We start from the raw sequence: 57326 nt of genomic DNA, 5'->3' as shown, positions 1-57326 counted from the left end.
GGCCATCGCGATACGCTAATGACTCGTCCCGGCGGCGATGACTTGCCGTGCGTGTTCTCCGGGACCCTGGTGGTGCAAGGGCGAGGCGTGGCCCAGGTGCTTGCGACCGGCGTTGCCACCGAGTTGGGGAAGATCGGCAAGGCGCTGGAAGGCTTGCAGACCGGGAGCACACGGCTTCAACTTGAAACCAGCCGGCTCGTCCGCGTCTTCGCCGTGGTTGGCTTTCTCTTGTGCGTCGCGGTGGCTTTGATCTATGGCTATACCCATTCCAACTGGCTGCGGGGAATCCTGGCTGGTCTCACCCTGGCGATTTCCATGGTGCCGGAAGAATTCCCGGTAGTGCTGACCATTTTCCTGGCCATGGGCGCCTGGCGCATTTCCCGCAAGAACGTTCTGACGCGGCGCATGCCGGCCATTGAAACCCTGGGTTCAGCCACCGTCCTCTGTGTGGACAAAACCGGCACCCTGACATTGAACCGCATGTCCGTGCAGGCGCTCTATGCGGCGGGCCGGACTTTCCAGATCGCACCCAGCACCCACCAGGTGCCGGAACATTTTCATGACGTTGTTGAGTACGCCATTCTCGCCAGCAGTCGAGATCCTTTTGATCCCATGGAAAAGGCCTTTCTGGAGTTGGGCAAGCACGCGTTCCCTGAATACGAACATCGCCATCCGGAATGGACGCTCGTCCGCGAATACCCGCTGTCGCCAGGCTTATTGGTCATGTCTCGAGCCTGGCAGCCTGCGGGCAAAGCTGCTTGCGTCGTGGCTGCCAAAGGAGCGCCGGAAGCAGTACTGGAACTCTGCCGCGTCTCGCCTCCGGAAAAAGAACTGCTGCTGGCTGCAACGTCGGAGATGGCCGCTGCCGGCTTGCGCGTCCTGGGTGTAGCCAAGGCACAACTCACAGCGCCACTGCCGGATGAACAGCGCGTCTTGCCTCTGGAATTCGTGGGCCTGGTGGGACTGGCTGACCCGGTCCGCCCTTCTGTGCCGGCCGCGGTGCAGGAATGTTATCGCGCTGGAATTCGGGTCATCATGATCACCGGCGACTATCCTGTGACCGCGCAAAACATCGCCGCTCAAATCGGGCTGCGCGATTCCACCGCGGTCATTACCGGCCTGGAACTTGATGGCATGACGGACGCTGAACTCCGCCGGCGAGTGCGCGGCGTCAATATGTTTGCCCGCGTTGTTCCTGAGCAAAAGCTCCGTTTGATTAGCGCGCTCAAAGCGGAGGGAGAAGTAGTGGCCATGACTGGAGACGGCGTTAACGATGCGCCCGCGCTGAAGGCCGCCGACATCGGCATTGCCATGGGCGCCCGCGGTACGGACGTGGCCCGCGAAGCAGCTTCGCTTGTCCTCCTGGACGACGACTTCTCTTCCATCGTGAACGCCATACGCCTGGGCCGCAGGATCTATGACAACCTGAAAAAAGCCACCGCGTACATCCTGGCCATCCATGTTCCCATTGCCGGAATCACCCTGGTTCCCGTGTTGCTGAAATGGCCCTTGGTCCTGCTGCCGCTGCACGTGCTGTTTTTGGAATTGATTATTGATCCCACGTGTTCCATTGCCTTTGAAGCTGAGCCGGAAGAGTCGGATGTGATGGCTCGTCCGCCCCGGGACCCCAACGAATTGCTGTTCACCCGCAAACGCACGCTCATGAGTCTGGCGCAGGGGCTCACCGTGCTGGCTTCAGTCCTTGTTGTCTATCTCTTCGCCATCCGCCTGGGGCATGATGAGTTTGATTCCCGTGCTTTGGCTTTTTCCACCCTGCTGGTTGGCAATCTATGCCTGATCTACACCAATCGGTCCTGGAGCCGCACCATCTGGCAGATGATGCGCTCGCCGAACCGGGCGTTGCTCTGGGTGACCGCGGGCGCCCTCTCCGCTCTAGGACTCATTCTCTACGTACCCGCGTTACGCGGCTTGTTCAAGTTTTCCGTATTGCATCCTATAGATTTGGTGGTTGCCATTTCCGCGGGTTTCCTCGGCGTGTTGTGGTTTGAGTTGCTCAAGCTCTTCGGCGCCCGTCTGCGCCCCGGCCCGTCCAGCAGAGAGGCGGTATGAGAAATAACAAGGATGCCGCAACCGCGCTGCTGCTGGTTTTAACGGCGCTGTTCCTCTATCTATGCTGGATGCTGTTCCGGCCCTATGCCGGCCCTATTATCTTTGCCGCCGTGATCGCCATCATCTTCCACCCTGTACACCGTTACTCGCTGCGCATTTTTCGTAACCGGAATGCCGCGGCGCTGGCCAGCACCCTGGCCACCATGTTTGTTGCCGCCGTGCCGATCTACTTTCTGGGAAGAGCGGTCAGCCATGAACTCACTGATCTCTACCGTTCGCTGGCTACCAGGAGCGCCCCGGAAGGCGGCCTTTCCGCCAGCGCCCTGCACGCCGTTGAACGTTTGGTTGCCTGGGTTGGACAGCACTTTGCCTGGCCTGCGCTTGACCTTCACGCAATGGCCGTCCGCCGGCTGGAAGAAGCCAGCGCCTTTCTGGTCCGCCTGGGCGCAAGTCTGGTGACCAACATCTTCACCTGGATCGCCGACGCAGTGATTGCGGCGCTCGTCCTCTTTTTCCTGTTTCGCGACGGCGCGGCCGGCATGGCCCGTCTAGGCTCAGCCCTTCCGCTCGGGGCAGAGCGCTTTGCCGAACTGCAGCAACGGATCAATGCCACGGTGATCGCCAATTTTTATGGCGGCGTGGCTGTGGGCGCAGCGCAGGGCAGTCTGACCGCCCTGGCCTTCTGGGTGCTGGGAATTGATTCGCCGGTCTTGTGGGGCGTGGTCACCGCGTTCTTTTCTCTGGTGCCCGTAGTTGGATCAGCTACGGTCTGGGTGCCTGCAGGGGTAATCCTCCTCTTCAGCGGACACCTCATTAAAGGCATCATCCTGCTGGCCTGGGGAGCTGGCGTGGTGGGGCTGGCGGACAACGTTGTCCGCCCCTGGATCATCAGTGAGAGCGTTCGCCTGCATACGATTTACGTTTTCTTTGCCTTGCTGGGAGGCATGCAGGTTTTCGGCGTGATGGGACTCTTCTTGGGCCCGGTGATTCTCTCTGTAACCGTGGCGCTACTCGGCATGCTCCGTCAGGACCTGCAGGAGCGGACACACGCCGGGCCCTCGAACGCGAATTGATACGTTGCCCGCAGGTCCGTCGAGCCTGCTTGGCCAGACCAAGCCTTCAGAGCTCTTAGTCTTTGGACTTTCTGCCTAACAGTATGCCGGCCAGCAGGCCCAGGGCGAATGCTCCGGCTGCCACCGAGGCAACCGACGTCAGCGGGCGGGCCTTAATCTGGTGGCGAACTTCGTCCACGCCTTCCTCGGCGGCAACTTTTGCGCGGCGCACGCTGCGCTCGATGTCATGATAGGTATCGTCCCAGCGTTCTTTGACTTTCTCCGTGAGGTCACGGGCTTTTTCCGCGATCTCCGCCACGTTGGCTTTCACCTGTTCACCTGCACGCGTCAGGTTTTCGGCTTTCATATGCTTTCCTCCTGCATTGTCTCAAGACTAACTCTGGACCACCGGCCGGACGGGGAATGTGACCTTCATCACATGCGCCGGTGAGCCACAGCACAGCTACCGCTGCCACCTATCCGGCAAACTGGAAGGTGGAGAATAACTATTATGACAGACAAGACCTTTGCCGATCGCACGATCTCTCCCCGTAGCCAGAAAAATTTATTGGATGCCATGAAAGGCGAGGCTTTTGCCTACGCTAAATACAAACTTTTCGCCAAACAGGCCCGCGAACGCGGCCACCTTGAAGTGGCCCAGCTGTTTGACAAAACCGCAGATCAGGAATTCTTTGAGCACTTTAACGAAGAAGCAGAATTGCTGGGTCTGGTGGGTACAGACGAACAGGACCTGAATCACGCCATTGCCGGCGAGTCCTTTGAAGTGGACACCATGTACAAGGACTATGCGCAACAGGCCAAGGAAGATGGCGACGAGGCGGTTGCCCATCGCTTTGACGAAATCCGGCATGATGAAGCCGCACACCTGCTGGCGTTTGAAGAAGCACTGATCAAACTCCAGACCCGTGAGCGCTTCAAGAATGCCGGCCTCGAGTCGAAGGCGCATGACTTTTAGTCCGCCGGCTGCCCGTTTGCAAGTTGAGTTGGCCCATGCACGCAATCAAGCTCTCACGGATCATCGGCCTGCTGGTCGTACTGGCTGCAGTCAGTGCTGGAATCTTCTACTGGATGCGGCCGCGGCCAGTGGCCGTGGTCCTGCGTGCCGTGGACCAGGGCCGAGTCGCCCGCACGCTCGCCAACACGCGCGCGGGAAGTATCAAAGCTTGCCGCCGCTCCAAGCTGGCCTTACCCTCCGGCGGTCAGATCGCGCACATTTACGTGAGCAAAGGCGATCACGTCCGCCAGGGCCAGCCTCTGCTGGAGCTCTGGAACGCTGATCTTAAAGCCAACATACGCGTTCTGGAAGAGGAGATCAACACAGCCCGCGCCCGCCAGCATGAAGCCTGCACCCGTGCTGATCTTTCGGCCCGCGACGCTCGTCGCGCGGAAAGGCTCTTCCAGGACAAGTTGATCGCAGAAGAACTATGGGACAAAGTAGCGTCTGAAGCCCGCGCGCTTGAGGCCACCTGCGCCGCCAGTCGCGTGGAGATTGATCACAGCCAGGCTCGCTTGAATCTGGCGCGCACGCAGCTGGTCCAGACCATCCTGACCGCGCCCTTCGCCGGACGAGTAGGCGATATTACCGGTGAACTGGGCGAATTCACTACGCCTTCGCCGCCCGGCATCCCCACGCCGCCGGCCGTGGACTTGATTGACGACAGTTGCTACTACGTGAGCGCCCCGGTGGATGAGATTGACGCTGGTTCCCTGCGCGTGGGCATGCCCGCGAACGTGTCCATTGACGCATTCCCCGGCACGCGCTTCCCCGGCCATGTGCGGCGCATTGCCGACTACGTCTTGGAAGTTGAGAAGCAGGCCCGCACGGTTGAGATTGAAGTGCAATTCACCACGCCGCCCGACAAGGGCCTGGTGGTGGGATACAGCGCGGATATTGAGATTACTCCGGAAGCTCGGGACAGCGCTGTCCGCGTCCCGACGCAAGCCATCCTGCAGAACAAGAGCGTTTTGGTATACAACCCGCAAACGCGCAAGCTGGAGTCGCGGACTATCCAGACCGGAATCAGCAACTGGGAATTCACTGAAGTTACCGCCGGCCTCGCACCCGGAGAACAAGTTGTCATGTCACTGGACCGTGCCGGCGTGAAAGCGGGGGCCAGCGTGACCGTGGAGAGCGCCGGCGCGGGACCGGCGCGATGATCGAGCTCAAACAGATCAACCGCGTTTTTCAGCTAGGCTCGCAAAGCGTGCATGCGCTGAAAGACGTTGACCTGAAGATCAATCCCGGCGATTACCTTTCCATCATGGGCCCGTCCGGTTCCGGAAAATCCACTTTGTTGAATGTCATCGGGCTGCTGGATCGCCCTACGTCCGGCCAATATTGGTTTGAAGGCCAGGACGTAACCAAGCTCGACGACGCGCAGCAGTCCGTCATCCGCCAGCAGAAAGTCGGGTTCATCTTTCAGTTCTTCCATTTGATCCCGCGTCTGACGGCCGCCGACAATATCACCTTGCCCATGATGCTGGCCGGGATTCCGGCGGCCCAGAGGCAGAAGTCCGCGGAGAAACTGGTGGCCGAATTTGGCCTGGCGGAGCGCGCGCAACATCGTCCAGAGGAACTCTCCGGCGGGGAGCGTCAGCGCGTGGCCATTGCCCGCGCCACCATCATGCATCCGGCAATCTTGCTGGCCGACGAGCCCACCGGCAACCTGGACCGCGCCACGGGACGCGATGTAATCAATTTGCTGGAGACGCTTCACCACAGCGGTGTTGCCCTGGTGATTGTGACGCACGACCCGGAACTCGGCGGACGCGCACATCGCCAGCTCAAGATGCTCGATGGAGAGATCGTCGCCGAGGTGGCGTCTGCCGTGCACGCATGAAAAGCAGTGATTTATTCCGTTTCGCCTGGCGTGCCTTCAGCGCCAGCCGGCTACGTGCCGCGCTGATGCTGCTGGCCATGTCCATTGGTATTGCCGCGGTAATTATTGTGACCTCTCTGGGAGAGGGCGCCCGCCGCTACGTCACCGATGAATTTGCATCGCTGGGCACGAACCTCGTGTTGGTCTTTCCCGGGCGCTCCGAAACAGCCGGAGCTGGCCCTGGGCTGCTGATCAGCCGGACGGCGCGTGACCTTACCGTGGATGACTCTTCGTCGTTGGCGCATCTCCGCTGGGTCACACGCGTGGCGCCGGTCGCGGTAGGCGCAGCGGAGGCCAAGAAGGGCCAGCTCGTCCGCGAAGTTCCCGTGGTCGGCTCCACGGCAGCCTGGGCTGAAATCCGGCATATGCCCATGGCAGAAGGGACTTTTCTTCCCGTCGAAGACCCCAACGCCGCCACGCCGGTTTGCGTCCTGGGCGATGTTGTGCGCCGGGAATTCTTCGGCAGCGCTCCGGCCGTGGGCGAGTGGCTCCGTCTGGGCGACCGCAAGTTTCGCGTGATTGGCGTGGTGGCCGCCCGCGGCCAGGGACTGGGGATGAACACGGATGAAATTGTCATTGTGCCGGTCGGAGCGGCACAGCAGCTCTTCAACAGCACCTCGCTCTTCCGCGTGATGGTGGAGGTCTCCAGCCGCGACGTGATCAACCAGGTGCGCAATGACGCTGAAGAGCTCCTGGCCAAACGCCATCAAGGTGAACGTGACGTCACCGTGCTCACCCAGGATGCGGTGCTGGCCACCTTTGACAACATTCTGGTGGCGCTCACGCTGGCCATCACCGCGATTGCTTCCATCAGCCTGGTGGTGGCCGGTGTCCTGATCACCAATTTGATGCTGATTTCCGTTTCTCAGCGACGCGCCGAAATTGGCCTGCTCAAGGCGCTGGGCGCTTCCCAGCGGCAGATCCGCAGGATCTTTCTGTCTGAGGGAGTGGTGCTTTCCGCCACCAGCGGTCTCCTTGGCATCCTGGTGGGTGAGGGCGGCGTGGCCCTTCTGCGCGTCGTGTATCCCTCATTCCCGGCCTTTGTTCCAAACTGGACGCTTGCCGCGGCGCTGCTCGCCGCCGTGGCTACTGGAACGATTTTCAGCCTATTGCCCTCGCGGCGCGCGGCCATGCTTGACCCGATTCAGGCGCTGGCCCGGAGATGAACATGCTGTACCGTGACCTACTGCGTTTTTCGTTCGGCGTTGTCCGTGCTTATCGTATGCGGGCATTCTTGTCTGCCTTGGGCATCGCCATCGGAATCGCCGCGGTGGTACTGCTCACCTCCATTGGGGAGGGCATTCAACAGTTTGTGCTGGCGCAGTTCACCCAATTCGGCACTAACCTGATCAGCGTGAGTCCCGGGAAAGCGAAGACCGCTGGAATGTCCATGGGCGTCTTCAATTCCGTCCGTCCGCTGACCATTGCTGACGCGCTGGCCATCCGCCGGCTGCCCAACATCGAGACGGCGGACCCCATCGTTTCCGGCAATGCCGAGGTAGCGGCGGGCACGCGCCGCCGGCGCGTCACGGTCTATGGCGTCACCTCCCAGTTTCCCCGCACTCTGAGCATGCAAGTGATGATGGGTAGCTTTCTGCCTCCTGACAAGCCCGAAGCCGCGCGCCCCTTGACGGTGCTGGGCTCCAAAACCAGACAAGAGCTGTTTGGCGACCGCAATCCGCTGGGGCAGCACGTTGAAATCGGGGGATCCATGTACACCGTAATCGGAGTGATGGCGCCCAAAGGCCAGGTCTTCGGCATTGATTTCGACGACACCGTCTGCATTCCCGTGGCCAGCGCCATGCAACTCTTTAACCGTGAGGGGCTGCCGGAAATCCACGTGACCTACAACCCGGATGTGCCCGTGGATTCTGTTGTCAATTCCATTCATAGGCTCCTCATGGACCGCCATGACCGCGAAGATTTCACCATCACCCCGCAAAAAGAGGCCTTGAAAACCTTGGACTCCGTGCTCGGCATGTTCACCTTCGCCGTGGCCGCGCTGGGCGGCGTGTCCATTGTGGTGGGCGCGATTGGCATCCTGACCATCATGATCATCGCCGTCGGCGAGCGCACATCTGAAGTGGGACTGCTGAAGGCCCTGGGCGCGACTTACGGCCAGGTGATGGTGTTGTTCGTCAGCGAAGCTGCACTCATTGCTTTTCTCGGAGGTCTCGGCGGAATTCTTTTAGCGCTGGGCGTGGCCCGCGGCCTGGTCCTGCTGGGAGTGGCCTTGCCGGTAAAGACCTCGTGGTTTTACGTCGTACTGGCGGAATGTGTTGCCGTGCTGGTAGGACTTCTCGCCGGAGTCCTGCCTGCGCGGGCGGCGGCAAAGCTGGAACCCGTGCAGGCACTGCGCGCGGAATAGTGCGGAGCCGCCGCGAGTGACGGCCGCCGCTGATTCGTCGTCCTCAGACGTCTAGTGCTGCTCAGTTGCTATCGGCTGGCAATTGACTTGGGCGCCGCGCCCGCATCTTTGGCGATCGGGCCTCCTGGATCGGGCAACCCCATCTTGCGAAAAATCGCCATGGCCGGGCACCAGTCCGTCAATCCTGACTGCAGCAGGTTCAGCCCCACAAAAGCCGTGAACAAGAACCACCAGGGTGAAACCCAATAGCCAAGCGCCAGGGAAAGCAGCACAAAAATGCCTGCCGTTAATCTCAATGCGCGTTCAACTGTCATAAACAACTCCTTCTTCTGAAAACTTACGCTGCGGGAACGGCCTGCGCCGCGTCCTGCGGTGTGTGAACGTTTGGCGGCGTGGCTTTTTCGTGCCTCCGCTCGCTGAGGTAGTAAAGAACTGGTACGGCCATGCGCGAGAGGAAGGTGGACGCCACCTCGCCCGCCATCAGGGAAATAGCCAGCCCCTGAAAGATCGGATCAAAGAGAATCACGCTGGCGCCCACCACCACCGCGGCGGCGGTCAGCAGCATGGGACGGAAACGCACCGCGCCGGCGTCTACCACCGCTTGCGCCAGGGGCACGCCGTGCGAACGGCGCAGTTCGATGAAGTCCACCAGGATGATGGAATTGCGCACGATAATCCCCGCCCCGGCGATGAAGCCGATCATGGACGTCGCGGTGAAGAACGCTCCCATCAGCGCATGCGCCGGCAAAATCCCGACCAGCGTGAGCGGGATGGGCGCCATGATCACCAGCGGCGTGACAAACGACTTGAACCAGCCCACCACCAGCACGTAGATCAACACCAGCACCACCGCAAAAGCCAGACCGAGGTCCCGGAAGACCTCAATCGTGATGTGCCATTCGCCGTCCCACTTCATGGTGTAGCGGTCCGTGGATTCCGGCTGCACCGCGTTGTAGCGGCGGACGCCGTAGCCCTCTGGCAGGCGCAGCTTGTCAATCGCCTCATTCATCTTCATGATGGCGTACACCGGGCTCTCTTCTTCGCCGGCCACGTCACCCGTCACGTAAACCACGGGCTGCATGTTCTTGCGATAGACACTGGTGTCAATCACCGTCTGCTTCGTATTGGTGAGTTCTCGCAATGACACCTGGCCGCCGGCCACGGTGGGAACTTTGATGCTGCCCAGCTCGTCCATGCCGGAGCGGTCAGCGCGCCCCAGGCGGACCTGGATGGGAACGTCTTCGCGGCTCTGCGGAGAGTGCAGCAGCCCGGCTTCCGCGCCGTGCAGGCTCAACTGGACGGTCCGCGCGACGTCCCCTGCTGAAACACCATGGAGCGCTGCTTTTTCCTGGTCCACGTCCATGTCAAAGCGGGTCTGCGGGTCTTCCACGTACCAGTCTGTGTCCACCACGCCGGGCGTGTGCTGGAAGATATCTTTGATCTTCGCGGCTAGTTCGGTCTGGCCTTTGTAGTCAGGGCCATAGACTTCAGCCACCAGCGTCTGCAGCACCGGCGGGCCCGGCGGGACCTCCGCGACCTTGACGCGGGCGCCAAACGGCTGGCCAATCTTCTGCAGTCCCGGCCGCAAGCGGCGCGCGATTTCATGGCTCTGCGCACTGCGCTCGCTGCGCGGCAGCAGGTTCACCTGGATGTCAGCCTGGTTGGGCTGCGAGCGCAAAAAGTAATGGCGTACCAGGCCGTTGAAGTTGTACGGACCGGACGTCCCGGAATAGATCTGGTAGTTCAGTACTTCCGGCTGTTGGGCGAGGTAACGCGCCAGTTCCTGTGACACGCGTGTAGTCTGCTCCAGCGTGGTGCCGTCCGGCATATCCACAATCACTTGAAATTCGCTCTTGTTGTCAAAGGGCAGCATCTTTACGCGGACCATCTTGAGTGGCACCAGCGTGCACGCGGCCAGCAGAAGCACCACCACGCCGGCCAGGAAGATTAACCGGCGCTTGCTGTTGTTGATTAACGGATTCATCAGCCGGCGGTAGAGGCGCGTCATGGCTCCCTCGGTGCCGTGTTCGTGGCCGGCGTCAGGCTTGGCGTAATGGCTAAGCAGGCGCAGCGCGGCCCAGGGTGAGACCACGAACGCCACGGCCAGCGAAAACAGCATCGCGGCGGACGCGCCCACGGGAATGGGCCGCATGTAGGGGCCCATCAGCCCGCGCACAAAGGCCATGGGCAGGATTGCGGCGATCACCGCAAACGTGGCGAGAATCGTCGGGTTGCCTACTTCATCCACGGCTTCCACCGCCACCTGGGGCAGCGGACGTCCGCGATTTTCCGGCAGGCGGAAATGGCGGACAATGTTTTCCACCACCACGATGGCATCGTCCACCAGAATGCCGATGCTGAAGATCAGAGCAAACAGCGTTACGCGGTTCAGTGTGTAGCCATATAAAAAGAAGATAGCCAGGGTCAGCGCCAGCGTGACGGGCACGGCCAGCAGGACCACGCCGGATTCGCGCCAGCCCAGCGCCAGGGCGATCAACAGCGTTACCGAGAGCGTTGCCAGGAACAGGTGCTTCAGCAATTCGTCCGACTTGGCTTTTGCGGTTTCACCGTAATTGCGCGTGACGGCCACGTTGAGGTCCGCGGGAATCGTATTGCCACGGAGCTCTTGCATCCGCTGCAGCACGCGTTCAGCAATGAAGGTGGCGTTGGTGCCTTTGCGCTTGGCAACGGTGATGGTTACGGCGGGAAATTCTGCGCCGGCGGATGCGTCATGGCTTGCTCCCGCGCCGCTACCGTACAACACGTAGTTGGTGGGCTCCGTAGGGCCATCTTCGATTCGTTCTGCCACGTCGCGCAGGTACACAGGCCGCCCGTTATGGACGCCGGCCACCACGTCGCGCAAGTCTTCGGCCCGGGTAATGAATGCTCCGGCTTCCACCTGGAACTCGCGGTTGTCACGAGAGAAGCTGCCGGCCTGCTCGCGCGTATTCGCAGCTTGAATTCGTTGCACGACTTGTCCCGGCGTCAGTCCGTACCCGGCGAGCCTCTGCGTGTCCAGGGTTACGCGGACCACGCGCGGCTGCCCGCCGATGATGCTGGTTTCAGAAACATCGTCAATCTGCTTGATAGTGTGTTCCAGTTCGCCGGCCACCAGACGCAAACGATAAGGATCGTATTTGGCGCCCGAGAGCGTCAGGCCCATGATCGGTACGTCGTCAATGGAGCGGACTTTGATGAGCGGCTGCGAAACTCCGGGAGGAATCTTGTCAAAGTTCCCGGCAAGCTTGTTGTACGTCTTTACGATGGCATCTTCTTCTTTGGTGCCCACATAGAAACGCACAATCACAATGCTCATGCCGGGATGGGAGATGGAGTAGAGATATTCCACGCCCGGGACTTCGCGCAGCAACTTTTCCATGGGAATGCTCACGCGCTGCTCCACTTCCTGCGGCGTGGCGCCCGGCATCTGCACCATCACGTCCAGCATGGGAACAATGATCTGCGGCTCTTCTTCGCGCGGCGTCTGCCAAATCGCCATGGCGCCCAGAAGCAGCGCGCCGGTGACCGCGAGCGGCGTGAGCTTGGATTGGATGAAGGTGCGGGCGATCGTCCCCGCCAGACGCAGCTTTCCCATCACCGCACCTCAACCCGCTTGCCCGCGAGTTCACGGCCGGCAGGGTTGGCGATGAGCCTGTCTCCGTCACTCAAGCCGGAGAGGACTTCCGTCTGGTCTATGGTTGTGTTTCCCAGAGTAACGTACCGCAACGTGGCGATATTGTTTTCACCCAGGACGTAAGCCGTTTGCAACTGGCCGCGGTCGATTACTGCCGAGCGCGGCACGGAGATTGCCTGTTTCTGTCCGCGGACAAACGCTGCCCGGGCAAACAGTCCGGAACGCAGCCTCGAGTTCTCCGGGAGATCAATCTTGAGGAGAAAGCTGCGGCTGGCCTGGTCTGCCGCCGGGATGATCTGCACCACCTTGCCCTGCAGCGGCTCGCCGGCCAGGGCGTCCACTGAAATTGGAACGGACTCTCCCAGACGAACAAATTTCAAGTCGCTCTCATCCACCGTGGCTTCCAGGCGGTAGCGTCCAACCTGCTCCAGCATGAGCAGCGGTAGTCCGGGAGTGGCCAGCGCGCCCGGATCAACGTGGCGCTCCGTCACCACGCCGTCAAACGGGGCAACCACCCGGGTGTAGCTCTGCAGAATGCGGTTCTGGTCAAGGGCCGCGGCAGCCTGGGAGCGATTGGACTGCGCAAGATCATGGCGAGCGCGCGTGGTTTGCATGCGCGCCTTTGCGTTGTCGTATTCCTGGGCGCTGATGGTGCCCTTGTCAAAGAGATATTGCAGGCGGTCAAAGCTGGTCTTGGCCAGCGTTTGCTCGGATTCCGCCGCGGCGATTTCATTTTCCGCCGCTTGCAGCGCCGCCTGGCCGCGCTCCGTGGACGCGCGTAGTTGCGAGTCATCCATGGTGACCAGGAGTTGGCCGCGCTTGACCGTATCACCTTCACGCACAAGAACTCCGGTGACGTTGGCCATGATCTGCGCCGCGACGGGAGCTGTGCGCCACGACCGGATGGTGCCGGTAGCCTGGAACTGATCGGGGACCGCCTGTTGTCGCACTTGCACCACGGTAAGACCGCGGACCGTTTCCGGGACGCTGGCAGCGACTTCATGCGTCCTGTTGCAGGCTGCCAGGCCGGCTACCGCTACCAGCAGCACTCCCAGCGATGGAAGGAATCCGGCGTTATATTTCATCACGCTACCTCAATTCGTCTGCGTGGTCCCTCTCACGCCACATCTGCGGATACCGGTTCGCAGCGCCTCGATTACCGCGAATTCTTCGCGCGTCTTCGTTCCGTAACGGACGGCGCCGCGTCCAGTTCCGCCAGTTGTGCGCGGGTGTGTTCCGTTGCGCTGCGGCAGACCAGATTGCAAAGCTTGAAAACCATGGGATCAGCGATTGCGTAAAAAATGTTGAGCCCCTCGCGCCGCCGGCTGACCAGCCCGCCCTGGCATAGCGCCTGGAGATGCTTGGACACATTGGGCTGGCTGCTTTCCAGGGATGCGACGATGTCATTCACCGGCTTGGGGCCTTGTTCCAGTAACTGCAGGATGCGCAGCCGCATCGGTTCGCCCAGCAGTCGAAAGCGCTGCGCCACCAGTTCGGTCATTCTCTCGCTCAGGTTCAAGGGCATCTCTGGATGGCCTTCCTTGATTGATCGTAAATCACTATATAACCATATAGATATATTGTCAAGGGCCTCTAACCTTCTCATATCTTCTGGTTGAACCGCCCTCTGCGCCCGTGATTCGCGTCACACGACGCGGCTGCGCTTGCCAGACGAAAACTGATAAAGGACCCAAGCTAACTCATTACCCATGGCTGGCATCGGATGCGAGCGCGGCATTTGTATAATTCCACCCCAGCAGCCGGTTGCGACTGGCTCGGAGAGGTTCATGAGCTCAGCCCACAACCCGGACTGGAACAGTTTTGCCCGCAACCAAGCCAGCCAGAAGTGGCGCAAACAATCCGCCGCCATGGGCAGGGGCATGACGGAGGCCATTATTGCCGCCGCGCAAATCGCGCCCGGAATGCAGGTGCTGGACATCGCCTGCGGGACCGGCGAACCCGCCATCTCCATTGCTGCACAGCTCGAAGGAAACGGCTCGGTGGTAGGCCTAGATATTTCTTCCGCTCCGCTCAAGATTGCGGAAGAGCGCGCTGCACAGTGCGGACTTGAGAACATCCGCTTCCTGCTGGGCGACGCCCGGCAGCTTCCCTTCGCCGACGCCCAATTTGACCGTATCACTTGCCGGCTTGGCGTAATGTTCTTTCCCGACCTGCCCAACTCGCTTCGTCAAATGCATCGCGTGCTGAAGCCCGGCGGCCGCGCGGTCCTGCTGGCCTGGGGCGTGATGGGACAACCTTATTTCTCTTCCACCATCGGCACCGTGCTCAAGGCCCTGTCCGGTGGAAGCATTCCTGAGGCGGCAAGAAAGATGTTCGCCTTCGGACAGCCAGGACTTCTCGCCCGCGGATTACGTGCGGCGGGCTTCGAAACGGTGGAAGAGAACTTCACCACCGTGCCGTGGACCTGGCCGGGCACTCCCGCAGAAGTCTGGGAGTATTTTCAGGAAGTCACTGTGCCGTTTGCTCCGCTGCTGCAATCCATTCCCGCCGAGCGCCGCGCGGAAGTAGACGCGGCGGTGGTGCGGGCCATCGCCGAATATCAAGATGGCGGCGAAATCAAGTTCACGGCCAAAATCAATATCACTTCAGCCGTGAAATAAGCAGCACTGCGGACAGACCAGCTCTGTCCAGCTTCACTGCGGATTTCGCCGGCGGAGCATCAAGTCAGGTCTTCAACTCTCAGTTTGGTCTCTGGGCTCTTCCAGTTCGCCTGGAACTGGTCGTCCACGAACTGCGCGTCGTACGTGCGTTTTTGCGCTTTGAGCGCGGCGCTCAGTCCGAACAACGAACGCGGGTTGCGGGGATTGCGCTCCAGGTCTTCGCGAAAGACTTTCTCCGCGCCGGCGGCGTCGCCGCCCATCAGCATCACCGCGCCGAGTTGTTCGCGCACGGGGAAGAACCAGTCAGGCGGCTCGTCATACTTGAGGGTGTCCTGCAGGGTCACGGCTTTGCCCAGCATGGAGAGCGCCGCCGCGGAATCGTGTTTGGTCAGCGCGATCTTCGCGCCGAGCACGTTGTCGGCGATGGTCAGCACGTCTTTCGCTTTGTTGTTCACCGGCATGGCGAAGACGGCGTCCGGTGGGGTCTGCTCCGCAGCCTGGTGGACGATCTTCAATTCTGCTTCAGCGTCGCTGACGTTGCCCTTTCCGGCAAACGCCATACCTCGGGCAAAGTGCCAGAACACGGTGGCGACTTGCATGGCCTTGTCCGGTTGCGGCATAGCCAGAATCTGGTCCCATTTGTGGAAGCGCACTTCCACCGCCATGGGGATGGTCATGAAGCCTTCCAGCGGCGGCATGTCCTTCACATGCGGACCCACATGCGCCACCAGCATCTCCGCGGCTTTGTGCGACTCAGCATAATTCCCGTTCATACTCGCGCACATGGCGATGAAGTGCAGATTGTGGCTGTAATACATCACGGGATAAATCCCCGGAATCCCGCCCGACTGCATGTACGCGCGGTCCGCGGCGGCAGCCGCCTGATTGGTTTTGATGCCCGCCTCAAAATCCCCGGTCCGGATATACACGTGCGCCGGCATGTGGACCAGATGTCCCGCGGCGGGAGCCAGGGCCGCTAAGCGGTTGGCGGAGGCCAGCGCGCGCTCCGGGTTGGGCGACGCCTCCACCGCATGAATGTAATAGTGGATGGCGCCCATGTGGTTGGGATCGCGCTTCAGCACAGATTCCAGCGTGGCGACGATTTCTTCGGTCCCCAGTTCCGGCGAGCCATCCACATGCCAGAGCCCCCAGGGATGCAGGTTCATGCTGGCTTCCGCCAGCAGCGTGGCGGCATCCAGGTCGTCGGGAAATTGCTTTACCACGTCACGCATGGCGTCACGGGATTCTTCCGCCGCCTGGCGCAGATCAGCCTTGGGATCGGCGGGAAAACGCTTGGCCAGTGCGGCGATGTAGGCCTTCTCGCTGGCGGAAGCGCCGGAGGAAAGGTCCAGGGCTTTCTGGATGGCTTCATGCGCGTGTTTGAACCGGTCAGGATCCGCGGGATCGTTGTAGTTGGGCCCTACGGCTTCCGCGATGCCCCAGTAAGCCATGGCCAGTTTGGGATCAAGATGTGCGGCGCGTTCGAACGAGCGCGCGGCTTCGTCGTGGTTGAAGGCGTAGATCAAGCGCAGACCCTGGTCAAAAAACATCTGGGCTTCAGGGTTGCTGGTGGTCACCGGATGATGCAGGTTTCCGTATCCCGTCATCAGCGTCGCCGGTTGGGGCTGGCTGGGTGATGGATGCTGTTGCGCGGCGGCCAGGCCGACCGCCAAAATGAGGATCACAAATGCGGCAAGGTTCTTCATGGTCATTGTCCGTCTCCAATGAGAAGAAATTGGTTCATGTGGTCCCGCGAACAAGGCATTGTACCTTTTTGTCGAACGAACGAGTTGGAGTCCTGCCCTTGGTCACGGTTCATTGCTTTGGATTTATACTCCCCTATCGTGGTTCTTGCGGGGACCATGTTTTGAGTCGTCATGTTCCGTCGCTTGCTCATTGCCGCTCTGTTCGCCCTGCCGGTGCTCGCGCAGACCAGTGATCTTCTTCCTCAGCAGCCGCTGCGGCCGCAAAGATTGAAGATCGGCCTGGTGCTGGAAGGCGGCGGCGCGTTCGGCCTAGCGCATATCGGCGTCATCGAATGGCTGGAGGACAACCACATTCCCGTGGACTACGTGGCGGGGACCAGCATGGGAGCTCTGGTCGGCGGGATGTACTCCATGGGATACAAGCCGGCGCAGATCCACCGTCTGGTGAAGCGCATCAAGTGGGACTCCGTGCTTTACGACCGCATTGACTATGGCGACCTGGCATTCCGCCGCAAAGAGGACCAGCGCACTTACCCTAACTCGCTGAACTTTGCGTTTCGCAAAGGTCTGCGCCTGCCGGAAGCGTTCAACGCCGGGCATCAGGTCGGCCTGTTGCTGGACAGCGTGACCCGGCCTTACTGGGACCTGCAGCATTTTGACGATTTGCCCATTCCTTTCCGCTGCGTGGCCGTGGACATGGTCACCAAAAAAGAAGACGTCTTCGACAAAGATTATGTCTTCAAGGACGGTTCCCTGCGCATGGCCTTGCGCGCCACCATGTCCATTCCGGGAATCTTCAGCCCGGTGCGAGACGACAAGAAAATGTACGTTGACGGTGGAGTGTTGGACAACCTGCCGGTGCGCGTCGCGCAGGACATGGGCGCGGACCTGATTATCGCCATCCATCTGAAATCTGCGCCAGTCGATCCCAACAAAGACATCTCCGCCGTGGAACTGGCCACCGAGGCCGCGCTGGTGGTTACCGGGGCCAATGAGAAGCGCAGCCTGGCGTTGCTCAAGGAAAGCGATGTTGTGATCAACGTGAACGTGGCGGACCTGAAAGCCAACGAGTACGACAAGTATGACGCCTTTATCGCCCGCGGGAAGCAAGCCGCCGAAGAAATCAAGGACAAGCTGTTGGCCCTGCGCCTGGACGACGAAGCCTGGAAGCAATACACGTCCAACCGCGCCGCGCGCATTCCGGCGGGAATGCAGGCGCCGGAATCGCCGCAGGCCATGACCATTTCCATAGACGACCACGCGTTGAGGGAGCAGGTCCGCTCCGGCCTTTCAAATTACTCGGGAAAACCGCTGGATGAGGCGCAGTCGGAACGTTTGAAGCGCGACCTGGACCGGATCGTGGGCACGGGAAAATTCGCGCGCGTAGGCTACCATTTGGCCCGGCAGGACGGCCAGACCGTCTTGACCATTAACGCCGCGTCTCGCGACTACGCGCGCGCGACGATCAAGCCGGTGATTGAGTTGAATGCCAGCGACTATCGCAGTCCTCTTTTTGTTCTGGGCGCGCGGGTCACCGCTTTCGATATCGGCGGCATCGGCTCGGAGTGGCGCAGCGACGTGCTCTTGGGATCGCAATACGGCCTGGCCACCGAGTACTATCGTCCGCTGTCGCCCTCCAGCCATTGGTTTGTGGCGCCGCAGATCACCGCGGAGTCGTCACCCTTCACCATTTATCGCCGGCAGGATGAACTCGCGCATTATCAGCTCCGCACCATCGCCGGCGCGCTGGATGTGGGCTACATCTTCAGCCGCAACGCTGAACTGCGCGTGGGCTACGAAGGCGGCGGCGCCAAACTGTCAGAGATCGTAGGTGCTCCGCTGCTGCCGTTTACCTCCGACCGCATCGGCACAACGTCTGTCAAGTTCGCTCTCGACCGCCTTGATTTTTCGCTGCGCATGCTGGAAGCGCCCGTGGTCCCGCGCAACGGCGTGGAGTGGGTGTCAACCGTGCAATGGCATGACGCCTGGCTCGGCGCCGACCGCCACTTCGCCACCGCGGAAAGCGATCTGGGGGTGTTCAAGTCGCTGGGGTCCGTCCAATCGGTCTACTTCAAGGCTTCCGGCGGATCAACTCTTGGCTTTACCAACAATGGGCTGCCCAGCTTCAGTCTGGGCGGCACCCAGCGGATGGCCGCGTACGGGACCAACGAGTTCCTCACCAACCAGTACGCTTACGGACGCGCGGGATATCTTCATCGCATTTACGCCATTCCGTCATTGCCCGGCGGCGGGTTTTATCTCACCGCGTATCTTGAAGCCGCCAAGCCTTACGGGATCGGCGGTGCTCCAATTCCCGCAGATGGTGTAGCCGGATTGATTCTGGATTACGCTTTCGGTCCGATCTTTTTCGGCGGAAGTTGGGGCGAGGCCGGCCACAAGAAATTCTTCTTTCACTTGGGAAAGCAGTTCTGACGTCCAGGAGCATTCCATGAAGCGTTCTCATATCCTGTTCGTGATCGCGGCCGGATTCGCTGCATCAGCGGCATTTTCTCAGCAATCCGCGGCACAGACGCCCGTCGCGCCGTTTGATGTGGTCATCACCAACGGCAAGATCTATGACGGCTCCGGCAATCCCTGGTATCTGGCCGACATCGGCATCCGCGGCGACCGCATCGCCGCCATCGGCAAGCTGAGCAACGCTCAGTCCAAGAAATTTATTGACGCCGCCGGTCTCGCGGTAGCGCCGGGGTTCATTGACATGCTGGGCCAGTCGGAAGGCTCGTTGCTGATTGACAACCGCGCCATCAGCAAGCTTTCGCAAGGCATCACCAGCGAGATTACCGGCGAGGGCGGCTCCATCGCTCCACAGAATGAGATCACTCTCAAGGCGCTGGCGCCGTCGCTGGAGCCGTATCACCTCAAAGTTGACTGGACGGACCTCGCCGGCTATTTCCGTCGATTAGAGAAACAAGGTACGCCCATCAACCTGGGAACTTACGTCGGTCTGGCGCAGGTGCGTGAAGCCGTATTGGGCGACGACAATCGCGCTCCTTCCCCGGCAGAGCTGGAAAAGATGAAGGCCCTGGTGGCTCAGGCCATGCAGCAAGGGGCCATGGGTGTTTCCACGGCGCTGATCTATCCTCCCGGCCACTACGCAAGAACCGAAGAACTGATTGAGCTGGCCAGAGTCGCCGCGCAATACGGCGGGATTTACGCCAGCCACATGCGCAGTGAAGGCAAGAGCGAAATCGCGGCCATTGACGAAGCTCTGCGCATCGGCCGCGAGGCCGGCATTCCCGTGGAAATCTTCCATCTGAAAGTGGCGGGGCAGCCGCGCTGGGGGAACATGCCACAAATGGTGGCAAAGATTCAGGCGGCGCGCGACGCCGGCCAGGACGTCCGTGCCGACATGTATCCGTACGTCGCCGGCGGGACCGCGCTCATCTCCGCCCTGCCTCCGTGGATCGCCGATGGTGGTCTGGACAAAGCTCTCTCCCGCCTGCGCGATCCTGCCGTCCGCGCGCGCATCAAGACCGAGTTGGCGGAAGAACACGCTGAATGGGAAAACCTCTATCTTATGAGCGGCGGCGCCAGCGGGGTGATGCTGTCGTCAGTGGTCAGCAAAGACTTGAAGCCGCTCGCTGGCAAGACTATCGCGCAGATCGCCCAGGAGCAGAAGAAAGACCCGCTGGACACGCTCTTCGACCTGGTGCTGGCCGACCAAGGTCAGGCCAGCGCGCTCTACTTCATCGCCAGCGAAGAGGATTTGCAATTCGGCCTCAAGCAGCCCTTCACCAGCATCGGCCTGGACGCCGGTGAGATGCCGCTCGATGGGCCGCTCTTTGAGCCGCACGCCCATCCGCGCACCTTCGGCAGCATGCCGCGCTTTCTCGGACACTACGTCCGCGACCTCAAGCTGCTGCCGCTGGAGCAGGCCATCCGCAAGATCACTTCCATGCCCGCGCAGCGCGAGCACCTGACCGCGCGCGGCTTGCTGCAGGAAGGCTTCTTCGCGGACATCACCATCTTTGATCCCGCCACCATCCTGGACAACGCTACTTACGCCCAGCCCGCGCAGCTTTCCGTGGGAGTGAAATACGTTTTCGTCAACGGCCAGTTGACGTTTGCTGATGGCCGCCTGACAGGCGTCAACGCCGGACGCGCGTTGCGCGGGCCAGGAGCGCGATGATTCGAGCGCGTTAGTCTTCGACCACCGTCACCACCGGTGTCCGCTGCCCGAGCTTGGGGATCCGCGCGTCGGCCAGGTGCAGCCGCCGAGGAGCATAATGACAGGGAATGAGACCTTCCAAGAACCCCCGCCGGAGTGAACGCCAGCTTCGGCCCGAGCTGCGCTCCATCGCAGACCGCGCTTTTTCGCGAGCCGCCGGCGCGCCCTTGATCGAGGGCAATTGCGTGCGCTTGCTGAAAGACGCGCGTGAGAACTATCCCGCATGGCTCGAAGCAATCGGCACGGCCAAACAGCACATTCACTTCGAGAGCTACATCATCCACGAAGACGAAACAGGACGCATGTTCGCCGAAGCATTGATCGCAAAGACGCGGGAAGGCGTGCGAGTAAGACTTATCTACGATTGGATGGGCGGGCTGGGCAAGACTTCGCGCAAGTTCTGGGACTATTTGCGTGCCGGTGGCGTTGAGGTGCGTTGCTATAACCCGCCGCGTTTTGATTCTCCATTTGGGTGGCTCTCGCGGGACCACCGCAAGATGCTTGCCGTGGATGGCGAAGTTGGCTTTATCACCGGTCTGTGTGTTGGCCGGATGTGGGTCGGCGACCCGGCCAAGAACATTCAGCCGTGGCGCGATACGGGTGTGTCGGTGCGCGGGCCCGCGGTCGCTGACGTTGAGCGCGCATTCGCGCAGGTTTGGGCGACGATGGGCGAGCCCATCGCTGAAGATGAACTCGCCAGCAACGGCACGCTCGCAGCAGCAGGAAATGCAAACGTCCGCATTGTTGCGACTGAGCCTGCCACGGCCGGCTTGTTCCGCCTGGACCAAATGGTGGCTGCACTGGCGAGGAAGAAAATGTGGCTCACCGATGCCTATTACGCGGGCACAACCCCCTACGTACAGGCATTGAGGGCCGCAGCACAAGACGGCGTTGATGTCCGCCTGCTGGTGCCGAATGCCACGGACCTTCCTCTCATCAGACCGCTTTCGCGAGCGGGTTATCGGCCACTCCTGGAGGCGGGCGTGCGCCTGTTCGAGTGGAACGGCACCATGGTGCACGCGAAAACAGCAGTGACTGACGGGCGGTGGGCGCGCGTCGGTTCCACCAACCTGAATATCTCGAGCTGGCTGGGTAACTGCGAATTGGACGCAGTCATCGAAGACGAACCCTTCGCCGGCCAGATGGAAGAGATGTACCTTCAGGACCTCACCAACGCAACAGAAATAGTCCTGGATATCAAGCGAAAGGTCCGTGCCCCGGGCGAGCCGCGCCACGCCGTTGCCGCTACAGCCAGGGGCGGAGGAAGCATTGGGCGTGCCGCGGCCGGGGCCATCCGCATCGGCAATGCCGTCGGCGCAGCCTTCACCAGCCGGCGCGTGCTAGAGCCGGTGGAAGCACAAATCCTCCTGGTAACTGGCACGTTGCTCCTCGCCTTCTCTCTTCTTTTTGCCTTTTTTCCCCGTGTGCCGGCGTACGCGCTTGTGGTTGCGTTCGGCTGGGTCTCCCTCGCGCTGCTTTACCGAGGTTACAAGCTCTATCGCAAAGGGAAGGCAGACTGATGACATCGAAGTGGAATGACGGGAGCCTTTCATCGGGCAGGTCACGATGGTGCGAAAGCGCCGCTCTTGGCGGGAAAAGATGTGGCAGGCATGTGGGGGCTCGAACCCCAGACCTTCCCGGCGAGCCGGGACGCTCTAAACCAACTTCTTGTCGATGAGTTCTTGAATCGATCGGTGTGACTTCCACGATTTCAGCTGGCGTTCACGGCGGCGAGCTTCAGCCAACGTTGAGTATTGTTCCTGGTAGACCAACTTCCACGGTCCACGCCCCCTCGTGTATGGGCTATGCCCGCGTGCATGTTCATCAAGCCGTTCCTGCAGCTTGAGCGCCGAACCGATATAAAACCTGCCGCTCGTGGTGCTCCGAAGAACGTACGTGAACGCCATGAAATGAGATAAATGGTAGGCACGTGGGGACTCGAACCCCAGACCTCTACCGTGTCAAGGTAGCGCTCTAACCAACTGAGCTACGCGCCTACATCCAGCAGATTTGACCATTTTACCGCAGAGGGCGTTGAGGCCGTAGAGAAAAACGCGGACGAGCGAAATACGGATAGCGTCTGAGCTTGTTCGCCGGCCTACACCGCATTGCTCCGGCCTCAGCAATTCAAGTATGCTTGGCTTTCCCCCGGCTAACGGAGGTCCCGCCAATGGCCGACATTTTTCACGACTTCCCCATCAAGGCTTCTCCCGACAAAATCTTTGACGCTGTGACCACGCCGCGCGGCCTGGATGCCTGGTGGACCAAGCGCTCTGCCGGCGAGGCTCGCGACGGTGCGGAATTCGAACTGTGGTTCGGCCCGCAGTATGACTGGCGGGCCAAGGTCACCAAGTGCGCTCCCAACTCCGTTTTTGAGCTGCAGATGACACGCGCTGACGCTGACTGGACGGGCACGCGCATCGGCTTTCATCTGCAGCCGCGTGATGGCAGCACCTTTGTCCAGTTCCACCACACAGGCTGGCCGCAACCCAACCAACACTGGCGGATTTCAAACTACTGCTGGGCGATGTACTTGCGCATCCTGCGGCGATATCTCGAACACGGCGAACTGGCGCCGTACGAAAAGCGCCTTGATGTTTAAACAAAAGCCGTTTAAACACAAGCCGCTTGAATGAAAGCCGCGTGGACGAAAGCCGTGTGAACAAAAGCCGTGTGAACAAAAACCGATTGAACGAAGCCGTGTGACTGAAGGCTGAGTTGGGGGTCAGCGATTCACCGGAGATTCGCTGATCCAATGGAAGCCCCGCTCGTAAAGCAGGAAGCCCTTCAACTCGACCTTGCGCAGTCTGGCCTGAATTTTCTTGCCGTCCATCTCGCCGCTGAGCGTGATCAGGTCGGCTGCGGGCTGGTCAAAAGCAAACCTGGATTTCCAACTTGGATCGTTTGTCTTGGTGAATTCCAGGCTTTGCTTGGATTTATCCAGCTTGATCTTATAGCGCTCGACGGGGCCGCCCGCCAAAACGATGCCCACCAGGTTGTAGCGTTCAAAGGTGAATCGCCGCCAGCGCGTCTCGTCGGTAAAGACGGGCGGACGCACCTGCCCGTCCACGATGAACTCATCCACGTTGTAGAAGCCGTAAAGCGCAGGCTTGGGTGCGCCGTCGCCAACCTGTTTGTATTGCTGGTAGCTTTGGTTCAACCAGAAGCCGCCCAGGTAGAGGAGCAAACCGGCTTGCGCGACAGATACGCTTACATTCAGCCACTTCCTCCGGAACAGCGCGGGATGCGGTACCGCGGCCGCCGGCCGGTTCAAGACGAAGACATTCAGCATGCGGCGTCCCTCCGGGGCCATCAGGTACACGGCCATCAGCAGCAGGTTGAAAGAATATAGTTTGACCGGCACGTCATAACTCATGTTCAGGATGAAAACGTTGGTCATGGCTCCGATCGCGAGAAGAGCACCCAGCGTCGCCAGCCGGGGCACGAACAGCAGCGCGCCGCCTACAAACTCCACCAATCCGGTAAACACGTTGTAGGTCTTGGAGTAACCCATGAAGGTCCAGAGCAGGCCCATGGGAGAGCTGGCGCCATACGGCTCCAGAAGACGCCAGAGCCACAAGTCCGGGAACTGGGCCTTGATCACTTTGAACGCGCCATAACTCATTAGAGTAGAGCCCAGGACAATCCGGACATATAGCCACAGCCACTCCTGCATGGAACGATAGCTGGGACGCTTGCGGTCCAGAAAGGTCCAGATGGCGGCCGCCGCGATGGCGATCATGAGCTGCACCAGGTTCTGTACCCAGGCGAACAGCGAGTCGCCGCTGCCGTTGGGGGAATAGACGATCGGCCGACTCAGGTGCAGAATGTGCGCGCCGGTCCAAACTGTCATCTTGACGAACAACGTTTCATACCAGCCGAACAGAATGTCAGTCCCTGGAATCATGTTCAGAGGAAACGGGAAGCTGTAGAGAATCTGATAGGCAAACACCAGACGGAAGGCCACGCGGGTGGCGATGCTCCAACGGGGCGTGTCGGTGTCTGGACCCTGCGGTTCACTTGGGGCTTCGTGTGCTTGGCCGTCATCTGCCTGTTGCATCGTCGTCAGCCTCTGTATGGAGTTGTTGTTGTGCAAAAAACGTACTTTATTTCGTTCGGATCGCGGCGTCGCCAACCGATGGTCATGCCGCGTTCTGGCAAGCGGCAGTCATTGTACTAGAGCCCTCATGCCTCCTCTACCCTTGCATTTTTGCGGCAAATCCGCTGAAATCAATGGATTGGGGCGTGCGGCCAACTCATGGACACCGGACAACTTGTTCTGGTTACGTTACATAATCCGCGGGAAAAGTTCTGGGGCGTTCTGCTGGCGCTTACTCCGGCCGGGGCCAGCGTGCGCGGCGTAGACTTGCAGTCCCTGGACGACTTCATGCAACTGGTCAAGTCGGGCGAAGCCGCCACCGCCAGCATCGTGTTCTTCCCCATGCATCGCGTACAGAAGATTGAAATTGACGCGCGGACAGGCGAACTGCCTTCTCTGGCCGAGCAGTTTGCTGCCCATACCGGCTGGGACATCCACAAGTTTTTACAGGAGCCCTCTCATTGATCCGCCAGCTTGGCTCGGCTCCTAACCTGCTTACGCTGCTGCGGCTGATCTTCATTCCGTTCATCGTGATCGCCGTCCAGCAACACGCTTATACCTGGGCGCTGGTCATCTTTGTTGTGGCCGGGATTACGGACGGGCTTGACGGCCTGCTGGCACGGCTCTTGCAGCAGAAAACCACGCTGGGCCAATACTTGGACCCCATCGCCGACAAGCTGCTGCTCAGCACCATGTTCTTGGTGCTCGCCGTCTTTCATTTGATCCGCTGGCCGGTCACTGTGCTGGTGTTCAGCCGTGACATCCTTATTGTGATTGTCTGCACTCTGCTTTACGCCACGGGGACCATGCGCACTTTCCGCCCCAGTTGGCTGGGGAAAGCCAATACCCTGGCGCAGATTGTCACCGTACCATTCGCCCTGATGAGCGAAGTTTCCGCGGCGCGCTGGATCCACGCCGGCAAACACTTTGGCGTGTATGCCACGGTGGGATTGACCATCTTGTCGGGCGTGCACTACGTGGTGCGGGTAGCCATGGAGCTGCGGCATCACGCATCGTCGAAGGCGCCGGAGGATGGAGGGTAAGAGAGGGTTAATCGAGCTCCCAAGATCATGAATTCCTTCATCAAAGTCGTGGCATGGAGCGCTGCGCTGTTCGCTATGGCATCGCCTGCCTTTGGACGGGTAAAAGATATCCATCCAGAAAAGCTGCCACAGGTTCCGGCGGTCCAGCAGGCTTACCAGGACGTGGACAAGGTGGAGGACATGGTGCGCCAGTGGAGCGACAAATGGCGCTACGATACGCCGAAGAAGAAGGTTGCGTCGCAGTTGAAGAAGGACCTGAGTGAATTGCAGAAAGCCGCTGCAGCCGCGCCAGACAATGCAGAGCTGCTCCTGCTGACCGGTCTGGTTGCGCACTACGCCTACAATCTCGACGTTGAAAATGCCCACGACATTGTCGTGAAGATGCTCAATCAGGCGCTGGCGCTGGCTCCCAACGATCCGAGTGGCCCGTGGTTTCTCGCGATCCATGAGTGCCAAACGTTTCTCATGTTGGATGGGATGAAGAAGTTCCTGGCCGTGGAGCAGGCGCACGAATGGAGAGAGTTGCCCGCCAACTTCTGGGACGATTATCTCGAGTGCTCTGTGCAAGCGAACATGCCTGCGCACGGATTGCGCGCCGCAGATCATATTCTCGCGTTCAAAGGTGGGCCTTCGTCCTTGCGCGACATCTATATTCGGATACTGCGAGAGAGAATCACGCAGCCTGACCCGTCCACCGATTACACTGCGAAGCAGGTCTGGAACGCACGGCAGTCTGACGCCAAGGTCACCTTTACGGACACAATGCATGGGTTCGCTTTTGTGGCCCCGGAGAACTGGAAGACATCCATTCCTGACATCAAGAATGGACTTGCTGTTGTCCAGTTCGAAACTGGGCCCTACGCTGGGAATGGCGACCAGGTAATTCCTAACATTTTGATACTTGCGCGCCCCCCGAAGACCGGAGAAGGCCTGGAAGACTTTCTCAAATCGTTTCTGGCTAATCAGTCACACGAGCCGGTCCAGGCCATCGCATGTCCTGTGCAAGAATGTCTGGCTCTTGAAGCGCTGAAGCCGAAGGCCTACGGGAAGGCCGGGGACGGCCACGGGTTCTTTGTCGCATTCAAACGGGACGCTCCTGAATATCCGGGCCTTATCTTCGAGCAACCTTCAGAGCCACCCAAGGGAGAGCCGGGCAAGGTCCAGTATTACCATCCTAATGAAACTATGCATCGCCTCAGCGGGCCGATCTATTATCTGGTGCTGCTGGACACGGCGGCATCCGTGCGCGACAAAGCCAGTACGGATTTCGAATCATTTCTCAAGAGCATGCAGTTGGAGTAAGCGGCCACGCGGCCAGCCAAGAGCCGGTCATCCAAAAGCCAAATACCAACGGCCAATGGCCAAGAGATGATGGCTGCTTTGCTACAATCTCCTTTCACTGAACCATGCCGCTCAGGCTCTACAACACGCTCTCCAATAAGGTCGAGGAGTTTGCGCCGTCGCAAGACAACACCGTGCGCATGTACGCTTGCGGTCCCACGGTGTACGACTACGGGCACATCGGCAACTTCCGCACCTTTGTCGCGGTGGACCTGCTGCGGCGGTTTCTGCGACAAAGCGGCTTCAAGCTGCAGCACGTCATGAACATCACGGACGTGGACGACAAGATCATCCGCAATGCCGCGCGCGAACAGAAGACCGTCCAGGAATACACCCGCAAGTACGAAGAAGCGTTCCTGGAAGACAGCGCCACGTTGAACCTGGAGCATCCGGAAACGCTGGTCCGCGCCACTGAGCACATAGCCGAGATGGCGGAGTTCATCAAGAAGCTGGAAGCCAAGGGCTTTGCTTATCGCACGGATGATGGATCCTATTATTTCAGCATCGCCAAGTTTCCCGGCTACGGCAAACTGTCGAAAAAGGATTTTGGCGGCATGGAAGCCGGCGCGCGTGTGGATGTGGACGAATACGAGAAAGACAACGCACGCGACTTCGCCCTGTGGAAGGCGCCCAAGCCGGGCGAGGCCTTCTGGGAAAGCGCGATCGGGTCGGGACGTCCCGGCTGGCACATTGAGTGCTCGGTGATGTCCATGAAGTATCTGGGAGACAGTTTTGATCTGCATGCCGGCGGCGAAGACCTGACCTTCCCGCACCACGAAAACGAAATTGCACAGTCCGAAGCGCTCAGCGGGAAAACATTCGCGCGCTTCTGGATGCACGTCCGCTTTCTGCTGGTGGAAGGCAAGAAGATGTCCAAGAGCGAAGGCAACTTTTACACGTTGCGCGATCTGGTCCTGAAAGGCCACAAGCCGTCGGCGATTCGCTTTCTGCTGACTTCCGTTCCTTACACCAAGCAGCTCAACTTTACTTTCGCCGGGCTGGAGCAGGGCGCCAAATCCGTGGAGCGTCTGCGCGAATTCAAATCGCGCATTGAGAGGGCCCAGCTTGCGCCGGGAAAGAACGCTGCAATACAAGATCTGGCGGACAAGACCCAGCGCGAGATGCGCGCCGGCATGGAAGACGATCTGAACACCGCGCGCGCGCTGGCGGCGATGTTTGATATGGTCCGCGAAGCCAACACCGCAGCCGACCAGGGCAGCCTGAAGCAAGATGACAAGGGCCCGCTGCTTGCCGCCCTGCAGCAATTTGATGAAATCTTTGCCGTTCTCAAAGACGATGACGCGGAGAAGATTGCGCGCGTCGCCGCCTGGGCCGAGTCGCACGGCAAGCTGGAAGGCTCCGCGATCTCCGGCGATGCAATCACTGATGCTGACGTTGAACGCCTCATCGCCGAGCGCAACGCCGCCAAGAAGGCCCGCGACTTCGCCAAGTCAGACGCCATCCGCAAACAGCTCACCGAAGCGGGCATTATTGTGGAAGATACCAAGGATGGGATCAGGTGGAAGAGGAAATAGCTACAAATTGGTAATTTAGTAATTTGGTAATCGGGTAATTGAAAAAACAGCCGCTCCTCAACGTTTCTTCAATTGCCAAATTACTAAATTACCCAATTACCAATTTCCCCTCAGTCTCCCGCCACATTCACCGCAGGCAACTCTGCATTCTCGGCTGGCCGGCTCTCCACGCGCTTGAGCTTTGAAGTATTCACCAGCGCCACCGACCCGATGATGATCGCCGTCCCCACGAACATGTAGGCGTCCACCTTTTCGCGCAGGATCAGCCATCCCAGGAACACGGCGATGATGGGGTTCACGTAAGCGTAGGTCGCGACTTTGGGCGTGGGCACGTGCTCCAGCAGCCAGATGTACGCGGTGTATCCCATCCATGATCCACACACCACCAGGTAGGCAATGGCTTCCAGCGCCGGCGCGCTCCAGCGGGTGTGCTGAAACTGGCCGGTGGCGCCGGCCACCAAGGCATTGACCGCCCCACCCAGGGTCATTTGCCACGCAGCCGCGGCAAACACGCCCACGGTAAGCTGAAAGCGATGGGAGAAAACCGAGCCCAGCGCCCAGAGAAATGACGCTGCTGCCAGAATCGCCGCGCCAAACAGCTCCAGACGCGACAGATGGGTGCCGGCGGCAATGCGCGGCCAGAGCAGGACCATCAGGCCTACGATGCCCAGGGCCAGACCCACCAGGCCTTGTGCAGTCATGCGTCCGGCGCGGAAGATCCAGGCTTCAATCATCACCACCCAGATGGGGACCAGCGCCACAATCAGCGCCGCCAGGCCGCTGGAGACATACTCTTCCGCCCATAGCACGCCAATATTTCCCAGCGACAGCAGCAGGACGGAAATCACCAGCAGGCGGAGAAAGTCGCCGCGGGTCAGGCGGATTTGGCGTCCCGCCATGGCGCACGCCGCCAGCATGATGGGCCCGGCAATCAGGTAGCGGACGGCCCCAGCCACGTACGGCGGCATGTCCCGAACAATGATCCGCATCGCCAGGTAAGTAGAGCCCCACAGCACATAGAGCACGGCAAAAGCCGTGATCATACGGACGCGATGTTGGGAACCGTTGGCTGGATTCATGACGGAAACTACTATCATCTGACGCGCACCGCACGTTCTACGATGCGAAAAAATGCGAAAGGCATCAATTTAGTAGCCCACGGCACCATAGTAACCGCCAAAAGCATCGTAATTTAGCAGTATAATGATGGCTGACCATGAAGAATGCGCGCACATCCTGGTTTTCACTCAACTCACCGGAGCGGTCTCTGGCTTGCTGGGTGGATTTCCTGGTCTGCCCGCGCCGCTACCTGGCGGTGCTGCCGTCGCACGCGCGCGCCAACCTCTTCGCCGGCGACTAATCCCGGCATCAAGTCCCCCTCTGTTTTTCCTTCAGCTTTGTTCCGGTTTCCATGAAACTATGCTGAATGCATCCACACGCAACCGTTTTTTTCAAAGAGGATGACTATGCCGACCACAACGATGACACCTGCCGCGCCATCCATTAGCGCTGGACCCAAGATTCGCACCAAGCTGCCGGGCCCCAATGCACAGAAGATTCTGAAGGGCGACGCGCAGTACATTTCGCCTTCGTATACACGTTCTTATCCGCTGGTGGCCAAGAGCGGCCGCGGCTGCATCATTGAAGACGTTGACGGCAACGAGTTTCTGGATTTTTCGTCGGGAATCGCCGTCTGCTCCACCGGTCATTGCCATCCGGAGGTGGTGGCCGCCATCCAGAAGCAGGCGGGCGAGCTGATCCACATGTCCGGCACGGACTTTTATTACGAAAACATGATCACCCTGGCGGAGCGCCTGGCCAACACCGCGCCCATGTCCGGGCCGGTGCGCGTGTATTACGGCAACTCCGGCACCGAAGCGGTGGAAGCGGCCATGAAGCTGGCGCGGTATCACACCAAGCGCCAGGGCATCATCGCATTCTACGGCGCGTTCCACGGCCGGACCATGGGCTCGCTTTCGCTGACGGCCTCCAAGGTCCAGCAGCGCCGCCGCTTCTTCCCTGTTGTCCCCGGCGCGGTGCACGCGCCGTACCCGTATGTTTACCGCCGTCCGGAGGGCCAGACGGAAGCGCAGTTCTTGAAGGAATGCGTCAGCTTCATTGAAGACCGCATCTTCAAGACCATCATGCCACCGGAAGAGTGCGCGGCGATTTTCATCGAGCCCATCCAGGGCGAAGGCGGGTACGTGCCTGCGCCCAAGGAATACATGCAGGAACTGCGCCGGATTTGCGACAAGCACGGAATCCTTCTGGTGGCCGACGAAGTGCAATGCGGCGCCGGACGCAGCGGCAAGATGTGGGCCATCGAGCACACCGGCGTGGAGCCGGACATTATCACCGTAGCCAAGGGCATTGCTTCCGGCATGCCGCTGGGCATCACCATGTCCCGCGCGGAAATCATGGACTGGGTGCCGGGTTCGCACGCGTCAACCTTTGGCGGCAACCCCATCTGTATTGAAGCGGCGCTGGCTACCATGAACGTTCTGGAGCAAGGCGCCATTCGCAACGCGGAAGTTGTGGGCAATCACATTCTGCGGCGCATCACTCCGTGGATGCAAAAGCATCCCATGGTGGGCGACGTCCGCGGGCGCGGCCTGATGATCGGCGTGGAGATTGTGAAAGACAAGGCCACCCGCGCCACGGCGCACGACGAACGTGACCGCATCGTGGAACTAGCGTTTGAACGCGGCATCCTGTTCCTGGGCGCCGGGGAAAACTCCATCCGCATCGCGCCTCCGCTGATCCTGACGCCGGAGCAGGCGGACATTGCCATGGACGTGCTGGAAGAGTGCATCGGAATTGTGGAAAAAGAGCAGTAACAAACTTGGCCACGAATTGACGCGAAAAAACGCGAATCCAGCATTAGCTTTGCTATGATTCGTGTTCATTCGCGTTGATTCGCGGCCTGTTTTTATGCTTCGATCGGGAAAGATTGTCCGCTTCGCCCTCCGCGCCCTTGATTCCGCCGCGCGCATCCTGCCCGGCGGGAAAGCCCAGCCCGAGCATCTGCGCACCGGGCGTCGCGGAGAAGAAGAAGCCTACTTCTATCTGCGCGAGAATGGCTACGTCATCATCGCCCGCAACTACCGCAGCCCGCGCAGCCGCAGCGAACTTGACCTGGCAGGCTGGGAAGGCGATACGCTGTGCTTCATCGAAGTCAAGACCAGGACCACGCGCGCGGTCCAGCCCGCCGAAGCCGCGGTTGATCCGGAGAAACAGCGCGACCTTTCGCACGTCGCCCGCGAGTTCCTGCGCCAGATCAAAGGCCATCCTGCGCACCGGTTCGATATTGTGAGCGTCTATCTGGAGACCGGCAAGAAGCCGGAGATTGCGTTGTTTAAAGACGCCTTCCGTCCCGCCTGATGCCCCGCCGACGGGTTCCGCATGACCTCGCGCCTGCTCCGGTTGTAAGATAGTGTATGTGCCTGAGCTCAGAAAAGATCCCATCACCGGACGCTGGGTAATCATCTCCACCGACCGGTCCAAGCGGCCCGGTGATTTTTCCCGCGAGCATGCCGGCATCACGGCCCCGGCTTTCTGTCCTTTTTGTCCCGGAAATGAAGACAAGACGCCTCCGGAGATCATGGCCTACCGTCCCAGCGAAAACGGCCACAACAAAGCCCGATGGAACCTGCGCGTGGTGCCCAACAAGTTCCCCGCCCTGGGTATTGAGGGCGATCTTGACCGCCAGGCTGACGGCATGTTCGACAAAATGAACGGCATCGGCGCGCATGAAGTGGTGATCGAAACTCCCAACCACATGGAGACCCTGGCCAGCATGCCGGTCAAGCGCGTGGAAGATGTGCTGTGGGCCTTCCGCGATCGCATCCTGGACCTGAAACAGGACCGGCGTTTCAAGTACATCATGGTATTCAAGAACCACGGCGCGTCCGCGGGCGCGTCCCTGGACCATCCGTGTTCGCAGTTGATCGCTTTGCCGATTCTGCCCAAGCAGGTGGTAGAAGAGCTGGAAGGCGCCAAAAAGTATTTCTCCAACAAAGAGCGCTGCATCTTTTGCGACATCCTGCGCCAGGAGATGGAGGCGCGGGTGCGCGTTGCCGCGGAAAACCAGGACTTCATCACCCTGTGCCCCTATGCTCCGCGTTATCCCTTTGAAACCTGGATCCTGCCGCGCCGGCACGAGTCAGCGTTTGAGAATTCGCCTTCCAGCCTGTATGAAAACCTGGCGCGCATGCTGAAGACCGTGCTCAACAAGTCCATTCAGTTGCTGGACGATCCCGCCTACAACCTGGTGCTGCACACTTCGCCCATCCAGGAAAACGCCAACGACTATTACCACTGGCACCTGGAGATCATCCCCCGGCTGAGCAAGATTGCCGGGTTTGAATGGGGCACGGGGTTTTACATCAACCCTACGCCGCCGGAAGAAGCTGCGCGGTTTCTGCGCGAGGTAGTGCTGGAAGAAACCCAGCCGGTCACCAAATGAGGCGGGCCGGCGTAAAAGATTCCGCTGTGCTCCAGCAGCACGGGTAGCATACAATCGCGTTCGTAGAGGCGAGGGAGGATACTTGAGCAACATTTTCCTGGCATTGCAGATCTTCGCAGCATTTTTCCTGACGCTGTTTGGTTTGGCGGAATTGTTCCGCAGCCCCGGGACGGAGACCGGGCTTCAATTCATCGTCGCGATGCCAATAGCGCAACGGTTCGTGGCGGCGCTGCTGTCCTCTTTGGGCCTGACTTTTCTTTCGCTGATAGCGATGAACGTAAAGAAAATGCGCGGCAACTAGGGGCTGCCTAGGCCTTTCCCGAAGACCGTGCCGCGCTTGGCGCTGGCGTACCGCGGCGAGCCTTGGCGGAGCTTCTTCACCGCGTCAATCACTCGCCCGGCGGCGTAATCAATTTCCGCTTCCGTATTGAAGCGGCCGATGCCAAAGCGTATGGCCGCATTGGCCGCTTCGTCGCTCAAACCCAGAGCCTTGAGGACGTAAGACGGCTCCACCTTCACCGATGAACAGGCCGAACCGCTGGAAACGGCGATGTCATTGACGGCCGCCATCAGCGCGTCGCCCTCCACACCCAAAAAACTTACATTCAGGTTGCCGGGCAAGCGGTGTTCCATGTTGCCGTTCACCGTGACTTCGTCCAATTCCGCAAGCAGTCGGTCGCGGAGGCGATTGCGCAGTCCGGCCATCCGGCAGCTCTCTTCCGCCATCTCCTGGCGGGCGATTTCACAGGCCTTGCCGAAACCGGCGATGCCGGCTACGTTGAGCGTGCCTGAGCGCATGCCGTGCTCGTGGCCGCCACCGTCAATCATGGGCGCCACGCGCACGCTGGGGTGGCTGCGCACGTAGAGCGCGCCGCAGCCTTTGGGGCCATAACACTTGTGAGCCGTCAGCGACGCCAGATCAAGGTTCGTCTGGTTTACATCCAGCGGCAGTTTCCCCAGGGCCTGCACTGCGTCAGAGTGGAAGAGCACGCCGCGCTGTCGGCAGATCTTGCCTATTTCCTCCAGCGGCTGCAGCACCCCGGTTTCATTATTGGCGGCCATGATGGTCACCAGAACGGTGCGGTCTTCGAAAGCCCGGGAGAATTGGTCCAGGTCCATCAGGCCATCGGGTTTTACTGGAAGGTAGGTGACGCGGCGCCCGTATTTCTCCAGCCGCTTGCAGCTATCGAGCACGGCTTTGTGCTCGGTGGCCAGAGTGATGATGTGGTCGCCCCGGTCCTGACAGGCTTCCGCCACGCCTTTGATGGCCAGATTGTCACTCTCGGTGGCCCCGGAGGTGAACACGATCTCCGCCGGTGACGCGCCGATGCACGCGGCGATCTGCATGCGCGCGGCTTCCACCGCGGCCTCGGCTTCCCAGCCGAAACTGTGGCTATGGCTGGCGGCGTTGCCGAACTTTCCGGTCAGGTAGGGCAGCATGGCGTCCAGCACCCCAGGGTCCAGCGGCGTGGTGGCGTGGTTGTCCAGATAGATGGGGAGTTTCAGGCCGGCAGGCACGGCGCGGCCCTTTCCGTCGCTCATGAAAGAGATTTTAACCGGACGGCGGATGAAGGGAAATAAAAAAGCCCGCCGGACAAGCCGGCGGGCGAAGAGTGGTTACGAAAAGTTAGAAAGTGAGCTTGCCGCCAAAGATAATCCGGCGGGTAACGCTCGGAGTCTGGGTGACATCGCCAAACCCGTTGAACGCACCGGTTAGACCCGCATCGTCAATGAACGGATCCACACTGGTGTAGTTGTTGTGGTTCAAGGCATTCAGGAACGTGGTGTGGAACTGGAAGTTAGCGTGCTCGCCCAGTTTCACGGTCTTGAAGATGGACACGTTCGCGATGTTGGTGAGCGCATCCTGAGCCGGGTTCCGTGGCGCGTTGCCAAACGGAGTTCCGAAAATAGTCTGCGCATTAAAGGCGTTCATAATGAACCGAACCTGGTCCTTGGTGACAGTGGTGATGTTGCCTGGACCGTTCAGCTGGTTCAAGCTGATGAGCGTAGTGTCGGTCAGCCCTGCGCCGGCGCAGGTGGCGGAACTAAGAGCATCTCCGCAGAAAATGCCGACTGCGGTGACGGGAGCGCTCAGGTTGCCAATGAACGGATGGGCGGTATCAATACCCGGGAAGTTGGCAATGTACCCGAAGTCATAATAGTCGCCATTCGCGCTGCTGAAGGCTGAACCGAATTGAGCAGGTGTGTAACGCTGACCGGAAGCGATCAAGTAGTTGGCGGAAACCGACCAGCCGCCCAGGATGTGTCCGGCCAAGCCGTGCTGTTCTTTGTAGAACGGCAGCTGCTCGGTGAACAAGATGCTCCAGGTGTGCGGATAATCCAGACCGGAGAACGAGTACTCGCCAGGCCCGTTGACCTGGTTGGTCGGGTTCTGAGCGGCAAAGCTGGTGTTACCGCCGCCAAAGGTTGAGAAGATTTCGCTCACGTTGTCCAGGGTCTTGCTGTAGGTATAGGAGCTCCGGACCGTCAACTGTTTGAACAGGTTGTTGGCGCGGAATTCCACCTGGGCTGCGTGGTAGTTGGAGTACCCGGTGTTGGTGCGGGTGCGGTTGATGCCGTTATTGCAATCCTGACGGCCAATCGCCACCGGAGCAAAAGCCTGGGCAGCCGGGCAAGCGGTCACGCCCGCGGGCACCAGGTTCGGGAAATCGTCGATCAATCCTGGCGCGGGACCACCAAATGCGACGCCAGTGCCGACCATGGGGTTGCCGTCAACCGTCTGGAACAGGTTGTAAGCGTGGTTGCCGACGTAGCGCAGTTCAATGGCCGCGTTTTTGGTCAGCTCGCGCTCCATACCCAGGGTCCAGCTCTGGACCTTGTCAGGACCAAAGTTGGGAGTGATCTGGGTCTCGGCGAACGTGCGAGGATCGAACACGCCGCTCTGCAAAGATGGAGCCAGAAGGCCGCGGATGTTGGGACCTGTCGGAACGGCAGGCAACGTCTTGCCGGCCAGGGTGGCTGCGGTGTTGAAGGTCTGCAGGAACACTTCCGGCGCTGACGTGGAGACGTTCAGGTAAATGTTGTAGAACGGCGGATCGTACAACATGCGATAGCCGCCGCGGAGGGTGGTCTTGCCGGCTCCGCCGGTCAGGAAGCCGCCCCACTGAGGCGAGTAGGTGAAGCCCACGGCCGGACCAAAGCTGTTCTTGGGCGCCGGAATTAGAGGAACCGTGCGGGCCGAAAGCGGAATGGCCGCGCCGGGGTTCAGGAACGGGCCACCGGATCCTGGAGGATTGCCCACCGGCTCGGTGGAGCCCCAGAAAGCGGTTGCCGGGTTGCTCTCACGCGGAACCGTGATGTCATTGAAGATGTTGGCCGGCTGGCCGTAGTAAGACCAAGTCAAGCCCAGCTGAATGGTCAGGTTCTGCCGGATCTTCCAATCGTCGCCGCCGTACGCAAAGGTGTCATACTCGCGGAAATCGAGCAAGGACGGCCCGTTGGCGATGCGGATACGGTTGGGAGCGTTGTTCATGAAGCTGGTCCAGCTGCTGAAACGGTACTGGCCATTGATGTTGGGCAGGAAGATGTTGGGTGAGCGCTGATACGTCCAGTTGATTCCAGCTTTCAACTGGTGCTTGCCCATTACGTAGTTCCAGTTGTCCTGGGCCTGCCAGGTATTCACAATGCGCTGTTGCGGGATGTTGGTGGCCGGTCCAAAGCCGAGCAGGGTGCCGGAGTTGAACAGAACATTGGCCAGCGCGGTGTCAATTTGACCAGCAACCGGGGAAGCCGGGCCGGTGATGCTGCCGCCGAATTCCACGTTCAGACGACCGAACGATACGCGAGCTTCGTTCACCATGTGGGCGTTCAAGTTGCGCGTCCAGCTCAGCAGGGTGGCCTGGCTCAGCGCGGGCACGTTGAAGAAGTATCCAGCAGCGCCGTTGTCGCCGGCGTTGAAGAAGTTGTTCCGGTTGAAAATGTACCGGCCCATGATGGTGTCTTTGCTCAGCTGCACGTCCGTCTTCATGATGAAGTCAAAGATGTGATCAGGCTGAGGAACCGTGCGGGTTACACCGGCAAAGGAAGCAGCCGGGCACGCGCCCACCGCCGCTACCGGAGTGCCCAGGGGCGTCGGACTGCCGGCCGCGATGCCGTAAGGACCAAACGCAGTCAGGGCCTGCAAGCTGGTGCTGGTGGGGAAGCAAGCCGCCAGGGCCGCCAGGCCGGCTGGCGTCGGCGTGAGAGCGCTAGTGGTGAAAACGCTCTTTTGGGAAATAAGTTCCTGGTCGAAACCGCCGAAGAAGAATGCTTTGTTCTTGACGATGGGACCGCCGATGGTGAAGCCGCCGAATTCATCGTTGAGGCGCGGGGGCTTGGTCAGACAATCGGTTCCGCAAATGTCCGAGTTCTTCTGGAAGTTGTTCAGCGAGTTCAGGATCGAGTTGTTCTCGCTGCCGAATACGCTGCCGTGCCAGGCGTTGCCGCCGGACTTGGTCACGATGTTCACTACCGAACCGGCGTTGCGGCCGTATTCCGGACCGAACTGGTTGGTAATCAGCACGTACTGGTTGACAAACTCGGCGTCGGTCACGAACAGTCCGGGGCCGCCCACGCTGTTGTCATTGTTGTTCTGACCGTCAATCTGCTGGTCATTGTTGCGGCCGCGGATGCCGTTCACGCTGAAGCCGTTGCCGCCGTTGGCGTTGGAGAAGAACGAGTCGCGGCTGGAGTTGGTGCCAGGCACAAACAACGCCAGCTGGTCCAAGCCTTCGTTTTCTTGCACGCCGGCAAACGTTGACAGGGCCACGCCGGAGAAGGTGTTGGTAACCTGGGCTGCTGTGGTGTCAACGAGCGGAGCTTCCGAGGTGACTTCCACCGTGGTGGTGGGAGCGCCTACCGTCAGCTTGATGATGCCCACGCCGGTGTCATGGCCGGCGGAAACGATGAGGCCGGTTTGCACCGAGGTCTTGAAATTCGGCGCTGCAGCTTCCAGCTTGTATTCACCCGCCGGAATCAAATTGAACCGGAAGGAGCCGGTGCTATCGGTAGTGCTTGTCATGGCAATACCGGTAGAGGTATTGGTCAACTTGATTTGAGCATTGGGCACAACCGCGCCCTGTTGGTCAGTCACTGTACCAGCTAGTGAACCCTTCTGGGTCTGACCAAAGGACGGGATGCAGATCAATGCCAAACAAGCGACCAGGATTAATACGTCGCGCAGTTTACGATTCATCCTTTGCATCTCCATTTGTGGTGATTTTGTGTTTACTGTCTTTAAAAAAATGCCTAGGGGGCGGGCTTTCAAGGCTTTGTTGATACCCCCGGTGTTAGAGCGAATACACACGCCTGACCGAATCTAAGTGCAAGTATCATGCCTTACTTAAATACGCTTAAAATCAATAGTTTACAGACGAATTAAAGGGCAGTTCATGCTAAATTTTGTACCCTTTCCCAGGTGCATATATGGAATTACGTATTCTGCAAATTGAGGATGGGTCCTGATTTCCTAAGATGTCTGGATCAAAGGGGTTCCGGCTGGGGGCTCATCGGGGCAGTCGCGAACAAAAGGAACGGGATAAGCAGTGGTTCGAGCGAGGATTGGCGGTTGGAAGAACCAACCCACAAATCAGGTGAGCGGCGATGGCTGGAGCGATGGTTTAAGGGCGGAATTCCCCCCGCAAGCGGCCATGGGAAATGAATTTCAATCAGACTTGGGCAGCTTTTGCGGAGAATCTGCCGGATGGTCAGACATTCTGAAACGCGTGCGAAAGTGCTCTGACAGCAGCAGGATGGCGGCGCGGTTTTGGCCGCGGTCCTGTTGGGTAAGGTACTTGATGGCGTTGACCAGGACGCGTTGTCCGTCAATGAAGCGAGGATCGTCTTTGCGTTGCTTTCCCCGGCGGCGGCTGGGATCGGGCATGACCGGGATGGTGAAAACTTTAGCCATGAAGAACCAGGAACCCTTACCAACTGAGATGCCCGCGCCGTCCCGCTTGTTGCGGACCAAAGCACAAACCACCATGCCACGTTGCAACGAGCGGTGCGTTCCGCAAACCGCCCCGGCGGGATGGAACCAGTGTACCGCAAGGGCGGCCTGCTAAGGGCGGACAATCTGGGTATTGGGTTTGGTTTTTAGCTGGAAAAGATCATTGCCCAGCTTGGCGTTCAGCTTGATTCCGGTGTAGTGGTTCAGGCGGTAGTCGCCGACGCTGGCGAAGAACTGCTGCTTTAGCGGGACGTCTCTTTCCGGATCAATCCATAAGACGGCGCTCTTGAACAATTTCTTCAAATCCTCAGACTTGCCGACGAGCCGCAGCCGGGCGGTCTTGACTCCGTCCACGGTTTCCCATCCTTCCATGGTCACGTCAAATGATTTGACCAGTTCATCGCCGCTGCCGCCGAAACCCAGGTTCATCACCGCTTCCACGTCAGACTTGTTCTTGCCGACAATCTTTTCGGTCACCTGGTTGATTGCCGGCTCGTACAGGCTGATTTTTCCGTCCTTGTAGAGGACAAACTTCGTCACTTTCCACGCTACATGAATGGCGACGTCCACTTCCTTGCCGGCGCGACGAAAGTAGATCTGGCCCTTCTGAATGTCGTGCTCGTCGAAATCCTTGGTGAAGTTATCAAACTCGAAATCGGCCTGGGCGGATTTGAAGCTGGTTGCTGCTTGGTTCATCTTCGCCAGGACCTGTTTGAGATCGTCCTGGGGCGACGGCGGCTTAGGCGCAGACGCGGCCGCCGAGGAGACCGCCGATGCAGGCGCCGGGGACGCCTTCTGCGCTATGCCCACGCCCGCCCACGCCAAGCTGAGCACTAACACCGGTAATAGTTTCGTTTTCATTCTCAAGAGCATCAATCTCACGGAAAACTTTTGTGGAATGGATTGCCGCCTGCAACGCGCCGCAGCGATCGCGTTACTTTCGCGCCCAGGCGCGATAGGCCACGATGTGGCCTGTACCGTCGCGCACCGGCTCAACGTGATCGATGGTCAGCGTCCCGGCCACGGGACGGATCACGCGCTGGAAATTCGCGCGCACCATGCCCACATCCTGCGCGTCCACCGCGGCGGCATCGGCCTGGAAGACCAAGCCATTATTTTCGTCGAGTGTGACAGTTAGATGCGCCGTCTGGGCCGCCGGTTGGTCTTTGAAGTCAATAAACCGCGGCGCCAGGAAGATGAACAACAGGATGATGGTGACCATCACATCATAGTGAAAGCTGCCCCGGTCGTAGGTCCAGAACAGATAGCCCTTGATGGTGCGCCAGATGCGAGACATACGTTAAGTGTATAGAAGCTGTTGGTGGCTATTCAAGAATTGCCAGGATTGCCAAAATTGCCAAAAGCGGGCGTTCTTAAAATTTGAATCTTCGATCCTGTCCGCAGCACGCACAATCTCGGCGATTTTGGCAATCTTGGCAATTCTGGCAATCAAAAGTTCTTCTTCGTGATCCTGTCCGTCCCCATGTACGGCCGCAGGGCGTCTGGCACGATTACGCTGCCGTCGGCTTGCTGGTAGTTTTCCATGATCGCCAGCCACGTCCGGCCGATGGCCAGTCCGCTGCCGTTCAGCGTGTGCACGAACTCGCTCTTCTTGGAGCCTTCCGGACGGTAGCGTATGTTGGCGCGCCGCGCCTGGTAAGCCTCAAAGTTCGAGCACGACGAAATCTCGCGATAGAGCTGCTGCCCGGGCAGCCAGACTTCCAGGTCGTAGGTCTTGGCTGAGCTAGACCCCATGTCGCCGGTGCAGAGCAACATCACGCGATAATGCAGGCCGAGTTTCTGCAAGATGGTCTCAGCATTGCGCGTGAGCTGTTCATGCTGCGCGTAAGAATCTTCCGGACGCGTGAACTTCACCAGCTCAACTTTCTGGAACTGGTGCTGGCGGATGATGCCGCGCACGTCTTTGCCGTAGGAACCGGCTTCACTGCGGAAGCACGGCGTGTATCCGGTCACGCTCAGCGGCAGGCGCGCGGCGTCAAGCGTCTCGTCGCGATAGAGATTGGTCAGCGGCACTTCCGCCGTGGGGATCAGCCACAGGTCATGCTTCTCGATGCGGAACTGGTCGTCAGCGAACTTGGGCAACTGCCCGGTCCCGTACATGGACGCCGAATTCACCATGTAAGGCGTGAGCACCTCGGTGTAACCGTGCTCGCGGGTGTGCAGATCGAGCATGAAGTTGGCCAGCGCGCGTTCCAGGCGCGCGCCCAGGTCCCAATAGACAGCAAAACGCGCTCCGCTCAGCTTGACGGCGCGTTCCATGTCCAGCACGCCCAGCTGTTCGCCCAGTTCCCAGTGCGGCTTGGGCGCAAAGCTGAACTGCGGCGGTGCGCCCCACTTGCGGACTTCCTTGTTATCATCAGCCGATTTGCCCAGCGGCACCGACTCATGCGGCATGTTGGGGACACCGGCCAGCAGGGTGCGCAGTTCCTGGTCAGTATCTCCGGCTTGTTTTTCCAGCGTGTCACCCTGCTCGCGCAGCTGTTTGGTCTGCTCCATCTGCGCGCTCGCGTCCTGTCCGGACTTCTTGAGCCTGGCAATTTCCTCGGAAGCTTTGTTGCGCTGGGCTTTCAGAGTTTCCGATTGCGTGATGAGCTGGCGGCGCTTGCCGTCAATTTCGCGGAAGCGCGCCAGCACCGCCGGGTCCTGGCCGCGACGGCGCAGCATCTCCTCGACCTGGGGCAGCTGGTCGCGAACAAAAGCAAGGTCAAGCATAGATGTACAGCCTACCAGTTAACCGCATATCCCTCCATTGAGCCTGCTTCGGCCCGGAGCGGCACCGGGGCCGCTCCGGCATTTGTTTCTGTAGCTTATTGACTTGTGACTGATGAAACGGCCGATTGAGCCGTGCGCTTCACCTGCGGCGCTAACAGGCTGATGACCGCAGAGAAAAGAAAGTAAGTGATAACCACTGACACCAGCGTCAGGGGCAGGAACTGAATAAGTCTTCTAAAGTTTTCCATCGGCGCGTTACCTCCTTGTGCAGGTTGCGGGCTGCAACAGGTGCAGTTTGAACCCGAACCATCAGGCTTTGCGACGTAACGCGCCGAATTGTCCAGTGCCCAGGCCAGCTGCCAGAGTCACTTCTTGCGCAGCAGGACCTCCGGATCAGGGACGTGGCGGTCAATGCGCCTGGGGTGCACGCCCAACAGCTCCCGCACCGCCGCTTTATCGCCCAGACGAATGAATGCCGTGAGGACGATAGCCCGCTCCACGGCCTTGATGGTCTCCTCCAGAGGCTGGGTGAAGGCTTCGGTGTTCGTCACCCGGTAAATCACCTCTTGTCCCTGAGGCGGTTGCACGGTGGTTTTGGTGTGCCGCTGGGGCTTGTCGAGATGCTTCTCGATTCGACTGCGCCCCGTCTGGAGCCGGTCCTTGATGGCGTTGGCGTTGGGTCCGAGCAAATCGACCAACGCCAGCACAATCGCATGCTCCACCTGCTGGATGGTTTTTTCCAAAGGCTGCTCGAAAGCCCGCTCCGTCACCTCGAAAATCGGCGGTATCTCCCGGTTGCATCTTGAGGAACCGAGCTTTCTTTCCAGCTCCTCGATCCGCTTGGCCACATAATCAAAGTCTTCGTGCTCCTTCATGCACTCCACTGCATCCTCCCACTCTTGCGTGGCCCGGGCACGGGAGGCAAACGGGAATTCGAGGAGCAGATTCCCCAGAAGCGTATGGATCCGGGCTGTCAGCCGGTCGTTGCGGAGGTCGCGAGCAAGCTCCAGGGCCACCATTGCATAGCGGCAAGCCAGCAAGCGAGTTTCCGGCGGCTTCTTGCAGAATCTCGAGTTTGCGTCTCGGTACTCGATCGCCGCCTGCTTATAGCGCGCCCGGGCCATCATCAGCCGGTCATCGCGCTGCAGCGCCAGCTCATAGGCCTCGCGGGCCAGGGTGCGGGCATTGAAGATACTGGCGGGCTGGCCATAGAGCGCCAGATTGGTTTGCGCGTGCAGCAGCCGGACCTGGTTGCGGGCATCAATGACCTCCTCCTTCAAGCATTCCGCAGCGGATTGAACATAGTAAGCCGCTTGACGCCGCAACTCTGAGAGGGTCTTAGGATCGTTCTCCCGACGGACTTGTCGATGCAGCAGGTTCGCCAGCTCAATGAAGACGCGGCGGATATTACGGTGCGGAGGTTTGCATTGGATGTACAAAGCGGCGGCTTGCTCGAAGAACTTGCGCGCCTCCACTTCCTGGTCGATGCGACAAAGACGGCGTCCCTTGGCAAAAAGTATGTTGGCCCGAAGTGTATAGTCCGCCTTTTCAGCTAAGTATTCAGCCGACTCTTCCCAACCCTGGTTTGCTTCCTGCTGCCGGCCAAGTTGCATGAGGAGCCAGCTCTGGGTAACCTTGGCGGCAGCCACCATGCCCGGCAGTCCGGCCTGCTGGTAGTGAGAAATCGCCGAATGGATCAAGTTGTAGCCTTCCAGGTAGTTGGCCCGCTTCTTGTGTAAGCGTGCGTAGACAAAAGCCGCCGTACCCCGCACCTCATGGCAGGGATCGAGGCGCGAGGCATTGTCCGTGATCCACTTGAATGACGCTAGAAGGTCCTCTTCGCGCCCCTCGTACAACGCGAGTGAGGCTTTGGCAGTCTCAATATAGCACCAGTCGTAGCCAGTGAGGGCAGGCCAACCTTTCTCGCCGTAAGCCGAATTCAGTCGCTGAGCGACTTTACAGGCTGTCGGGGAGTACTCGGCCCAGCCCGCCATCACGTGAAACAAGAACGGTGCAGCCGGATGGCCGGGATCTACAGCATGCAGCAAGGCGGCATTGCTGTTGATGAGAGCCTTTCCACCCTCGATGTTGCGGTCAACCAGAGCTTGAAACAGCGTCGCCTCGAGATCTTGGGGGATCATAATGATGCTCCTTTTTGATGATGTTCGGCACGGACGTCAACAAGGGGGCCTGACCGTGTCTGTTACAGGCTGGACAAAGCTTGCGGCAGACCGGAGTCGTGCTGTCCGGTCGTTATATGATCTGTACTCTCGGACTACTAATAGTTTCTGTCAAGCGTTACGAAGGGCCACTGGTCCGATTCGGTCGCCACGCATATTCCGGACAGAATGGCCAAACATGAACCGCTGCCGGTTGATGGTGCAGCGCGATCCCTCCTGGTTGCAATTTGTGCTGGCCAATTTGGAAACAGGTCAAGATCCATGACGAACTGCGCGGCAACATGGCACGCACGGTGGGTTCAGTCCACAATCCCCACCCAGCGAGAGACATTCGGAAAAACAGCAAGCCCCGGACTCTTGACTCCAAAAAATTAGGATGGAACCCCATGATTAGCGCACAACAACATACGCTCCCCCAGACCCTGCACAACGCGCTTCCTCGGCGCGCAGATGCCGCCCGGCGACTTGCCGGCGTCAGCCTGATAAACGGCTCCGCGCCCGCCTCGGAACGGACCACGGCCCTTCATCTCGCGCAAAACGCAGGCGTGACCACCACGGATTTGCTGCGCACCAGGCTGCTGATGCAAGCCAGCATTCCGCCAGACGAAATGCCCAGCGAGAGCGCCGATGAAATCTGGTTGCTTGGGCTTTCCTGATGGACGCTTTCAGCACGAATTTTGGCGATTCCAAAACGCCAGGAAAGGTTGATCGACATATGAACCCGGCACGCGAAACCGCGAAACAATTCATTCTCTTTGCACTCGGGTTGGATTTGCCCCATCCCGCCAGGTCGTTTTTCCTGCGTTTCTTGATTTCACAAGCCAGGACTTCGCAACGCGCGCTGGAAACAGTGCGCGAGATCTACTCGCTCGCGGCCACTGACGAGTGGCAGCCCACGCCCATCGACCTCAGCACTCTGGTGTACGGGCCCTTGGACTATCCAGGGCTCATTCCCCAGGTGCAGGAGGACGTTGACCATATCCTGAATCGCCATCCGAACGAGAAGAAGCTTCACTCTGGGTGGAACTACGTGCAGCATTTTTCTCCGATGGTGGCCAGCAAGTCGTAGGCTCCAATCTCCCCGCGCCGCTCGGCACGACAAAGTTCGCTCACGCAGCGTTAGGCCGGCGGTAAGCAGCGGCCCGGATCGAGTGTCCAGTCCCTTGCATTGTTTGCAGGGCCCCATTCAGAATTCCGGGCCGCTCGCGGGCGTTTGAATTACCTTGTTGGCTCACGCAGTCAGTTCCGCTCAAAAACAAGACAAACATCGTCGGGGTCAAAGTGGCAGTGGCCTGCCTTCTTGGCTATTCCGGGTTATTATGATTACCTCTTTGAGGTACCCATGAACCTGCCTGCCCGGACGTCGAAGCTGCTGGCCTTGCAGCAAGCCGCGGAAGCGGAGCTCAACGCGCGCTTCGCCAAGATCTTCAAGAAGCATCGCCGGCTGGCGTTTGTCCATCGCCAGGACCATCTCTTCACCGAGCATTGGACGCCGGAAGTGGCGGCTGCCGGCTACGAGTTCAGCGGATATGAAACCCGCGACGGAAACATCGTGCTGTACGGCATGGAGAAATCCAACGGCTTCTCCTACCGCATCAGCATCTCCTTCCCTCAGGACTTGGCCGACCAGCCCGCGGCCGTGGACACCTACCTGAAGCGGCAATACGCGGCGGCGCGGGCCAGCGTTCGGGACGAAGCAGACACATCGGCGTCGCAAGAAAGCGCCGGCGCGGAAGCTAACCGCTGAGCGGAAAATGCAGAGAAAGATTTTCTGGCTGCTGTTCATCACGCTCGGCCTGGTGCTCGATTTCACCTTGTCCATCTACTGGAGCCTGGCGCTGACCATACCCCTGGTGGTGCTCTGCTGGTGGGTGGCGTATCGCAGCGGGTGGTTTGAGTAACCTAAGAGCTTAACCACAAAAGACACGAAGGAACACAAAGGAACGGCAGAAGGCAAAATCATTGCTGGTGCTAAGCGCGCAATCGAACGACAAGCTAATCAGCTATTGGCTGAGATAAAAAGCCCCGGCGTGGTGGCCAGGCGCACGATCTTCAGAAACCTGCGCAGGCAGGAGTGCCTGTGCCACGCGTGTCCTCCAGGCGTTAGGTTTCATGGTCAACTTCCGGTCGTCGCCGCCCGCCACGAAGTCTTCCTTTTTCCTGAAAACAGATACGCCGCGAAGATCAGAGACGCGCTGACGATCAGCGAAATCACGATGTAGCGCGAGGGGTGGCGAAGATAGCGCAGGAAGTGGCTTCCGTAATGCTCGGCAACCAGGGTGAGCAGTCCGTAACGCAACGACCGGCCGAGCAGCACAGCGATAATGAATTTCTTCATCGGGAACGAGAATGCGCCGGCGCCCAGGAAAAACCACGAGGTGGGAAACGGCGGCGGCGCGATGCAAGGCACAAAGATGGCGCCAAAGCCCCAGCGCTTGATGGACGCGTCCACCTGGCGTACGCGCTTGGCCCCGACTTTCTTCTCCATCCACTCGGTGCCCACTTTTTTGCCCATGCGGTAGGTAATCACCGCGCCGATCAGCGCGCCGACGGTGCTCATGGCAGCGTAGTAAAGCCACAGGGTGGGCGTGAGCGCGGCCAGCCAGGCGGTAAGCAAGTCAAGGCTGCCAAAGGTGGGAATGATGGAGCTGTCGAGGATAGCCAGGGGAACCAGGCCAATGCCGCCGACGTGGCGCAAAAATGTGACCGACGTCGAGGGCGTGACCCGCGGCTTGGCCGCCAACACGGCAGATAAGACCGGGCGCCAGAGATTCAGATTCCGCATCACTGTGGTTGACGGTCCTCGCAGGGGAGTCGGTGCGGCACAGAACTATGATGCCTGGGAATCTCCGCCAGGACACCTGCGAAGAGCAGTGTTTACAAATTTTGACAGAAAGATGCATTCGGGTCTTGGCTTTTGGCTGTTGGCTCTTGGCTGTTGGCTGAGACGCGTCGCAGCTGGGGGCGGCTGCGGTCCACAATCTTCAGAAATCCGGCACAGGCAAGAGGGCCTGCCACATAATCCTTCTGAGCTCACCAGCGGTAGTGGGCGCACAGCCGGGGGCGGCTGTGCCACACGATGCTTGTCAGTCCAAGCACTTCTGGAACCGGGCAAAGTTCGTCGCCGGGGTGCAAACGGTTTAGACTAAGACTTGAACTAAATCAGCGCTCAACCAAAAGGCCTGAACTAGAAAAAGACAAGATGGCTACCCCGACGACTACATCGCCGACACCGGAGAAACCGGAAAAGCCGGAGACGAAAGACACTGGCCGCCGCAAGCCGGACCTGAGCGTGCGCTTTGCCGGGATCACCTTCAAGAACCCGATCATCGCCGCCGCCGGAACGTTCGGCTACGGCATCGAGTTTGAAGACATTGTCACGCTGGAAAAGCTGGGCGGCTTTGTCACCAAGGGCCTGTCGCGGGAGCCCATGGTCGGCAACCCGCCGCCCCGCCTGTTTGAGACCGCCGCGGGCATGCTGAATTCCATCGGGCTGCAGAACATCGGCGCGCGCGCGTTCATCGAAGAAAAGCTGCCCAAGCTGGCGGCCAAGAACAACGTGGTGGTGATCTGCAACGTGTTCGGCTACACGCGCGAAGATTACCTAGACACCATCCACATTCTCAATGACGCCGAGGGCATCACCGCTTACGAACTGAATGTCTCATGCCCGAACACCCAGGAAGGCGGCATGGTGTTTGGCACCAACCGCACCATGCTGGAAGAGCTGGTGGCCAACTGCAAGTCGGCGTCACGGCGGCCGCTGATCGTGAAGCTGTCGCCTAACGTGACCAGCATTCCGGCCATGGCCAAAGCCGCGGAAAACGCCGGCGCGGACGCCATCTCGCTGGTCAACACCTTCGTGGGCATGGCGATTGACGCGGACACGCGCAAGCCGCGCATCTCCAACGTGACCGCCGGGCTGAGCGGCCCGGCCATCAAACCCATCGCGCTGCGCATGGTGTATGAAGCGGCGCATACGGTGGAGATACCGGTGATCGGCATGGGCGGAATCAGCACGGCCACCGACGCGGTGGAGTTCATGCTGGCCGGGGCCGCGGCGGTCCAAGTCGGCACCGCCAACTTCTGGGACCCATGCGCGACAGAAAAAATTGTGGATGGACTACAGCGCTGGTGCGTGGAACATCGGGCGCAGAAGATTACGGACTTGATTGGAGCTTTACAAATCTAGCAAGTATTTAGTAGTTAGTATTTAGTACTCAGCAAAAGCGGAGTCTGGTAGGCGACTACCATCGTGGTTTCGCCCAAACAAACAAGAGCAAAATCAGAAAGCTGGCAAGCTGGCGTCTAGCCGTCTTTGAGAATTACTTCAGACTTCGCCCCACAACCCTTACTCAGAAAACCCGCTTCCCACAAATTCCCCAAAAAGAAAAACCTTCTTCTAAAGACTCTTGGGTAATTTGGGCAGCTTGTCCTTGATATTGTTGGGCAAGCGTTCATGGATGCGGCGCGCCTGGATGCGGGCCACGTCAGCCACCACCACCGGGGCGGGGGTGGCCACGGCAACAATCAGCCACACAATGCTGAAGAACAGGAACCCGGCGAGCGCGATCAACTCCAGGATCATGGCGTGTTTGGGAGAAAAATGGCGGACGGCGCCGAACGCCACCAGGAACATGATGGCGGAAACCGAGGCGACAATCATCAGGCCGATATCAATGGTGCGGTGCAAGACCTGGCGTCCGCGGCAGTGGGCACACTCCTCCAGATGCTGCTCGTAGTCAACACGCATTTCAGGCGCCAAGCCTGAAATGTCGTACCGCCAGCCAGCAAGGATTTCACCCACGACCCTGTCAATACAAACGCTGCTCATGAACTACCCTAGATCCAAGCCCTATATCACAATACCCTGGGGAAGATTGCCTCTATGTTCTCACCCGAGGCAGAGGGGATGCAATGGCTTGTCCTGGTGGGCCAGATGAATGGAGGCCGACCGGAACAGGCTCATCTTGCCGCCTAAGGCCTGATACGCCGACTCCCGCGCCAGCTCGGGGTGGTTGTTATGTTCAGATAGATGCGCCAGCACCAGGAACGATGCCTGGCCGTCATAGTCTTTGGCAAAAAATTCCGCCAGCGCGGTATTGGAAAGATGGCCCACACGGGACATGACGCGCTGCTTGACCATCCACGGATAAGGCCCGTTGCGCAGCATCTCCAGGTCGTGGTTGGACTCAATCATCAGCCCGTCGCAGCCGCGCAGGTGCTCTTTTACGTTGGCAGCCAGGTAGCCGAGGTCGGTCACCAGACCCAGCTTGATGCCCGCGGTCCTGAAGGTAAAGCCGCAGGGATCGGCGGCGTCATGGGGAATGGTAAACGGAGTCACGCTGATGTCGGCGACGGTGAAGCTGCGGCCCGCCTGGAAATGTTCGCGACGCTCCAGCGTTACCGGCTTGCCGTCGCGGCCTTTGGTCTCGCGACGCCACCGCTGGTACGTGGACTCGGTGATGTACACCGGAACTTTCAGCTTGCGCGCCAGCACGTCCAGTCCGGCCACGTGGTCCTGGTGCTCGTGCGAGACCACGATCGCCTGCAGGCGCTCCGGGTCTTCGCCGGCGGCCCGCATGCGCTTCAAGGTCTCGCGGCAGGAGATACCGGCGTCCACCAGGATACTGGCGTTGTCGCTGGAGAGAACTGTGCAGTTCCCCCGGCTCCCGCTCGCCAAAACTGTCATTCGCACCGGCACTATGGGGAAGGATATCGGGATTCGATGCTGTAGGGAAGAAAAAACGGCAGCAGAACCCAGCGCCGCACACTTACTCCACTGCGCTTTTACTTCACTGGGCGTTTACTTCACTGCACCCTGACTTCAACCACGGTCTCCGCGCCGCTTTGGCATTCGCGATACACCCACACTTTGTGCAGGCCGGACCCGGCGGGTGCGCGATAACTATCCACGATGCGGTCCATGATCTCCTGCACGGTGGCGTTCTTCATGTGGACCACCGTGGGACGCTGCTTGCGCGGAGCCACGCTACGCGAGGAGGTCTGGCGCGCGAAGCGCACGTGGCGCTTGGCCATGTACGCGGCAACTTCTTCGGTCTTCCACAGCGCGGCCAGGGCCGCCTGCGGGGGGCGGTCTTCAATCACCAGAAACTCTTTCACGCGAACTTTCAGCAAGCCGGCGCGCGCGGAACCGTCGGTAACGCGTACGCGGCCTTCGCCGGCTTCGCGCCATTGCAGGTCAGGATAACGCTGGCTGATTTCGTTCAGAGCCGCGGCCATGGGCTCCAGCGTCACCGGCGTACGGAAGCTGTACACCTGCACAATGTTGCGCGAGCCGCACTGCCCGCGCTCGACGATGGAACCGGTGTGGTGCGCCTTGTCCAGGATGTTGACCACCGCGGTGGTTAAACTCCACTCCGTGGCGTCGGCTGCCGGTGAGGGTGCAGGCGATGCGGCGGCTTTCGGCGACGATTTCCCGCTCTGCCCGCCCGGCGATTTGGCTCCGGCCGGAGATGGCGCTTGCTTCGCGTCGCCGGACGCAGAGTCCTGCGGCGGCCGGCTGCAGCTGATGAGCAGCAAAGCCAGCAACAGCACGGTCGCCGGCAAGTATTTGTTTCTGAGCATGAGAGTGAAGCGCCGAACAGAATAGCAGGATTGCGCGCGGCGGTGAAAATTAACCCAATCAGCTTCCGCTGGAAGGCGGAAACAGGGGTTCAGGCCTTATCTTGGCGGAAGACGCAACTTGGATCTTGGTTTGGCCCGGCGGGCTTAGTTATTGGTGTAGTACACCGTAGCTTTTTTCTTGGGTGTGGCCTCGGGGGCAGGCGCTGCGCGCGGGGCGGCGGCTGCCTGTGGCGCGGGCGCTGATGAAGCGGCCAGCGCCGGAGCTGGCGCGTTTGCCGGGGCCGGCGCAGGTGCGGCCGCATGCGCTACTGGCGCTGCTGCGGGAGCAGCGGCCGACTTGGTGGCAGGTTTCGCCGGCTGCACAGACTTTTGCTTCTTTTCTGGGACGGTGTCATCCACCACGATCCTCTTCACGCCATCGGAGCCGGTTATCACATGGGAACCGGAACCGGACTTGCTGCCCGTGGAGGTCGCGGTGTAAGCGGGCATGCGCCCTTTGGTTTCCATGGAGACCGCGGCGGTCTGGATATAGGAAGAGAATTCGCGACGCAGGCGAATCAGCGCGTTGTAGTCTTCGTTGAGTGGAGCAAGTTCTTCTTTCTTGCCGCGCGACTCGGCGGTGGTGAGCAGAGAGTCCAGGGCTTCGCAAACCACGCTCAGGTTGTCATACAGCTTGAACGTGGAGGAGAGACTGCCGCGCGCGATCTGGACATCATGGATGAGTCCGGGCATGGCGCCGCGCAGATTGCGCTGCAGTGACGCGGCCACCTGCTGTGCCTGCTGCTGGTGCTGGTCCTTGGAGCGGAGGATGCTCTTGGTCCAACCGGCTCCCCACTTGTCCACTTGCAGGCCGGCGATGTCAGTGTCCGCAGCCTGCGAAACGCGTTCCAGGTCGGCCAGGGACGCGCTGAGATCATGACGAATTCCAACCGACGACGCCGCTGGAACGGCTGCCGCAGCCGTCTGCGGGCTGCGTGGTTGCCGGCTCTGCCCCAGCAGGCCCATGGTAAACATGCTGAAGAGAAAGGCCAAGAGACTGATGATCAGCGGAAACCGGCGATGAGAATCCCGGTCGGCGCCAAAATTGCGCCACAGATGAAGTGGTGTGGTCATGTGGGAAACTCCTGTATGCAGCTAAGAATAACGCCGGACGCCGCCATCCACAGGGTTACGGTTGTTCACGCCCGCAGCACCGGAGGGCAGTTACCAACCGATCAGGGGGCATGACCTTCAGGGGAAGATCAAGGCTCGAACTTACCACTGATGAACACGGATGACACTGATCAAGAAAGCAATTGGCAAATCGCAATTAGCCGTTAGCAAGAACGTTCAACAATCAGTGCCATCAGTGCTGATCTGTGGTGAGATATTCCGATCCTTTCAGCTTACTTGTGGCCGTCGTTATCTCCTTGTCCCAGCGCGTTGAAGCGCGCGCGCATGCGCGACACGGTGAAGTGCCGGACCTGGGCGCACCACTGCGAATCAACCGCCTGCGTCAGGCCGAACACGCGCAAATCCAGCGCCAGGTTGGTGATGTACAAAAACTTGCCGTCGTTGCTGAACGACAAGCTAGCCGGAAACAGCAGTCCATGGGGCAGGCCGTTGCCGTCCACGCCTTCAAAGTCGCCGAGTTTGGCCAGGAGTTTTCCGCTGGGGCTGACCACGTCAATTTCGTCGCCCTGGTTGGCGGCGACCCAGAGATTGTCATGGGCATCAATGGCCAGGCCGTCCGCTCCGTTGATGCTGTTCACAAACACCGCAGGTTTGCCGGGGGCGCCGTTGGTGACCGGAATCTGTACCACGGTGTCATTGCCGGTGTTGGCCACAAACAGCGTGTTGCCTGCGTGGTTGAACTCCATGCCGTTGGCGCCGAAGGGCGGGATACCCGAGGTGGTAAGCAAAGCATCGGTCACCCACGCCGTGCCGGGACCTCCGGCGGAACCGGTCTTCCAGATGATCCCCTGGAAGGAATCGGAAACATAAACGTTGCCAGCCTGATCAAAGGTGATTGCGTTCAGCCCGGAGCTTCCGGTGACGGTCATAAAAACTTTTGACGCTCCGGTGCGCGGGTCAACGCTGAGGACCTGGCCTCCGCCGAAGTCGGCCACCAGCAAGGCGCCGGTCTGGGGATGAAAGGCGATCCCCAGCGGATGCGGGCTGGAGCCGGCGATGCTTACCTGCCGCAGAAACCGGCCTTCACGATTGAACACGTACAACTGGCCAAGCCCGGTGACGCCGCCATTCTGGTTGAAGCCAAAAGTGGCCACGTAGACGTTGCCGTCCGGGCCAACCGCCAGGCCTTCCGGACCGGTGGCGCCGTCCGGCAATACGGCGAAGAGTTGAGCGGCGTTGCGGTTCTGGTTTTGGCTTGACGGTCCTTGCTGGGCCATGGCGGCCGAAGCAACCAGCAGACATGCCAGCGCGCTCAGCAACGCGATCAACCTTTGTGTCTTGCGCAAAATGCTCATGATGCCTCCACTTCCTTCATGTCAACCAGCCATGCGGGCCAGGACGAAAGATTCGCGGGGATTCTATAGCATTTGGGGTTGTGCATGCTGGCGCACAGGCGGGAGAGGGCCGGCGGTGGGCGGGGATGGTTCTTCTTTCTTCCGAGCGATTCTTCCGAACGCTCTGATGACCGTGTGCGACGTCTTCGACGACGAAGCGCTCGCGCTGCAGGCGTTCGCCCGGCAAAAAGAAACAGCGCCGGAGTTGACGCTCCGGGCGGGATGAAAAGCAACCGCCCGAATATCAAAACCGGCGCGTGAGACCAGCCGGACGACGCACCTTTACTTTCCCCACTCTCCGTACAACTTGGCGATGGCCGGCGCGATGGTGAAGCCCCAGGCAAATACCGGGAAGTTTTTGAACTTGTCCGGCACCACATAGCGCTGCTGCGCTTCCGCCACCGGGACGCCGGCTTTGAACATCTTCTCGGCTTGCGCGGAGATATCGTCGAAGACTTCGCGCAGGCTGGCGATGCCCTCCTGTCCGCAAAGCTGCCCGTGGCCGGGGACGAAGAGCGTTTCTTTGTCCATGGCGGCGAATTTGGCCAGCGTGGCGCGCCATCCGGAGATGGTGGCCTTCTCATCAAAGCACACCGGGTACCATCCGCTGAACAGCAGGTCGCCGGTGTAGACCACGTTCTGCTCGGGCACGCGGACGATCATGTCCGTGCCGGAGTGTCCTGGATAGTGCTCGATCACCGCGGTGAGCCCGCCCAGGTCCACGGTGGTTGGCTTGGTGGGATCAAGGGGATGGTTGGGCAGCGCCAGCACGGTGGCGTTCGAAATCTGGAACACCGTGGTGATGGCGTTCAGGTCGCTCTGCGCGTGGGCCCTTTCCGTATCGTTCTTGGCGTCTTTCACCGCTTTTTCAAACGGCGCGAGCACCGCGTTCTTGTCCGCGCCCTGGAGCGGCGAGTAATTCTCCACTATCCGCTTGGCGGCCGTGGCGTGCGCCCACAGCGGCACCCCGTTGGCGCCGTAATACGCGTTTCCCATGGAGTGATCAAAGTGATAGTGCGTATCCAGCGCGCCTTTGACCGGGACCTGGCTGACCATGCGCAGAGCGTCCATCTGGAAAGCCGCGCCGCCCGCGGTGGTGAACCCTTCAATCAGCAGGGCCGCGTCTTTGCCCACCAGAAATCCGCCGTTGCTGATCGTAGTCGGGCCCTTGGATGGGTCCGAGATGGTGGCGTAAAGACCGTTGCCGATCTTGCGCACCGCGGCAAATCCTTTGTCGACGATGGGCGTTTGCGAGACTCGCGAATCGGCGCTCAGGGCGCCCAGGCTCTTCGCCAGGGCGGGCAGCGGAACCAGTTGCGCCAGCGCGTAATACGCTCCAAAGCATGAAGTATGGGCAAGAAAACTCCTGCGGGAAAGAAACTTCGACACGTCGTTCAAGGTCCCTCCAGATGGCCGTGAGATTGAAGCACGACATTCTAGCAGAGCAAAAAGCGGCGGGGCGGACACGGAAGGCTCAATCGCTTTCCCAGGATTTGTGCGCCGACCTGCCGCGAGCGCGGCGTCTGCTATCCTGAAATTAGCCCATTTTTGAAGGAACCAGCCGACTCTTGCCGCCGATCATCAACGCACAACGCATCAGCAAACGCTTTGGCGCGCTGCCGTTGTTCCAGGAAATCTCTTTCACCGTTGCGGAAGGGGACCGCATCGGCGTCATCGGCCCGAACGGATCTGGTAAATCCACTCTGCTGCGGATTTTGTCCGGCGAACTAGAGCCCGACTCCGGCGACGTGGCCACGCGCAAGCGCACCCGCCTGGTGTACGTGGAGCAACAGTCAGAGTTTGCGGCGGGCGAGAGCGTGCGGTCGGTTGTCGCCAAGGCGCTGCAACGCGCTCACGTTCCCGACGACGAGCGCGAAGGGCGATTAGTCGAATGGCTGGGGCGCGCGGGGTTTGAGGATTTTTCCGCCTTAGCCTCGTCCCTTTCCGGCGGATGGCGCAAACGGCTGGCGATTGTGGAAGCGCTGGTGCAGAACCCCGACGTCCTGCTGCTGGACGAGCCCACCAACCATCTGGACCTGGAAGGCATTGAGTGGCTGGAGGAGTTGTTGCAGTCGGCGGCGTTTGCCTGCGTGGTGGTCAGCCATGATCGCTATTTTTTGGAGAACGTGGCGACCGCGACTGTGGAACTGAACCGCCTTTATCCCGACGGGCTACTGCGCGTGGCCGGAAGCTACACGGCGTTTTTGGAAAAGAAAGAAGAGTTCTTGCACGCTCAGGCCAAGCACCAGGAAGCTCTGGAAAACCTGGTCCATCGCGAGATTGAGTGGCTGCGGCGCGGGGCCAAGGCGCGCACGCGCAAGTCGAAAGCCAGAATCGGCAAGGCCCACGAACTGATGGCCGAGCTGGGCGACCTCAACACGCGCACCCGCAGCGCCACCGCGGACATTGATTTTTCCGCCACTGACCGCAAGACCAAACGGCTGATCGAGATGAAAGACCTCAGCTATGAAATCAGCCACGGCGTCGAAGCCGGCGGGCGCGTGTTGTTCAAAGACCTCAACTTCCTGATCACCGCCGGCAAGCGCGTGGGATTGGTTGGCCCGAACGGCAGCGGCAAGACGACTCTGCTGCGATTGCTGCGCGGTGAAATCGAACCTACGGCCGGCGAAATCAAGAAAGCTGATTTTCTGCGCGTGGTGTACTTTGACCAGAACCGCCAGCTTGATCCCAACGCAACTTTGCGCCGCGCACTGGCGCCGGAGAGTGATAGCGTTGTCTACCAGGACCGCGTCACCCACGTGGCCAGTTGGGCGGCGCGCTTTCTGTTTACCAGCGAGCAGTTGAACCAGCCGGTGGGGAACCTCTCGGGCGGCGAGCGGGCGCGCGTGCTGATCGCCCAGCTCATGCTGCAACCCGCTGACGTGTTGCTGCTGGATGAGCCGACCAACGACCTGGACATCCCCACGCTGGAGATTCTGGAAGAAAGCCTGCTGGAGTTTACTGGCGCCCTGGTGCTGGTGACGCATGACCGCTACATGCTGGACCGCGTGTCCACGGTGGTGCTGGGGTTGAGCGGCGACGGCGCCGCGGAGGTGTTTGCCGACTACCCGCAGTGGGAAGCGTGGATGGAGGAGCGGCCCTCAGGGGTTAAAGCCCAGGAAAAGGCTGGCAGTGGCCGCAGGCCTGAAGGCCTGCTCCATCCCGTAGTCCCAGGCGGACAGAACCAGAAGGGCCTGGGCCAGCCCGAGACTCCGCGACCCTCGGAGCAAGGCAAGAAAAAACTCTCCTACATCGAACAACGCGAATACTCGACGTTGGAGCAGCGCATCGCCAATGCAGAAGGTGTTTTGCAGCAGGCAAAGGCCGCGGCGGAAGATTCCGCCATCGCTACGGACGCGGCGAAGCTGATGATGACGCATCAGGAATTGGAAAAAGCACAGAAAATTGTGGATGAGCTGTACGCCAGGTGGGCGGAGCTGGAAGGGAAGATAGGCAACTAGCGGCAGCAGACCCAATTCACCGCATCAGCGCAGGCGAGGGCACCTGCGGTCCACAATCATTTTAGAGGCGCCGTCTCGTGAAAACGCCCTGAAGCTGCATGGTTATCGGAAACATTCCCGGGATGTCTCGACTCCGTCCTCATCCCGGCAAGCCAGGACTCGGAACTTCGCTCGACATGACAGGGACGGGGGATTTCGTATTCATGGTGATTCATCGTTCGCCACTCATCATTCATCATTCATCATTCATTCACCATCCGGCATCGGAACTTCGCTCGACACGACACGTAGAGAGAGAGGACTACGTGTAACGCGACAGCCTTCGTGACAGTCGCGGCGCCGATGCCAGCGAGTGCGTTTATGCTTCGAGCAACGAAAGCAGATTCCTCACCTTCGGTTCGGAATGACAATTTGTTAAATGGATCGAGTCAGGCTGTGGCCACCGCCTAGGAGGGAATGCCTTGTTACAAACCGACTTCCTGCCCGGCGCAGCAGCTTGTAACCTCCGTCCGCCCTGCACACTCTATGCCTGCAAGAGAGGTGATATCGGCGATGCAGAACAAATTACAAACTGTGCAAACCATTTCCAGATTTGCCCTTGGCTTGATGGCGTTTCTTGCCGGGCTGGACAAGTTTCTTAACCTGCTTACCAACTGGGAGCAATACGTGAGTCCGCTGGTGCAGAGAGTGCTTCCCTTCAGCGCGACCACCTTCATGCACATTGTGGGCGTGATTGAAATCATTGTGGGCCTGGCCATCTTGACCAAAGCAACCCGGCTGGGAGCTTACGTGGCCGCAGCCTGGCTGGTTTGCATTGCCGTGGCGCTGGTCACCACGGGTCAGTTCTTTGACGTTGCCGTCCGCGATCTGGAACTGGCGGTCGCCGC

General features: G+C 59.8%; 51 protein-coding genes and 1 tRNA gene (2 of these 52 cut by a window edge). 28 read left to right on the top strand and 24 right to left on the bottom strand.

Annotation, left to right across the window (positions count from 1 at the left end; translation table 11 throughout):
• Together LAO20_09975 and LAO20_09970 are read left to right on the top strand one after the other, a co-directional pair.
• Nucleotides 1-2070 carry the 3' portion of a cation-translocating P-type ATPase gene (locus LAO20_09975; protein ID MBZ5531747.1) on the top strand. 534 nt of this gene lie to the left of the window's left edge, so only the last 2070 of its 2604 coding nucleotides appear in the window; its start codon lies off the left edge, out of view; its stop codon occupies nt 2068-2070.
• Nucleotides 2067-3143, top strand: a complete 1077-nt coding sequence (locus LAO20_09970; GenBank protein MBZ5531746.1) for an AI-2E family transporter — start codon at nt 2067-2069, stop codon at nt 3141-3143. Before LAO20_09975 ends, LAO20_09970 begins: the two co-directional genes overlap by 4 nt.
• A gap of 55 nt (nt 3144-3198) precedes the next feature.
• On the opposite strand, the gene LAO20_09965 is transcribed toward LAO20_09970, so the two are convergent.
• Nucleotides 3199-3489: a hypothetical protein gene (locus LAO20_09965; protein ID MBZ5531745.1), complete on the bottom strand. Its 291-nt coding sequence runs from the start codon at nt 3487-3489 to the stop codon at nt 3199-3201.
• Between the two features lie 144 nt (nt 3490-3633).
• On the opposite strand from LAO20_09965, the gene LAO20_09960 reads away from it, so the two are divergent.
• From LAO20_09960 to LAO20_09940, 5 genes are read left to right on the top strand one after another with little or no spacing between them, the layout of a single operon-like run.
• Nucleotides 3634-4098, top strand: coding sequence for a rubrerythrin (locus LAO20_09960; GenBank protein MBZ5531744.1), 465 nt, complete (start codon nt 3634-3636; stop codon nt 4096-4098).
• A 35-nt stretch (nt 4099-4133) separates the two neighbouring features.
• Nucleotides 4134-5300, top strand: coding sequence for an efflux RND transporter periplasmic adaptor subunit (locus tag LAO20_09955; GenBank protein ID MBZ5531743.1), 1167 nt, complete (start codon nt 4134-4136; stop codon nt 5298-5300).
• Nucleotides 5297-5983, top strand: coding sequence for an ABC transporter ATP-binding protein (locus LAO20_09950; GenBank protein ID MBZ5531742.1), 687 nt, complete (start codon nt 5297-5299; stop codon nt 5981-5983). The genes LAO20_09955 and LAO20_09950 overlap by 4 nt, the downstream gene beginning before the upstream one ends.
• A complete protein-coding gene (locus tag LAO20_09945) occupies nt 5980-7188 on the top strand; it encodes an ABC transporter permease (GenBank protein MBZ5531741.1) in 1209 nt (402 codons plus the stop codon). Before LAO20_09950 ends, LAO20_09945 begins: the two co-directional genes overlap by 4 nt.
• 2 nt (nt 7189-7190) lie before the next feature.
• The gene (locus tag LAO20_09940) at nt 7191-8390 is read left to right on the top strand and encodes an ABC transporter permease (protein ID MBZ5531740.1); all 1200 of its coding nucleotides are present in this window, start codon (nt 7191-7193) and stop codon (nt 8388-8390) included.
• A 68-nt stretch (nt 8391-8458) separates the two neighbouring features.
• On the opposite strand, the gene LAO20_09935 is transcribed toward LAO20_09940, so the two are convergent.
• The 4 genes from LAO20_09935 to LAO20_09920 all read right to left on the bottom strand — a co-directional run bounded on the left by LAO20_09935 (nt 8459) and on the right by LAO20_09920 (nt 13549).
• Nucleotides 8459-8704 (bottom strand): DUF2892 domain-containing protein, encoded by a 246-nt coding sequence (locus LAO20_09935; protein ID MBZ5531739.1) that lies wholly within the window; start codon nt 8702-8704, stop codon nt 8459-8461.
• 23 nt (nt 8705-8727) lie between these two features.
• Nucleotides 8728-11985 (bottom strand): efflux RND transporter permease subunit, encoded by a 3258-nt coding sequence (locus LAO20_09930; protein ID MBZ5531738.1) that lies wholly within the window; start codon nt 11983-11985, stop codon nt 8728-8730.
• Complete coding sequence (locus LAO20_09925) at nt 11985-13109, bottom strand: efflux RND transporter periplasmic adaptor subunit (protein MBZ5531737.1); 1125 nt, start codon at nt 13107-13109, stop codon at nt 11985-11987. Before LAO20_09925 ends, LAO20_09930 begins: the two co-directional genes overlap by 1 nt.
• Before the next feature lie 71 nt (nt 13110-13180).
• Nucleotides 13181-13549, bottom strand: coding sequence for a metalloregulator ArsR/SmtB family transcription factor (locus LAO20_09920; protein MBZ5531736.1), 369 nt, complete (start codon nt 13547-13549; stop codon nt 13181-13183).
• A 262-nt stretch (nt 13550-13811) separates the two neighbouring features.
• Here LAO20_09920 and LAO20_09915 point away from each other — a divergent pair, with 262 nt between their 5' ends.
• Nucleotides 13812-14645, top strand: coding sequence for a class I SAM-dependent methyltransferase (locus LAO20_09915; GenBank protein ID MBZ5531735.1), 834 nt, complete (start codon nt 13812-13814; stop codon nt 14643-14645).
• 59 nt (nt 14646-14704) lie between these two features.
• On the opposite strand, the gene LAO20_09910 is transcribed toward LAO20_09915, so the two are convergent.
• Nucleotides 14705-16351, bottom strand: a complete 1647-nt coding sequence (locus LAO20_09910; protein MBZ5531734.1) for a hypothetical protein — start codon at nt 16349-16351, stop codon at nt 14705-14707.
• 171 nt (nt 16352-16522) lie between these two features.
• Here LAO20_09910 and LAO20_09905 point away from each other — a divergent pair, with 171 nt between their 5' ends.
• The 3 genes from LAO20_09905 (at nt 16523) to LAO20_09895 (ending at nt 22060) form a co-directional block, all read left to right on the top strand.
• A complete protein-coding gene (locus LAO20_09905; GenBank protein ID MBZ5531733.1) occupies nt 16523-18784 on the top strand; it encodes a patatin-like phospholipase family protein in 2262 nt (753 codons plus the stop codon).
• Between the two features lie 16 nt (nt 18785-18800).
• A complete protein-coding gene (locus LAO20_09900) occupies nt 18801-20501 on the top strand; it encodes a D-aminoacylase (GenBank protein MBZ5531732.1) in 1701 nt (566 codons plus the stop codon).
• Between the two features lie 107 nt (nt 20502-20608).
• Entirely contained in the window at nt 20609-22060 is a 1452-nt protein-coding gene (locus LAO20_09895) for a cardiolipin synthase B (protein MBZ5531731.1), read from the top strand.
• 135 nt (nt 22061-22195) lie between these two features.
• Here the strand turns inward: LAO20_09895 and LAO20_09890 are convergent, their stop codons facing one another.
• Both LAO20_09890 and LAO20_09885 read right to left on the bottom strand, forming a co-directional pair.
• On the bottom strand, nt 22196-22447 hold the full coding sequence (locus tag LAO20_09890; GenBank protein MBZ5531730.1) for a GIY-YIG nuclease family protein: 252 nt from the start codon (nt 22445-22447) through the stop codon (nt 22196-22198).
• Nucleotides 22448-22460: 13 nt separating this feature from the next.
• Nucleotides 22461-22537, bottom strand: a tRNA-Val gene (locus tag LAO20_09885).
• A gap of 173 nt (nt 22538-22710) precedes the next feature.
• Between LAO20_09885 and LAO20_09880 the strand changes: the two genes are divergently transcribed.
• Complete coding sequence (locus LAO20_09880) at nt 22711-23142, top strand: SRPBCC domain-containing protein (protein ID MBZ5531729.1); 432 nt, start codon at nt 22711-22713, stop codon at nt 23140-23142.
• Nucleotides 23143-23265: 123 nt separating this feature from the next.
• Here LAO20_09880 and LAO20_09875 read toward each other — a convergent pair whose 3' ends face one another.
• Nucleotides 23266-24600, bottom strand: a complete 1335-nt coding sequence (locus tag LAO20_09875) for a hypothetical protein (protein ID MBZ5531728.1) — start codon at nt 24598-24600, stop codon at nt 23266-23268.
• Between the two features lie 198 nt (nt 24601-24798).
• Between LAO20_09875 and LAO20_09870 the strand changes: the two genes are divergently transcribed.
• The 4 genes from LAO20_09870 (at nt 24799) to cysS (ending at nt 28558) form a co-directional block, all read left to right on the top strand.
• Nucleotides 24799-25104: a hypothetical protein gene (locus LAO20_09870; GenBank protein ID MBZ5531727.1), complete on the top strand. Its 306-nt coding sequence runs from the start codon at nt 24799-24801 to the stop codon at nt 25102-25104.
• A complete protein-coding gene (gene pgsA / locus LAO20_09865; GenBank protein MBZ5531726.1) occupies nt 25101-25682 on the top strand; it encodes a CDP-diacylglycerol--glycerol-3-phosphate 3-phosphatidyltransferase in 582 nt (193 codons plus the stop codon). Before LAO20_09870 ends, pgsA begins: the two co-directional genes overlap by 4 nt.
• A gap of 27 nt (nt 25683-25709) precedes the next feature.
• Nucleotides 25710-26984 (top strand): hypothetical protein, encoded by a 1275-nt coding sequence (locus LAO20_09860; GenBank protein ID MBZ5531725.1) that lies wholly within the window; start codon nt 25710-25712, stop codon nt 26982-26984.
• Between the two features lie 104 nt (nt 26985-27088).
• Nucleotides 27089-28558 carry a cysteine--tRNA ligase gene (cysS, locus tag LAO20_09855; GenBank protein MBZ5531724.1) on the top strand — a complete coding sequence of 490 codons (1470 nt, stop codon included), beginning with the start codon at nt 27089-27091 and terminating at the stop codon, nt 28556-28558.
• Between the two features lie 110 nt (nt 28559-28668).
• On the opposite strand, the gene LAO20_09850 is transcribed toward cysS, so the two are convergent.
• Nucleotides 28669-29637: an EamA family transporter gene (locus LAO20_09850; GenBank protein ID MBZ5531723.1), complete on the bottom strand. Its 969-nt coding sequence runs from the start codon at nt 29635-29637 to the stop codon at nt 28669-28671.
• 137 nt (nt 29638-29774) lie between these two features.
• On the opposite strand from LAO20_09850, the gene LAO20_09845 reads away from it, so the two are divergent.
• The 5 genes from LAO20_09845 (at nt 29775) to LAO20_09825 (ending at nt 33324) form a co-directional block, all read left to right on the top strand.
• Nucleotides 29775-29918: a hypothetical protein gene (locus LAO20_09845; protein MBZ5531722.1), complete on the top strand. Its 144-nt coding sequence runs from the start codon at nt 29775-29777 to the stop codon at nt 29916-29918.
• 106 nt (nt 29919-30024) lie between these two features.
• On the top strand, nt 30025-31395 hold the full coding sequence (locus tag LAO20_09840) for an acetyl ornithine aminotransferase family protein (protein ID MBZ5531721.1): 1371 nt from the start codon (nt 30025-30027) through the stop codon (nt 31393-31395).
• Nucleotides 31396-31489: 94 nt separating this feature from the next.
• Nucleotides 31490-31939 carry a YraN family protein gene (locus tag LAO20_09835; GenBank protein ID MBZ5531720.1) on the top strand — a complete coding sequence of 150 codons (450 nt, stop codon included), beginning with the start codon at nt 31490-31492 and terminating at the stop codon, nt 31937-31939.
• Nucleotides 31940-31997: 58 nt separating this feature from the next.
• Nucleotides 31998-33023 carry a galactose-1-phosphate uridylyltransferase gene (gene galT / locus LAO20_09830; protein MBZ5531719.1) on the top strand — a complete coding sequence of 342 codons (1026 nt, stop codon included), beginning with the start codon at nt 31998-32000 and terminating at the stop codon, nt 33021-33023.
• 103 nt (nt 33024-33126) lie between these two features.
• A complete protein-coding gene (locus tag LAO20_09825) occupies nt 33127-33324 on the top strand; it encodes a hypothetical protein (GenBank protein ID MBZ5531718.1) in 198 nt (65 codons plus the stop codon).
• Here LAO20_09825 and LAO20_09820 read toward each other — a convergent pair.
• The 7 genes from LAO20_09820 to LAO20_09790 all read right to left on the bottom strand — a co-directional run bounded on the left by LAO20_09820 (nt 33321) and on the right by LAO20_09790 (nt 43844).
• Complete coding sequence (locus LAO20_09820; GenBank protein MBZ5531717.1) at nt 33321-34529, bottom strand: IscS subfamily cysteine desulfurase; 1209 nt, start codon at nt 34527-34529, stop codon at nt 33321-33323. The two genes, LAO20_09825 and LAO20_09820, sit on opposite strands and share 4 nt — an antisense overlap.
• Before the next feature lie 121 nt (nt 34530-34650).
• Nucleotides 34651-38115, bottom strand: coding sequence for a TonB-dependent receptor (locus tag LAO20_09815; protein ID MBZ5531716.1), 3465 nt, complete (start codon nt 38113-38115; stop codon nt 34651-34653).
• A 570-nt stretch (nt 38116-38685) separates the two neighbouring features.
• Nucleotides 38686-38931, bottom strand: coding sequence for a hypothetical protein (locus tag LAO20_09810; GenBank protein ID MBZ5531715.1), 246 nt, complete (start codon nt 38929-38931; stop codon nt 38686-38688).
• Between the two features lie 150 nt (nt 38932-39081).
• Entirely contained in the window at nt 39082-39831 is a 750-nt protein-coding gene (locus tag LAO20_09805) for an outer membrane lipoprotein carrier protein LolA (protein MBZ5531714.1), read from the bottom strand.
• 73 nt (nt 39832-39904) lie between these two features.
• A complete protein-coding gene (locus LAO20_09800) occupies nt 39905-40267 on the bottom strand; it encodes a hypothetical protein (protein MBZ5531713.1) in 363 nt (120 codons plus the stop codon).
• 152 nt (nt 40268-40419) lie between these two features.
• On the bottom strand, nt 40420-41703 hold the full coding sequence (gene serS / locus LAO20_09795; protein MBZ5531712.1) for a serine--tRNA ligase: 1284 nt from the start codon (nt 41701-41703) through the stop codon (nt 40420-40422).
• 365 nt (nt 41704-42068) lie between these two features.
• Nucleotides 42069-43844, bottom strand: coding sequence for a hypothetical protein (locus LAO20_09790; GenBank protein ID MBZ5531711.1), 1776 nt, complete (start codon nt 43842-43844; stop codon nt 42069-42071).
• 425 nt (nt 43845-44269) lie between these two features.
• Here LAO20_09790 and LAO20_09785 point away from each other — a divergent pair, with 425 nt between their 5' ends.
• From LAO20_09785 to LAO20_09770, 4 genes are all read left to right on the top strand, one after another.
• Nucleotides 44270-44539: a hypothetical protein gene (locus tag LAO20_09785; protein ID MBZ5531710.1), complete on the top strand. Its 270-nt coding sequence runs from the start codon at nt 44270-44272 to the stop codon at nt 44537-44539.
• A gap of 59 nt (nt 44540-44598) precedes the next feature.
• Nucleotides 44599-44952 (top strand): hypothetical protein, encoded by a 354-nt coding sequence (locus tag LAO20_09780; protein MBZ5531709.1) that lies wholly within the window; start codon nt 44599-44601, stop codon nt 44950-44952.
• 273 nt (nt 44953-45225) lie between these two features.
• Nucleotides 45226-45630, top strand: a complete 405-nt coding sequence (locus LAO20_09775; protein ID MBZ5531708.1) for a hypothetical protein — start codon at nt 45226-45228, stop codon at nt 45628-45630.
• 7 nt (nt 45631-45637) lie between these two features.
• Complete coding sequence (locus LAO20_09770) at nt 45638-45784, top strand: hypothetical protein (protein MBZ5531707.1); 147 nt, start codon at nt 45638-45640, stop codon at nt 45782-45784.
• 215 nt (nt 45785-45999) lie between these two features.
• On the opposite strand, the gene LAO20_09765 is transcribed toward LAO20_09770, so the two are convergent.
• Nucleotides 46000-46668, bottom strand: a complete 669-nt coding sequence (locus tag LAO20_09765; protein MBZ5531706.1) for a VTT domain-containing protein — start codon at nt 46666-46668, stop codon at nt 46000-46002.
• 417 nt (nt 46669-47085) lie between these two features.
• Between LAO20_09765 and LAO20_09760 the strand changes: the two genes are divergently transcribed.
• Nucleotides 47086-48075: a dihydroorotate dehydrogenase gene (locus LAO20_09760; protein MBZ5531705.1), complete on the top strand. Its 990-nt coding sequence runs from the start codon at nt 47086-47088 to the stop codon at nt 48073-48075.
• A gap of 210 nt (nt 48076-48285) precedes the next feature.
• On the opposite strand, the gene LAO20_09755 is transcribed toward LAO20_09760, so the two are convergent.
• From LAO20_09755 to LAO20_09730, 6 genes are all read right to left on the bottom strand, one after another.
• The gene (locus LAO20_09755; protein ID MBZ5531704.1) at nt 48286-48717 is read right to left on the bottom strand and encodes a hypothetical protein; all 432 of its coding nucleotides are present in this window, start codon (nt 48715-48717) and stop codon (nt 48286-48288) included.
• A gap of 60 nt (nt 48718-48777) precedes the next feature.
• Entirely contained in the window at nt 48778-49575 is a 798-nt protein-coding gene (locus LAO20_09750; GenBank protein ID MBZ5531703.1) for an MBL fold metallo-hydrolase, read from the bottom strand.
• 119 nt (nt 49576-49694) lie between these two features.
• Nucleotides 49695-50471 carry a hypothetical protein gene (locus tag LAO20_09745; protein MBZ5531702.1) on the bottom strand — a complete coding sequence of 259 codons (777 nt, stop codon included), beginning with the start codon at nt 50469-50471 and terminating at the stop codon, nt 49695-49697.
• 144 nt (nt 50472-50615) lie between these two features.
• The gene (locus tag LAO20_09740) at nt 50616-51584 is read right to left on the bottom strand and encodes a hypothetical protein (protein MBZ5531701.1); all 969 of its coding nucleotides are present in this window, start codon (nt 51582-51584) and stop codon (nt 50616-50618) included.
• Between the two features lie 272 nt (nt 51585-51856).
• Nucleotides 51857-52861 carry an NHL repeat-containing protein gene (locus LAO20_09735; protein ID MBZ5531700.1) on the bottom strand — a complete coding sequence of 335 codons (1005 nt, stop codon included), beginning with the start codon at nt 52859-52861 and terminating at the stop codon, nt 51857-51859.
• A 399-nt stretch (nt 52862-53260) separates the two neighbouring features.
• On the bottom strand, nt 53261-54376 hold the full coding sequence (locus LAO20_09730; protein ID MBZ5531699.1) for an MBL fold metallo-hydrolase: 1116 nt from the start codon (nt 54374-54376) through the stop codon (nt 53261-53263).
• A 170-nt stretch (nt 54377-54546) separates the two neighbouring features.
• On the opposite strand from LAO20_09730, the gene LAO20_09725 reads away from it, so the two are divergent.
• Nucleotides 54547-56439 carry an ABC-F family ATP-binding cassette domain-containing protein gene (locus LAO20_09725; GenBank protein MBZ5531698.1) on the top strand — a complete coding sequence of 631 codons (1893 nt, stop codon included), beginning with the start codon at nt 54547-54549 and terminating at the stop codon, nt 56437-56439.
• 552 nt (nt 56440-56991) lie between these two features.
• Nucleotides 56992-57326 carry the 5' portion of a DoxX family membrane protein gene (locus LAO20_09720; GenBank protein MBZ5531697.1) on the top strand. The gene runs 91 nt beyond the window's last position, so 335 of the gene's 426 nt are visible here — the first part of the coding sequence; the start codon lies at nt 56992-56994; its stop codon lies off the right edge, out of view.

Source organism: Terriglobia bacterium, from assembly GCA_020072815.1.
Lineage (GTDB): Bacteria > Acidobacteriota > Terriglobia > Terriglobales > Acidobacteriaceae > Angelobacter.
Note: the sequence above shows the minus strand (reverse complement) of the source record. Positions and strands in the feature narration are given on the sequence as shown.

What these genes read in the sequence shown, in the direction of transcription:
- LAO20_09880 (MBZ5531729.1), top strand. Translation starts at nt 22,711, where the DNA reads ATGGCCGACATTTTTCACGACTTCCCCATCAAGGCTTCTCCCGACAAA.
- LAO20_09935 (MBZ5531739.1), bottom strand. Translation starts at nt 8,704, where the DNA reads ATGACAGTTGAACGCGCATTGAGATTAACGGCAGGCATTTTTGTGCTG.
- LAO20_09745 (MBZ5531702.1), bottom strand. Translation starts at nt 50,471, where the DNA reads ATGCTCAGAAACAAATACTTGCCGGCGACCGTGCTGTTGCTGGCTTTG.
- LAO20_09895 (MBZ5531731.1), top strand. Translation starts at nt 20,609, where the DNA reads ATGAGACCTTCCAAGAACCCCCGCCGGAGTGAACGCCAGCTTCGGCCC.
- LAO20_09920 (MBZ5531736.1), bottom strand. Translation starts at nt 13,549, where the DNA reads ATGCCCTTGAACCTGAGCGAGAGAATGACCGAACTGGTGGCGCAGCGC.
- LAO20_09810 (MBZ5531715.1), bottom strand. Translation starts at nt 38,931, where the DNA reads ATGGCTAAAGTTTTCACCATCCCGGTCATGCCCGATCCCAGCCGCCGC.
- LAO20_09875 (MBZ5531728.1), bottom strand. Translation starts at nt 24,600, where the DNA reads ATGCAACAGGCAGATGACGGCCAAGCACACGAAGCCCCAAGTGAACCG.
- LAO20_09850 (MBZ5531723.1), bottom strand. Translation starts at nt 29,637, where the DNA reads ATGAATCCAGCCAACGGTTCCCAACATCGCGTCCGTATGATCACGGCT.
- LAO20_09870 (MBZ5531727.1), top strand. Translation starts at nt 24,799, where the DNA reads ATGGACACCGGACAACTTGTTCTGGTTACGTTACATAATCCGCGGGAA.
- LAO20_09940 (MBZ5531740.1), top strand. Translation starts at nt 7,191, where the DNA reads ATGCTGTACCGTGACCTACTGCGTTTTTCGTTCGGCGTTGTCCGTGCT.
- LAO20_09790 (MBZ5531711.1), bottom strand. Translation starts at nt 43,844, where the DNA reads ATGATCCCCCAAGATCTCGAGGCGACGCTGTTTCAAGCTCTGGTTGAC.
- LAO20_09750 (MBZ5531703.1), bottom strand. Translation starts at nt 49,575, where the DNA reads ATGACAGTTTTGGCGAGCGGGAGCCGGGGGAACTGCACAGTTCTCTCC.
- LAO20_09765 (MBZ5531706.1), bottom strand. Translation starts at nt 46,668, where the DNA reads ATGCGGAATCTGAATCTCTGGCGCCCGGTCTTATCTGCCGTGTTGGCG.
- LAO20_09965 (MBZ5531745.1), bottom strand. Translation starts at nt 3,489, where the DNA reads ATGAAAGCCGAAAACCTGACGCGTGCAGGTGAACAGGTGAAAGCCAAC.
- LAO20_09785 (MBZ5531710.1), top strand. Translation starts at nt 44,270, where the DNA reads ATGATTAGCGCACAACAACATACGCTCCCCCAGACCCTGCACAACGCG.
- LAO20_09740 (MBZ5531701.1), bottom strand. Translation starts at nt 51,584, where the DNA reads ATGACCACACCACTTCATCTGTGGCGCAATTTTGGCGCCGACCGGGAT.
- LAO20_09805 (MBZ5531714.1), bottom strand. Translation starts at nt 39,831, where the DNA reads ATGAAAACGAAACTATTACCGGTGTTAGTGCTCAGCTTGGCGTGGGCG.
- LAO20_09775 (MBZ5531708.1), top strand. Translation starts at nt 45,226, where the DNA reads ATGAACCTGCCTGCCCGGACGTCGAAGCTGCTGGCCTTGCAGCAAGCC.
- LAO20_09910 (MBZ5531734.1), bottom strand. Translation starts at nt 16,351, where the DNA reads ATGAAGAACCTTGCCGCATTTGTGATCCTCATTTTGGCGGTCGGCCTG.
- LAO20_09890 (MBZ5531730.1), bottom strand. Translation starts at nt 22,447, where the DNA reads ATGGCGTTCACGTACGTTCTTCGGAGCACCACGAGCGGCAGGTTTTAT.
- LAO20_09960 (MBZ5531744.1), top strand. Translation starts at nt 3,634, where the DNA reads ATGACAGACAAGACCTTTGCCGATCGCACGATCTCTCCCCGTAGCCAG.
- LAO20_09915 (MBZ5531735.1), top strand. Translation starts at nt 13,812, where the DNA reads ATGAGCTCAGCCCACAACCCGGACTGGAACAGTTTTGCCCGCAACCAA.
- LAO20_09905 (MBZ5531733.1), top strand. Translation starts at nt 16,523, where the DNA reads ATGTTCCGTCGCTTGCTCATTGCCGCTCTGTTCGCCCTGCCGGTGCTC.
- LAO20_09770 (MBZ5531707.1), top strand. Translation starts at nt 45,638, where the DNA reads ATGCAGAGAAAGATTTTCTGGCTGCTGTTCATCACGCTCGGCCTGGTG.
- LAO20_09780 (MBZ5531709.1), top strand. Translation starts at nt 44,599, where the DNA reads ATGAACCCGGCACGCGAAACCGCGAAACAATTCATTCTCTTTGCACTC.
- LAO20_09900 (MBZ5531732.1), top strand. Translation starts at nt 18,801, where the DNA reads ATGAAGCGTTCTCATATCCTGTTCGTGATCGCGGCCGGATTCGCTGCA.
- LAO20_09970 (MBZ5531746.1), top strand. Translation starts at nt 2,067, where the DNA reads ATGAGAAATAACAAGGATGCCGCAACCGCGCTGCTGCTGGTTTTAACG.
- LAO20_09800 (MBZ5531713.1), bottom strand. Translation starts at nt 40,267, where the DNA reads ATGTCTCGCATCTGGCGCACCATCAAGGGCTATCTGTTCTGGACCTAC.
- LAO20_09735 (MBZ5531700.1), bottom strand. Translation starts at nt 52,861, where the DNA reads ATGGCCCAGCAAGGACCGTCAAGCCAAAACCAGAACCGCAACGCCGCT.
- LAO20_09755 (MBZ5531704.1), bottom strand. Translation starts at nt 48,717, where the DNA reads ATGAGCAGCGTTTGTATTGACAGGGTCGTGGGTGAAATCCTTGCTGGC.
- LAO20_09845 (MBZ5531722.1), top strand. Translation starts at nt 29,775, where the DNA reads ATGAAGAATGCGCGCACATCCTGGTTTTCACTCAACTCACCGGAGCGG.
- LAO20_09840 (MBZ5531721.1), top strand. Translation starts at nt 30,025, where the DNA reads ATGCCGACCACAACGATGACACCTGCCGCGCCATCCATTAGCGCTGGA.
- LAO20_09760 (MBZ5531705.1), top strand. Translation starts at nt 47,086, where the DNA reads ATGGCTACCCCGACGACTACATCGCCGACACCGGAGAAACCGGAAAAG.
- cysS (MBZ5531724.1), top strand. Translation starts at nt 27,089, where the DNA reads ATGCCGCTCAGGCTCTACAACACGCTCTCCAATAAGGTCGAGGAGTTT.
- serS (MBZ5531712.1), bottom strand. Translation starts at nt 41,703, where the DNA reads ATGCTTGACCTTGCTTTTGTTCGCGACCAGCTGCCCCAGGTCGAGGAG.
- LAO20_09950 (MBZ5531742.1), top strand. Translation starts at nt 5,297, where the DNA reads ATGATCGAGCTCAAACAGATCAACCGCGTTTTTCAGCTAGGCTCGCAA.
- LAO20_09925 (MBZ5531737.1), bottom strand. Translation starts at nt 13,109, where the DNA reads ATGAAATATAACGCCGGATTCCTTCCATCGCTGGGAGTGCTGCTGGTA.
- LAO20_09835 (MBZ5531720.1), top strand. Translation starts at nt 31,490, where the DNA reads ATGCTTCGATCGGGAAAGATTGTCCGCTTCGCCCTCCGCGCCCTTGAT.
- LAO20_09955 (MBZ5531743.1), top strand. Translation starts at nt 4,134, where the DNA reads ATGCACGCAATCAAGCTCTCACGGATCATCGGCCTGCTGGTCGTACTG.
- LAO20_09945 (MBZ5531741.1), top strand. Translation starts at nt 5,980, where the DNA reads ATGAAAAGCAGTGATTTATTCCGTTTCGCCTGGCGTGCCTTCAGCGCC.
- LAO20_09930 (MBZ5531738.1), bottom strand. Translation starts at nt 11,985, where the DNA reads ATGGGAAAGCTGCGTCTGGCGGGGACGATCGCCCGCACCTTCATCCAA.
- LAO20_09860 (MBZ5531725.1), top strand. Translation starts at nt 25,710, where the DNA reads ATGAATTCCTTCATCAAAGTCGTGGCATGGAGCGCTGCGCTGTTCGCT.